This window comes from Bradyrhizobium sp. WSM1743 (assembly GCF_000473065.1).
Lineage (GTDB): Bacteria > Pseudomonadota > Alphaproteobacteria > Rhizobiales > Xanthobacteraceae > Bradyrhizobium.
Genome location: NZ_AXAZ01000013.1, coordinates 115,064 through 157,125, shown reverse-complemented (window position 1 = coordinate 157,125; position 42,062 = coordinate 115,064). Strand labels below are relative to the sequence as shown.

The 42,062-nt window shown below is 63.9% G+C and carries 43 protein-coding genes, 1 tRNA gene and 3 pseudogenes (1 of these 47 cut by a window edge); 24 read left to right on the top strand and 23 right to left on the bottom strand.

What is annotated here, in order from left to right:
- Positions 1-192 (bottom strand): annotated as a pseudogene (locus tag YU9_RS0111400) (IS5/IS1182 family transposase); the annotation flags it as partial.
- A gap of 223 nt (positions 193-415) precedes the next feature.
- Here YU9_RS0111400 and YU9_RS0111395 point away from each other — a divergent pair.
- Together YU9_RS0111395 and YU9_RS48950 are read left to right on the top strand one after the other, a co-directional pair.
- Positions 416-934, top strand: a complete 519-nt coding sequence (locus tag YU9_RS0111395; protein ID WP_027572941.1) for a septal ring lytic transglycosylase RlpA family protein — start codon at positions 416-418, stop codon at positions 932-934.
- Between the two features lie 104 nt (positions 935-1,038).
- Positions 1,039-1,194: a hypothetical protein gene (locus YU9_RS48950; RefSeq protein ID WP_198028231.1), complete on the top strand. Its 156-nt coding sequence runs from the start codon at positions 1,039-1,041 to the stop codon at positions 1,192-1,194.
- A 68-nt stretch (positions 1,195-1,262) separates the two neighbouring features.
- Here the strand turns inward: YU9_RS48950 and YU9_RS0111385 are convergent, their stop codons facing one another.
- From YU9_RS0111385 to YU9_RS0111375, 3 genes are all read right to left on the bottom strand, one after another.
- Positions 1,263-1,568 (bottom strand): hypothetical protein, encoded by a 306-nt coding sequence (locus YU9_RS0111385; protein WP_027572940.1) that lies wholly within the window; start codon positions 1,566-1,568, stop codon positions 1,263-1,265.
- An 83-nt stretch (positions 1,569-1,651) separates the two neighbouring features.
- Positions 1,652-1,924 carry a hypothetical protein gene (locus tag YU9_RS0111380; protein ID WP_027572939.1) on the bottom strand — a complete coding sequence of 91 codons (273 nt, stop codon included), beginning with the start codon at positions 1,922-1,924 and terminating at the stop codon, positions 1,652-1,654.
- Positions 1,925-2,058: 134 nt separating this feature from the next.
- Complete coding sequence (locus YU9_RS0111375; RefSeq protein WP_027572938.1) at positions 2,059-4,743, bottom strand: alpha/beta hydrolase fold domain-containing protein; 2,685 nt, start codon at positions 4,741-4,743, stop codon at positions 2,059-2,061.
- Positions 4,744-4,972: 229 nt separating this feature from the next.
- Here YU9_RS0111375 and YU9_RS0111370 point away from each other — a divergent pair, with 229 nt between their 5' ends.
- Entirely contained in the window at positions 4,973-5,182 is a 210-nt protein-coding gene (locus tag YU9_RS0111370) for a hypothetical protein (RefSeq protein WP_036017229.1), read from the top strand.
- Between the two features lie 65 nt (positions 5,183-5,247).
- Complete coding sequence (locus YU9_RS0111365; protein WP_027572936.1) at positions 5,248-6,720, top strand: carboxylesterase/lipase family protein; 1,473 nt, start codon at positions 5,248-5,250, stop codon at positions 6,718-6,720.
- Between the two features lie 7 nt (positions 6,721-6,727).
- On the opposite strand, the gene YU9_RS0111360 is transcribed toward YU9_RS0111365, so the two are convergent.
- The gene (locus YU9_RS0111360) at positions 6,728-6,907 is read right to left on the bottom strand and encodes a hypothetical protein (protein WP_027572935.1); all 180 of its coding nucleotides are present in this window, start codon (positions 6,905-6,907) and stop codon (positions 6,728-6,730) included.
- A gap of 156 nt (positions 6,908-7,063) precedes the next feature.
- On the opposite strand from YU9_RS0111360, the gene YU9_RS0111355 reads away from it, so the two are divergent.
- On the top strand, positions 7,064-7,861 hold the full coding sequence (locus YU9_RS0111355; RefSeq protein WP_027572934.1) for a class III extradiol ring-cleavage dioxygenase: 798 nt from the start codon (positions 7,064-7,066) through the stop codon (positions 7,859-7,861).
- 275 nt (positions 7,862-8,136) lie between these two features.
- Here YU9_RS0111355 and YU9_RS0111350 read toward each other — a convergent pair whose 3' ends face one another.
- The 3 genes from YU9_RS0111350 to glgC are packed head-to-tail and all read right to left on the bottom strand — an operon-like array spanning position 8,137 to position 11,148.
- Entirely contained in the window at positions 8,137-8,397 is a 261-nt protein-coding gene (locus YU9_RS0111350) for a SemiSWEET transporter (protein ID WP_027572933.1), read from the bottom strand.
- A 37-nt stretch (positions 8,398-8,434) separates the two neighbouring features.
- Positions 8,435-9,889, bottom strand: a complete 1,455-nt coding sequence (glgA, locus tag YU9_RS0111345; protein ID WP_027572932.1) for a glycogen synthase GlgA — start codon at positions 9,887-9,889, stop codon at positions 8,435-8,437.
- Positions 9,886-11,148 (bottom strand): glucose-1-phosphate adenylyltransferase, encoded by a 1,263-nt coding sequence (gene glgC / locus YU9_RS0111340; protein ID WP_027572931.1) that lies wholly within the window; start codon positions 11,146-11,148, stop codon positions 9,886-9,888. Before glgC ends, glgA begins: the two co-directional genes overlap by 4 nt.
- A 333-nt stretch (positions 11,149-11,481) precedes the next feature.
- On the opposite strand from glgC, the gene YU9_RS0111335 reads away from it, so the two are divergent.
- Positions 11,482-11,907 (top strand): hypothetical protein, encoded by a 426-nt coding sequence (locus YU9_RS0111335; protein WP_027572930.1) that lies wholly within the window; start codon positions 11,482-11,484, stop codon positions 11,905-11,907.
- A gap of 538 nt (positions 11,908-12,445) precedes the next feature.
- Here YU9_RS0111335 and YU9_RS0111325 read toward each other — a convergent pair.
- Positions 12,446-13,426: an ABC transporter substrate-binding protein gene (locus YU9_RS0111325; RefSeq protein ID WP_027572929.1), complete on the bottom strand. Its 981-nt coding sequence runs from the start codon at positions 13,424-13,426 to the stop codon at positions 12,446-12,448.
- Between the two features lie 476 nt (positions 13,427-13,902).
- Between YU9_RS0111325 and YU9_RS0111320 the strand changes: the two genes are divergently transcribed.
- Genes YU9_RS0111320 through YU9_RS0111300 form a run of 5 tightly spaced genes read left to right on the top strand, consistent with a single transcriptional unit; the run spans position 13,903 to position 19,082 of the window.
- Positions 13,903-15,003 carry an ABC transporter substrate-binding protein gene (locus tag YU9_RS0111320; protein WP_027572928.1) on the top strand — a complete coding sequence of 367 codons (1,101 nt, stop codon included), beginning with the start codon at positions 13,903-13,905 and terminating at the stop codon, positions 15,001-15,003.
- Entirely contained in the window at positions 14,981-16,003 is a 1,023-nt protein-coding gene (locus YU9_RS0111315; RefSeq protein ID WP_027572927.1) for an ABC transporter permease, read from the top strand. The genes YU9_RS0111320 and YU9_RS0111315 overlap by 23 nt, the downstream gene beginning before the upstream one ends.
- A complete protein-coding gene (locus tag YU9_RS0111310; RefSeq protein WP_027572926.1) occupies positions 15,997-16,794 on the top strand; it encodes an ABC transporter ATP-binding protein in 798 nt (265 codons plus the stop codon). Before YU9_RS0111315 ends, YU9_RS0111310 begins: the two co-directional genes overlap by 7 nt.
- Positions 16,788-17,960 (top strand): acyl-CoA dehydrogenase family protein, encoded by a 1,173-nt coding sequence (locus YU9_RS0111305; protein ID WP_027572925.1) that lies wholly within the window; start codon positions 16,788-16,790, stop codon positions 17,958-17,960. Before YU9_RS0111310 ends, YU9_RS0111305 begins: the two co-directional genes overlap by 7 nt.
- 21 nt (positions 17,961-17,981) lie before the next feature.
- Positions 17,982-19,082, top strand: a complete 1,101-nt coding sequence (locus YU9_RS0111300) for an LLM class flavin-dependent oxidoreductase (protein WP_027572924.1) — start codon at positions 17,982-17,984, stop codon at positions 19,080-19,082.
- 137 nt (positions 19,083-19,219) lie between these two features.
- Here the strand turns inward: YU9_RS0111300 and YU9_RS47590 are convergent, their stop codons facing one another.
- Positions 19,220-19,396 carry a hypothetical protein gene (locus YU9_RS47590; RefSeq protein WP_156951821.1) on the bottom strand — a complete coding sequence of 59 codons (177 nt, stop codon included), beginning with the start codon at positions 19,394-19,396 and terminating at the stop codon, positions 19,220-19,222.
- Between the two features lie 78 nt (positions 19,397-19,474).
- Here YU9_RS47590 and YU9_RS0111295 point away from each other — a divergent pair, with 78 nt between their 5' ends.
- The 3 genes from YU9_RS0111295 to YU9_RS0111285 all read left to right on the top strand — a co-directional run bounded on the left by YU9_RS0111295 (position 19,475) and on the right by YU9_RS0111285 (position 21,951).
- Positions 19,475-20,320: a CmcJ/NvfI family oxidoreductase gene (locus YU9_RS0111295; RefSeq protein ID WP_027572923.1), complete on the top strand. Its 846-nt coding sequence runs from the start codon at positions 19,475-19,477 to the stop codon at positions 20,318-20,320.
- Between the two features lie 103 nt (positions 20,321-20,423).
- A complete protein-coding gene (locus YU9_RS0111290) occupies positions 20,424-20,738 on the top strand; it encodes a septal ring lytic transglycosylase RlpA family protein (RefSeq protein WP_027572922.1) in 315 nt (104 codons plus the stop codon).
- 43 nt (positions 20,739-20,781) lie between these two features.
- The gene (locus tag YU9_RS0111285; RefSeq protein WP_027572921.1) at positions 20,782-21,951 is read left to right on the top strand and encodes a Gfo/Idh/MocA family protein; all 1,170 of its coding nucleotides are present in this window, start codon (positions 20,782-20,784) and stop codon (positions 21,949-21,951) included.
- Between the two features lie 193 nt (positions 21,952-22,144).
- On the opposite strand, the gene YU9_RS0111280 is transcribed toward YU9_RS0111285, so the two are convergent.
- A complete protein-coding gene (locus YU9_RS0111280; RefSeq protein WP_027572920.1) occupies positions 22,145-23,455 on the bottom strand; it encodes an ABC transporter substrate-binding protein in 1,311 nt (436 codons plus the stop codon).
- A gap of 165 nt (positions 23,456-23,620) precedes the next feature.
- Entirely contained in the window at positions 23,621-24,856 is a 1,236-nt protein-coding gene (locus YU9_RS0111275; RefSeq protein WP_027572919.1) for an SMP-30/gluconolactonase/LRE family protein, read from the bottom strand.
- 179 nt (positions 24,857-25,035) lie between these two features.
- On the opposite strand from YU9_RS0111275, the gene YU9_RS0111270 reads away from it, so the two are divergent.
- The 5 genes from YU9_RS0111270 to YU9_RS0111245 all read left to right on the top strand — a co-directional run bounded on the left by YU9_RS0111270 (position 25,036) and on the right by YU9_RS0111245 (position 29,518).
- Positions 25,036-25,305, top strand: a complete 270-nt coding sequence (locus YU9_RS0111270; protein WP_027572918.1) for a hypothetical protein — start codon at positions 25,036-25,038, stop codon at positions 25,303-25,305.
- Between the two features lie 386 nt (positions 25,306-25,691).
- The gene (locus tag YU9_RS0111260) at positions 25,692-27,254 is read left to right on the top strand and encodes a 2-isopropylmalate synthase (protein WP_027572917.1); all 1,563 of its coding nucleotides are present in this window, start codon (positions 25,692-25,694) and stop codon (positions 27,252-27,254) included.
- A 218-nt stretch (positions 27,255-27,472) separates the two neighbouring features.
- Positions 27,473-28,474, top strand: a complete 1,002-nt coding sequence (locus YU9_RS0111255; RefSeq protein WP_027572916.1) for a TRAP transporter substrate-binding protein — start codon at positions 27,473-27,475, stop codon at positions 28,472-28,474.
- 192 nt (positions 28,475-28,666) lie between these two features.
- Positions 28,667-29,275, top strand: coding sequence for a Spy/CpxP family protein refolding chaperone (locus YU9_RS0111250; protein ID WP_027572915.1), 609 nt, complete (start codon positions 28,667-28,669; stop codon positions 29,273-29,275).
- 167 nt (positions 29,276-29,442) lie between these two features.
- A tRNA-Lys gene (locus tag YU9_RS0111245) sits at positions 29,443-29,518 on the top strand.
- Positions 29,519-29,902: 384 nt separating this feature from the next.
- Here the strand turns inward: YU9_RS0111245 and YU9_RS41315 are convergent.
- The 3 genes and pseudogenes from YU9_RS41315 to YU9_RS47585 form a co-directional block, all read right to left on the bottom strand.
- Positions 29,903-30,313, bottom strand: a complete 411-nt coding sequence (locus YU9_RS41315) for a DUF6527 family protein (protein ID WP_051380376.1) — start codon at positions 30,311-30,313, stop codon at positions 29,903-29,905.
- A gap of 5 nt (positions 30,314-30,318) precedes the next feature.
- The gene (locus YU9_RS0111235; protein ID WP_156951820.1) at positions 30,319-30,672 is read right to left on the bottom strand and encodes a hypothetical protein; all 354 of its coding nucleotides are present in this window, start codon (positions 30,670-30,672) and stop codon (positions 30,319-30,321) included.
- 305 nt (positions 30,673-30,977) lie between these two features.
- Positions 30,978-31,283 (bottom strand): annotated as a pseudogene (locus YU9_RS47585) (cytochrome c); the annotation flags it as partial.
- Between the two features lie 165 nt (positions 31,284-31,448).
- Between YU9_RS47585 and YU9_RS0111225 the strand changes: the two are divergent.
- Positions 31,449-32,165, top strand: coding sequence for a helix-turn-helix domain-containing protein (locus YU9_RS0111225; RefSeq protein WP_027572913.1), 717 nt, complete (start codon positions 31,449-31,451; stop codon positions 32,163-32,165).
- A 274-nt stretch (positions 32,166-32,439) separates the two neighbouring features.
- Here YU9_RS0111225 and YU9_RS49840 read toward each other — a convergent pair whose 3' ends face one another.
- Entirely contained in the window at positions 32,440-32,712 is a 273-nt protein-coding gene (locus YU9_RS49840) for a hypothetical protein (protein WP_245266350.1), read from the bottom strand.
- A gap of 262 nt (positions 32,713-32,974) precedes the next feature.
- Complete coding sequence (gene hemN, locus YU9_RS0111220) at positions 32,975-34,327, bottom strand: oxygen-independent coproporphyrinogen III oxidase (RefSeq protein ID WP_027572912.1); 1,353 nt, start codon at positions 34,325-34,327, stop codon at positions 32,975-32,977.
- Between the two features lie 316 nt (positions 34,328-34,643).
- Between hemN and YU9_RS0111215 the strand changes: the two genes are divergently transcribed.
- The gene (locus tag YU9_RS0111215) at positions 34,644-34,916 is read left to right on the top strand and encodes a helix-turn-helix domain-containing protein (RefSeq protein WP_027572911.1); all 273 of its coding nucleotides are present in this window, start codon (positions 34,644-34,646) and stop codon (positions 34,914-34,916) included.
- Between the two features lie 182 nt (positions 34,917-35,098).
- Here YU9_RS0111215 and YU9_RS49835 read toward each other — a convergent pair whose 3' ends face one another.
- The 6 genes and pseudogenes from YU9_RS49835 to fixL all read right to left on the bottom strand — a co-directional run bounded on the left by YU9_RS49835 (position 35,099) and on the right by fixL (position 39,975).
- On the bottom strand, positions 35,099-35,356 hold the full coding sequence (locus YU9_RS49835) for a cyclic nucleotide-binding domain-containing protein (RefSeq protein ID WP_371259142.1): 258 nt from the start codon (positions 35,354-35,356) through the stop codon (positions 35,099-35,101).
- A gap of 145 nt (positions 35,357-35,501) precedes the next feature.
- Positions 35,502-35,567 (bottom strand): annotated as a pseudogene (locus YU9_RS51035) (ion channel); the annotation flags it as partial.
- A 638-nt stretch (positions 35,568-36,205) separates the two neighbouring features.
- A complete protein-coding gene (locus tag YU9_RS0111205; protein ID WP_027572910.1) occupies positions 36,206-36,904 on the bottom strand; it encodes a helix-turn-helix domain-containing protein in 699 nt (232 codons plus the stop codon).
- Between the two features lie 451 nt (positions 36,905-37,355).
- Complete coding sequence (locus tag YU9_RS0111200; protein ID WP_027572909.1) at positions 37,356-37,778, bottom strand: response regulator; 423 nt, start codon at positions 37,776-37,778, stop codon at positions 37,356-37,358.
- Positions 37,779-37,836: 58 nt separating this feature from the next.
- Complete coding sequence (gene fixJ / locus YU9_RS0111195; RefSeq protein ID WP_027572908.1) at positions 37,837-38,454, bottom strand: response regulator FixJ; 618 nt, start codon at positions 38,452-38,454, stop codon at positions 37,837-37,839.
- Between the two features lie 3 nt (positions 38,455-38,457).
- Positions 38,458-39,975 carry a sensor protein FixL gene (fixL, locus tag YU9_RS0111190; RefSeq protein ID WP_027572907.1) on the bottom strand — a complete coding sequence of 506 codons (1,518 nt, stop codon included), beginning with the start codon at positions 39,973-39,975 and terminating at the stop codon, positions 38,458-38,460.
- Positions 39,976-40,188: 213 nt separating this feature from the next.
- Here fixL and YU9_RS0111185 point away from each other — a divergent pair, with 213 nt between their 5' ends.
- From YU9_RS0111185 to ccoN, 3 genes are all read left to right on the top strand, one after another.
- Complete coding sequence (locus YU9_RS0111185) at positions 40,189-41,022, top strand: universal stress protein (protein ID WP_027572906.1); 834 nt, start codon at positions 40,189-40,191, stop codon at positions 41,020-41,022.
- Positions 41,023-41,060: 38 nt separating this feature from the next.
- Entirely contained in the window at positions 41,061-41,486 is a 426-nt protein-coding gene (locus tag YU9_RS0111180; RefSeq protein WP_027572905.1) for an HPP family protein, read from the top strand.
- Positions 41,487-41,814: 328 nt separating this feature from the next.
- On the top strand, positions 41,815-42,062 hold the beginning of the coding sequence (gene ccoN / locus YU9_RS0111175) for a cytochrome-c oxidase, cbb3-type subunit I (protein WP_027572904.1). The gene runs 1,402 nt beyond the window's last position; only the first 248 of its 1,650 coding nucleotides appear in the window; its start codon is at positions 41,815-41,817; the stop codon falls past the right edge of the window.

The window sequence follows — 42,062 nt, the reverse complement described above, 5'->3', positions numbered from 1 at the left end:
CGCCTTCAACATCACCAGCCGCGGGTACGGCGGCGCCCCGCGCTCCGGTTCCGGCAGACCGCCCAGCACGTGCTCCACCGCGGTCCAATCCACCAGTTCGCTGATCCGCCTCAGCACCGGATTGCCTTTTCCACGCCGCGACGACGCCAGCGCGTCCGCAAAGCTCGGTTGCCCCACCTGCCGATATGCCATTCCCATCCCCTCCAATCCGTCTAGGGAATCGCAGATTCGCGAATAATGCAAAGCTCTCGCAAGCGGGAGAGGGAGCGCACGTCTGTCCCGATTCGAAACACGCCACTGTGGTGGAATCGTCACAGCTGATGCGAAACGGCCGCAGCCCCAGAGCCGCTTTTGTTCCGACAAGGTTCTGCCCTCATTGCCCACCGAAAATCCGCCCCGTTCGGAGGGGCGTACCATGTCTCGCATTGCACGTGCCGAAACTGCTCGGATTTCCCTCGCAACCCCGTGCCGGCTGCTGCTCGCCATCGCCGGAGCCGCCTCGCTCGCCGCTTGCGCGCAGTCGCCGGTGGGTCGCCAGAAGGCCGATCTCGCTGCTACCGGCCGGCAGGCCGCGGTGGAGCGCCCGCACAGGGTGGCGGCGCTGCATCCACGCCCGATCAGCCGGGCGCGCGCCGTCGACGGTGACGCAAAGCGGACGGCTTCGCACGGCGTCGCCAGCTTCTATTCGGATACGGAAACCGCGAGCGGCGAGAAGTTCGACAAGAACGAGTTGACCGCGGCGCATCCCACTCTGCCGTTCGGCACCAAGCTGCGGGTCACCGATACCTCCTCCGGCCGCTTCGTCACCGTCAGGGTCAATGATCGCGGACCCTTTGTTCGCGGGCGCGTGGTCGACATCTCCCCATCCGCGGCCGAGGCGCTCGGCATGGTCGACAAGGGCATCACCAATGTCAGGCTCGAGGTCGTGCGATAGCGCGCCACTCGTCGAGGCCAATGCGGTGCGCTTAACCGGCTGTTAGCGGCTTCTCAAGCACCATGGCTGCCCACACAATTCCGGGCTTTCGGGGGAGGCGGCGCTTGAACACGATCCAGCATCTCGAAGATCAGGCGGCGCGCGCCGAGCGGCTCGCCAAACGGATCACGGATACGCTGACGATCGAGAAGCTCCTGACCTTCGCGGGCGAACGCCGCCGCGAGATCGAGGTCATCGCCGGCAAGCACCGCCGCGCTTAGCTCTGGCGAACCCTGCGGCAAGCGCATTCGCCTTGCTTCCCTGTCTGCGCAATTGAGACCACGCCCGCTCAGCGGTGGCTCTCGACGAAGTCGCTGAGATAATCGGGCAGCTCTATGCCGTAGATGTCGCAGCGCGCACGAATCTCGCCAGCGACGTCGGTCGAGATGTCCTTCATCCAATGCTCAAGCGTATTGAACGAGATCACCTTGATCGGGTCGTTGAAGCATCCGGCGACAAGCTCGCCGATGGTGGCTTCGAGATCGCTGCGCTCGATGCGGATTTCGGTCGCCTCGTCGCGGCGATCGATCACCACGAAGAGGGTCTCGTCTGCGCCGTACGGTACGATCGGTGATGATACGTCGGCGTCAAGCATGTGAGGCGCTCGCGTCTTTACTTCCGATCCCTGACAACGGGAAAACCGTAAGAAGGTTCCTGCTCGCGTGCTTGTGAAGGCTGTCAGAGAAATTCTCTCAAGCGCGATAGCTCGATGACGTGCTCGGGTGAAAGTATCTCCGTGACCAGCGGTGGCTGCGCCGCCGTACGTATCTCGTAGAGGTGCCGGGTTGCCGCCGGCTTCTGCATGAACGCCGAGATGCAATCGTCGAGCGTGCCCTCAATGACCCGATAAGGCTCCCGGTCCGGCCGTCGCTGGTTTGCAAGTGACGGCCATTTCTGCAGCACCGCAAGCGCGCTGAAGTCGACCTTTGAATCCCCGACCGCGTCCCCCATCGCCTGCCTCACGCAAAAGACGGCCCCAGCACACAAATCCGCGTGCCGGGGCCCACACATTTATCGCTGCATCTCAATGCCACGATCACTCAACGCGGCAGCCGGGAAAAGGTTCCTAGCCGCCTTGTCGCTCCTCAGCTCGCGGCGGCCGCGATTCTGTGCCCCGGGCTGTCATGCCCCTGGCTGCTCTCGTGGTGGCTGAGCTCCTGCGGCAGTCCGGCGAAGCGCCGCAAGGCGCTGGCCATCTGCACCCGGCCCGACACGCCCGTGATCACCACGTCGACCATGGTGAAGGAGGAGTGGAAATGGCCGCGCGCCCTAAGCTGCTCGACCGGGACGCCTGCGGCCTGCATCGCCTCGGCATAGGCGACGCCCTCGTCCCGCAACGGATCGAACTCGCAGGTGACGACGAAGGCCGGTGGCAAGTTTTCGACCTTGCCGCGCAGCGGCGAGACCCGCGGGTCGGTACGGTCGGCCGGCGAGCAGTAGATGTCCCAGAACCAGTACATCAGCGAGCGCGTCAGGAAGTAGCCGGTCGCATTGTCGTTGTAGGATGGGCGATCGAAGGTGCAGTCCGTGACCGGGCAGATCAGGAGCTGGCCGGCGATATCGGGCCCGCCGCGGTCGCGCGCGAGCTGGCAGGTGACGGCGGCGATGTTGCCGCCGGCGCTCCAGCCTGCCACCAGCACCGGGCCCGGCCTGCCGCCGAGCTCGGCGGCGTGCTCGGCGATCCAGCGCGTGGCCGCATAACCGTCCTCGGCGGCGGTCGGGAAGCGATGCTCCGGCGCGTGGCGATAGCCGACGCTGACGAACATCATGCCGGTCCTGCGCACCATGTCGCGGCAGAACGGCTCGTCCGACTGCTCGTCGCCGAGCACCCAGCCGCCGCCGTGGAAATAGACCACGACCGGATGCGGTCCTGCTGTTGCGGGCTTGTAGACACGATAGGGCAGCGGACCGTCGGCACCAGGGAGGGTGCCGTCGACAATCTCGCCGATCGGCCGTCCGGCGGGGCGGCCCTTGTTGAACTCGTTGACGAAAGCGCGCGCGCCTTCCGCGCCCATCGACTCGATCGGCGGCAGGTTGAGCGAGGCGAGCAGGTTGAGCACCAGCCGCACGTCCGGCTGCAGGCGCACGACCTCGCCGTCATTGCACTGCGCCGCGCCGTTCGGGCCGGTGAGCCTGAAGCCGAGCATGCCGCGGCTGACCACCTCGTCGCAGATGCTGCGATAGGGGCCGACGCCGCCGGTATAGGGCATCAGTCCCTGCACCTTGCCGGGCACGTTGGCGCCCGTGTACCAGGTGTTGGCGAGCCGGTGCAGCGTCAGCATCGAGCAGTCCGCCATATGCCGGCCCCAGCCGGCCTGCGCCGTCTCGGTCGGCTCCATCGTGGTGAAGCCAGCGTCGCGCAAGGCTGCGAGGCGGTCCACCACCCAGTCGACATGCTGCTCGATCGACACCGCCATGTTCGACAGCACCGACGGGCTGCCGGGCCCGGTCACCATGAAGAAGTTCGGGAAACCTTCGACCGTGAGGCCGAGATAGGTCTGCGGCCCCTGCGCCCAGACGTCGGAGAGCGACCTGCCGCCGCGCCCGGTGATCGGATGCACGGCACGGATCGCACCGGTCATCGCGTCGAAACCGGTTGCGAACACGATGACGTCGAGGTCGAAGCTGCGGCCGTTGGTGGAGATGCCGCTCGCCGTGATTGCCTTGATCGGCTCCTGGCGCAGATTGACCAGCGTGACGTTCGGCCGGTTGTAGGTGGCGTAATAATTGGTGTCGAGACAGGGACGCTTGGCGCCGAACGGATGGTCATGCGGGGTGAGTGCCGCGGCGGTTTCAGGGTCCCTGACGGCGGCGCGGATCTTTTCGCGGATCAGGTCCTGGACGATCTTGTTGCCGTCGACGTCCACGGCCTGGTCGGCCCAGAGCTGCGTCAGGATGTGGACGAGGTCGCCGGCCGCCCAGGCACGTTCGAACCGCTCGCGGCGCTCGGCATCGCTCAATTGCCAGCTCACGACCGTCTGCTGCGGATAGGGCACGCCGGCCATCGACTGGCGCGCCTGCTCGCGATAGGCGGCGCGGTCGCCTTGCAGCAGGCTCATGCGATCGGAGGGAGCGGGACCGTTGTGCGCGGGCAGCGCGAAATTCGGCGTGCGCTGGAACACGGTCAGATGCGCGGCCTGTTCGGCGATCAGCGGGATCGACTGGATCGCCGACGAGCCTGTGCCGATCACGGCGACGCGTTTTCCCGCGAGATTGACGCCGTCATGCGGCCAGCGCCCGGTGAAATAGACCTCGCCCTTGAAGTCCTTGACGCCGTCGATCTCCGGCGGCTTTGGCGCCGAAAGGCAGCCAGTGGCCATGATGTAATGGCGGCAGGCGACCGGTGCGCCATTGTCGGTGGTGATGAGCCAGCGCTCGGCGGCCTCGTCCCATCTGGCTTCGGTGACCTTGGTCTTGAAGCGGATGTCGCGCCTGAGATCATAGCGGTCGGCGACGAAGCCGAGGTAGCGCAGGATCTCGGGTTGGGTCGCGTATTTCTCCGACCATGTCCATGCCGCTTCGAGCTCCGGATCGAACGTATAGCTGTAGTCGATGGTCTGGATGTCGCAGCGCGCGCCCGGATAGCGGTTCCAGTACCAGGTGCCGCCGACATCGCCGGCCTCTTCGAGGCCGACCGCTGAGAAGCCGGCCTTGCGCAGGCGATGGAGAAGATAGAGGCCGGCAAATCCGGCGCCGACCACGGCGACATCGACCTGCTGAGCGGTTCCGCGCTCATCGGAGGCACGTGTGGCAACCATCGCGTCAGACATGGCATTCCTCCCGTATGTTTTGTTTTGCCGGCAGGCTATCGCCGCAGGTTCAGCTTGTCATTACAGCAAGTGCAATCCCCGGTGGTCGTTTGCGGCGGCATCGTGACCGCGCGAATGTTGCGGCACCACACGCACCGCGATGCACAATGGCCGTGATCGCCCGGGGTAATCAGACCGCATCCTTCTGTGTATGCTTGCGCTTACAAGCCACGCGTAGCGGCTGGGCGTCATGACAGAGTTGAGTGAGCGCACCAAAGCGAACATGGACGTCGTCCTCGAGGAGACGTGCCGGCAACTGCCGCATGGTGGCGATCACGACAGCCGCAGATTCATCGCCGAGCGCCTGATCGAGGCGGCGCAGTCCGGCCACTCCACCCTTGGCGAGCTCGGCATCATCGCTCGCCGCGCGCTGGCGGAGCTGAAGGGCAAGGGCAGCTAGGCGAGGCTTGCTTCGCTGACGACTCTGGACATAACCTGCCGGTCCCCTCATCGAGATCCTCCAAGATGCGGTGCTTGCTTGCACTTGTTGCGGCTTCCGCAGTCCTGTGTTGCGCACGATCGGCCGTGGCGCAGCCGGTCGGACAATTCCCCTTCGCGTTGACGCGTGAAGGGCAGATGCTCGGCGCCGTGGAAGGCGAGGTGGCGTCCTTCAAGGGGTTGGTTTACACGGCGCCGCCGGTCGGCGCGCTGCGCTGGCAAGCGCCGCAGCCGACGACCGAAAGTTCGGAAATGCGCACCGCCTACGACTACGGCGCGCCGTGCCTTCAACCGTCGCGGCCGGAGGCGAGCGAGGATTGTCTGACGCTGAACGTGTTCCGTCCTTTCGGGGTCGACGGTCCATTGCCGGTGATGGTGTTCATCCATGGCGGCGGCTTCGTCTCGGGCACCGCGAATGATCCGCTGTTCGATGGCGCCAAGCTGGCGCAGGCGGGGCTCATCGCGGTCACCGTGAATTATCGCCTTGGCGCGCTCGGCTGGCTCACGCACCCCGCGTTGTCGGACGACAGCTCCGGAAATTACGGCCTGATGGACCAGATCGCCGCACTGCATTGGGTGCACGACAATATCGCGGCCTTCGGCGGCGATCGGGGCAATGTCACTTTGTTTGGCAGCGATGCAGGCGCGACATCGATCGCGCTGCTGATGCTGTCTGCGCAAGCGCGCGATCTCTTCCAGAAGGCCATTCTGCAATCGGTGCCCGGCCGCGCACGCTTGCGCTCGGTGCAAGAAGCGGAGGCGGTGGGCCGGCAGTTCGTGGCCGCGCTTGGGCCGAAAACAGATTTGCGCGCAGCCGAGCCGCGGCGCCTGCTGGCCGCCGAAAAACAATTGCTGGAGAAATCGCCGCGCAGCTTCGCGCCGATGATGGATGGACGTCTGGCGACCGAGGAGGACCTTGCCTCGGGCTTTGCGGCCGGACATCAAAGCCGCATTCCCTTGATCATCGGCTCGAACGACGACGAGACGGGCTTGGAGAATGAGTCCGATATCAAGGAGGAGCTTGCGCCGTCCGGCATTGCCAGCGACGAACTACGCAAGCTCTATCCCGATCTCGCCAGACCCTCGGATCTCGCGGCAAGGTTTTACACCGACAAGATCTTCTCGGAACCGGTGCGACTGCTGGCCCGCCTGCACGCCGCAAGCGGCGCGCCGACCTTTCGCTACCGTTTCGCCTATGTGCCGGAGGCCAGGCGCACAAATCCGGAAGTCGGCCACGGAAGGGAGTTGCAGTTCATCTTCGGTGCGGAAGGCGTGCCTGGCGCGGGCATCTTGTCGCGACGCGATCGCGCGGTCGCAAACCGCATGCGCGCCTACTGGATCAATTTCGCCAGGAGCGGCGATCCCAATGGTCCCGACCTGCCGCGCTGGGACGCGGCGGGCGGCGATCGCCTGCTGCTAATCACGAACGATCGCATCGCAAGCGGAGACGATCCATTCGCGGAGCGTCTCGATCGACTCGCAGGTGATGGCAGGAAATGAGCTGGATTTAAGCCGCGAGCTCGACGCGGGGCGCCGGGCTCAGCCGGTCTTCTTCGAGATAGTCTATCGCGCCATCCTTCTCGACGGCATAGAACTGCTGGCCTTCCCTGGACTTGAAGGCAGCGCGGACGACACCGCGGCGGCCCTTGTCACTGTTGACGACGTCCCCCAGCGCAAACTTCCTCATCTCACGTCTCACTTGTCTTCGGGCCGACTGCTTCGGCCACACCGGGGATTCTGGCCGGCAAATCGTTAACGACTTGCTAACCATGCTGCTTTGCCTATGCTCACCGCAGCTCGTGCGGACAGCTCGCACGCGCCTGTTGTCAACGAGACGAGCCCCATGACGCGATTTCCAACTCTGTTCCTGTCGCATGGCGGTGGCCCCTGGCCCTTCATGGAGGACAGGCGGGTACAATATGCCAGGACTGCCGAGGCGTTCGGCCGTCTGCCGCAGCTTCTGCCGGAGAGGCCGAAGGCCGTGCTCGTCATCACCGGCCATTGGGAGGCCGACGACTTCACGGTGTCGACCTCGCCGCATCCGCCGATGGTCTACGACTATTACGGTTTCCCCGAGCATACCTACCACCTCAAATATCCGGCGCCGGGCAAGCCCGAGCTCGCCGCGCAGGTGAAGGCGCTGCTGAAGCACGCGGGCTTCGATTGCCGCGAAGATCCCAACCAGGGCTTTGACCACGGCACCTTCGTGCCGCTCGGCCTGATGTATCCGAACGCCGACATGCCGATCGTGCTGCTCTCGTTGAAGTCGAGCTATGACGCGGCCGAGCACGTCAAGGTGGGGCAGGCGATCGCACCCTTGCGCGACGAAGGCATTCTGATCGTCGGCAGCGGCCTGACCTATCACAACATGCGCGGCTTCAACCGGCCGGAGTCGAAACCGGTCTCATATGATTTCGAGGCCTATCTGAACGAGGCGATCAGCAGCCCTGATGCGGCGCGCCGCAATGCCATGCTGGTCGACTGGGAGAACGCACCTAGCGCACGCCTGGCGCATCCACGCGAGGACCATCTGTTGCCGCTGATGGTGGCGGCTGGCGCTGCCGGCAGCGACGTAGGCAAGCGCGTCTTCGTCGACGAGGTCGCGAATGTGGCGATGGCGTCGTATGTGTTTGGCGGGTGACTTCCTTCTCCCCTTCTGAGAGCGCGACGAGATTTGTTCGCGCTTGCGATGACGAGAGAGTTCGCACCAGCTCATCCCCGTCACCCTGAGGTGCGCGCTCTGGGCGCATGGGCGCCGCTGAGCAAGCCTCGAAGGGCGACGGCCCGGCTGCATCTCGCCGTTCATCCTTCGAGGCTCTGCATGCGGTGCTGCGCACCGCTCGCGTCGCACCTCAGGATGACGGAGCGGATTTGCGAGACCCTCCCTGCCGGACGCGAGCAGAGGCGAAGAAGGCCTCACCCGTAGCGCAGCTTCATCACCAGGATGCCGCCGGCGAGCAGCATGGTGATGGCGTTGGCGGCGACGAGCGGCGCATCACCCGAGAGCAGGCCGTAGAGGAGCCAGAGCGCCAGGCCCAGCACCATGACCAGGAACATGCCGAGCGAGATGTCACCGGTGGAGCGGGTCTTCCACACCTTGATGGCCTGCGGCGCATAGGCCACGGTGGTGCAGGTGGCGGCGGCAAAGCCGATGAGCTTGATCATGAGGGGTTCCATGCCGGCTCTATAGCATGGATTCGACGTCGGTCATGACTCACGCGCGGGCTGTCATGAGATCGCGATACAGCGCAGCATAGTCGCCGGCGCGGTTGCGCCAGGAGACGTCGCTGGCAAGGCCGCCGCGTTGCAGCCGGCGCCAGGTCAGCTTGTCGTGGAAGACGGTGTTGGCCTTGCGCAGCGTGCCGGCGAGGGCATCGGCCGTCACGGGGCCGAACTTGAATCCGGTGGCATCGTGGTTGGACGCATCGGCCTCGCCGATATCGACGATGGTGTCTTCGAGGCCGCCGACGCGGGAGACGATCGGGACAGTGCCATAGCGCAGCGCGCAGAGCTGGGTCAGTCCGCACGGCTCGAACCGCGAAGGCACGATCAACGCGTCCGAGCCCGCTTGAATCAGATGCGCCAGAATCTCGTCATAGCCGATCACGACGCCGATCCGGCCGGGGTGGGCGCGGGCCGCAGCCTGATAGCCATCCTGCAGATCGCGCTCGCCACTGCCGAGCAGTGCGAGCTGCATGCCTTCGCGCAGGATGGTCGGAATGGCCTCGAGCAGGAGGTCGAGCCCCTTCTGCCACGACAGGCGGCTGATGACGCCGAGCAGTGGTGCTTCGTCGGAGGGATCGAGGTTGAACTGCTGCTGCAGCACCGCCTTGTTCGCGGCGCGGAACGTCAGGTCCTCGGCGCCGAAGCGGTAGGCGATGTGCGGATCTTCCTGCGGATTCCACACCGATGTGTCGATGCCGTTGAGAATCCCGCTCAGCACGCCCGAACGTTCACGAAGCAGACCGCCGAGCCCCATGCCGCCTTCGTCGCTCTGGATTTCCTTCGCGTAGGTCGGCGATACCGTGGTGATGCGATCGGCGAATCGCAGGCCGGCCTTCAAGAAGCTGATGCCGCCGAAATATTCCAGCGCCTGAACGTTGAACGAGTCCCAGGGCAGGCCGATCGATCCGATCAAATCAGGCGCGAACTTGCCCTGATAGGCCATGTTGTGAATGGTCATCACGGTGCCGGGCCGCGGACGATTGTCGTAGTGCAGATAAGCCGGCGCGAGCCCCGCCTGCCAATCGTGGGCGTGCACGATATCGGGCACGAAGGCCGGGACGAGGCCGCGGCCGATATCCGCGGCCACGCGCGACAGCGCGGCAAAGCGCACGCCGTTGTCCGGCCAGTCGATGCCCTCAGTGGTGACATAGGGGTTGCCCGGCCGCGCATAGAGATGCGGCACGTCCAGCACGAACAGATCGAGCCCGTCATACGAGCCCGCCAGCAGGCGCCCGGGGCCGCCGAAATAATCCGGCCAGCGCCGGAGTTCGTCTGCGCCTGACAGCAGGCGCATCACGTCGGGATAGCCGGGCATCAAGGTGCGCATCTCGACGCCATGCGCCTTCAGCGCAGCCGGCAGCGCGCCGGCGACATCCGCAAGGCCGCCGGTCTTGACGAGGGGATAGACTTCAGAAGCGACCGCGAGGACGCGAACAGGCGTCATGTATTGAGCCTGTCGATCATCGGCTGGGTGATCAGCGAGATGCCCTGCTCGGTGGTGCGGAAGCGCTTCCCGTCAAACTCGGGATCCTCGCCGACGACGAGCCCCTCCGGAATCTCGACGCCGCGGTCGATCACGACGTTCCTCAAGCGAGCACCGCGGCCGACATTCACATAGGGCATGATCACGGCGTTCTCGACATTGGCGTAGGAGTTGATGCGCACGCCGGTGAACAGCAACGCGCGGCGCAGCGAGGCGCCCGAGATGATGCAGCCGCCGGAGACCAGCGAGCTCACCGCCTGTCCTCGCCGGCTCTCCTCGTCATGGACGAATTTCGCCGGCGGCGTGATCTCGGCATAGGACCAGATCGGCCAGGCGCGGTCGAACAGGTCGAGCTCCGGCACCACGTCGGTGAGGTCGATATTGGCGGCCCAATAGGCGTCGACCGTGCCGACGTCGCGCCAATAGGCGCGGAGATCGCTGCCGGAGCGGACGCAGGAGGTCGAGTACTGGTGCGCCATCGCGCGGCCATTCTTGACGATGTAGGGGATGATGTCCTTGCCGAAATCGTGATTGGAGTTCGGGTCTTCGGCGTCGCGCTTGAGCTGGTCGAACAGGAATTTCGCGTCGAACACGTAGATGCCCATGCTGGCGAGCGAGATGTCCGCCTTGCCGGGCATCGGCGGCGGATCTTTCGGCTTCTCCAGGAACGACTGGATCCAGCCGTTCTCGTCGATATGCATGATGCCGAAGCCCGAGGATTCCGTCCGCGGCATCTCGAGGCAGCCGACGGTGACGTCGGCGCCGCTCTCGACGTGCTGGCGCAGCATCACCTCGTAGTCCATTTTGTAGATGTGGTCGCCGGCCAGCACCACGATGAAGCGGCAGGCGTGGGATTCGATGATGTCGATGTTCTGGTACACCGCGTCCGCCGTGCCGACATACCACATGGTCTCGGAGACGCGCTGGCTGGCGGGAAGAATATCAAAACTCTCGTTACGTTCGGGGCGGAAGAAGTTCCAGCCCATCTGAAGGTGCCGGATCAGGCTGTGCGCCTTGTATTGGGTTGCGACCGCGATACGGCGGATGCCCGAGTTCACCGCATTCGATAGCGCGAAATCGATGATGCGGGACTTGCCGCCGAAATAGACCGCCGGCTTGGCGCGCCGGTCGGTCAGCTCCAGCAGCCGGCTGCCGCGTCCTCCGGCCAGGACGAACGCCAGCGCCTGGCGGGCAAGCGGCTCGGGTCTCGCGGCACTCATGTCATCCTCCCACAACCCTGGCGCTCGCGAGAAGCCTCCCGGCCGCGCACATTGGAACCGATAGTAATGGCACGAATAGTAAATCGTGAAGGTGGTTGTTGGTTGCGAATGCACGGGAAGCTTAATGCTTTGCCGGGTGATCGGGCCTCAGGCGCCGTCGCACGCGTGTCACAGGCGGCGAGGTCTTCGATCCACGCCGGGCACCAATTGATCAGAACGGAGGCATGCGTCTTGTGCGGTGCACGCAAATTCCAGGCTTTGACTTGGCGCAAGGATGCCCGATCATGACGCTGCGATCCTTTTCCAAGCGAAAGGTCAGACAGGAGTAAGACGATGAGGATCTGGAAGACGGCAATTGCCTGTTCGCTGGCCGGCGTGGTCATGGCGGGCCAGATCGGGCAGGCCACGGCGGGCCCGATGCCGACCAACGTCGCGACGATGAAGGCTGCGGCCGGCGACAACGTCGCGCAGGTGCATTGGCGCGGCGGCGGATGGGGCTGGGGTCTTGGTGGTCTCGCGGCCGGCGCGATCATTGGTGGCGCCATCGCGGCCGGCGCCCCTTACGGCTACTATGGCGGTCCATATTACGGCTATGGATATCCGGGCTACGGTTATGGCTATGCCCCGGCGTATTACGGTTATGGCTACGGGCCGGGCTATGCCTATCCGCGATACTATCGACCCTATCGTCCGTACTACAGCTATGGCTATTATCGGCCGTACCGCGTCTATCACCGTCGCTATTACAGCTATTGGTGAGCACCGCGCGGCTAGAACGAGAGCCACACGATCAGGCTCATGCATGCTAAATGCATGAGCACGATCGCAGCGAGATGCAGTGGGCCGGGCTTGAGGCGAAGCTTGCGCATTTGGCCGCGCTTTGCCTTGTTGGATTTACCTATTGCCGCGAGCACGGTGCGCTCCCTCCCCCGCTTGCGGGCAGGGCTATCGCATATGGCTTTTTGAAAGACGTGAGCGCACGCCTCGTCCTTCGAGACGACCGTTACGCGGTCCCTCAGGATGAGGCTAAATGGGCATCGGCGCCCGCCAAACCAGCTGCCACACACTCCGCCCTCATCCTGAGGACCGGCCGGAGGCGGGCGTGTAAGAATGCGCCGCAAGGAAGACGCCATCAAATGCGATAGTCCTGCGCTTGCGGGGAAGGTCGGGGAGAGGGTGTCTCTGCAATGGGACAATCCCCTAGAGGAGAAAGCCCTCACCCGGCGCGTTGCGCCGACCTCTTCCGCAAGCGGGAGGGGTCGAGCGAGGCTGCCGCTCCATCGGAGAACCATCTCACCTAATTCGATCCCGCGGCCGCAGCCGTGAAGCTGCGGTCGACGGCTTTGCTCACGTCGAGCTTCTTCGGCAGGATGCCGTAACGCGTCGAACGGTCGGAGGCTTCCTGCACCTCCTTGACCACGCTCTCGTCGATCACGATCGGGCTGGTGCGCTGCGCGGTATAGGCCGACAGCAGTACGTCTTCCGGCAGCTTGGTCAGCTCGGCCGTGTTCTTGGCATATTCGGTGAGGTGATCCAGCGACCACAGCCGCGCCTTGTTCAAGCGCTGCACGAGGTCCTGCACCGCCGCACGCTTGGTGGCGATGGCGTTGTCGGAGGCGACGATGAAGGTGATGGTCGGCGTCAGGCCTTCGCCATCGGCGATCACACGGGCCTTGTCTTTCAACGTCGCGAACGAGACGTAAGGCTCCCACACCGCCCATGCATCGATCGAGCCCGCGACCAGCGCGATCTTGGCATCGACCGGGCCGAGCGGCGCGAAGGTCGCATCCTCCAACTTGATCCCTGCCTTCTCCAGCGTGGCGTCGATCAGGAACTGACCCCAGCCGCCGCGCGTGCCGGCAAGCCGTTTGCCCTTGAGGTCTGCCGCCGATTTGATCGGCGAATCCTGGCGCACCAGGATGGCTTGTGTTTTCGCGTCTGACCGCGTGCCGCCGATCGCCTTGATCGGCGCGCCCGCCGCATAGACCGAAAGAAACGAGAGATCGCCGGTGTAGCCGACATCGAGCGCGCCGGCGTTGAGTGCTTCGAGGATCGGCGCCGCCGCGGGGAATTCCGACCATTCGATCCTGTAGGGCAGGTCCTTCGCATAGCCGGAGATTTCGAGCAGCGAGCGGTTGCCGCCTTTCTGGTCGCCGACGCGCAGCACGACGGCGTCGGCCGCAAGCGATGCCGCGGCGGTCGACAAGGTGATGGCGGCGGCGAGAAGCGATGCCGCAAGCCGGCGCGTGATGGAATGGTCGTGGGAGTTGATGCTCATTGGATCCGTCTTCTTGCGTCGCTCACGATGCGTGAGCGGACGATGCAGCGAGACGATCAAGTCTATGAGCGCGCCATGCACAGTCAATGAAATGACCAACCGTATTGCGTGCGCGATCGGCAAGGACGTTTCAATGAACGCCGGCTTTCGAGAAATTGCAGCGAGCGCGGCTGATGATGCGCGTGAATGAAGCGGGAGAGGGCGCGCAAGCGCACACTGCTCACCGATGCATCTGCAAAAATCCTTTCATCGTTCCCGCGCGCGGCGATGGAGAGAATGACTTGGCCGCGCGCAACATTCGAAATTCCATTTCATTGACGATGCGACGAGTGCGCCGCATGATTTGCCCATCGCATCAACGCGGCGCGAAAACGCCGACGAAACAATTTGCTCTCAACGCAGCTCCGCACGGAACATGCGCAACGCGAACCGTTGCGCAAGAGGCGGAGCCGTGTCAGCGCAGGAGCCAGGGGCCGATGAACTACGACAACAAGCGCAACGGATCGAAATTCGACCGGCGCCACCTGCTTCAGGCAGGGCTTGCCGCCGCCTTCGCGGCGCCGCTCGGTGCGCTCGGGGCACAGGCCTTTGCACCGCGCGCCATCGTGCCCGGCGTCGACTTCTCGGAGTTTCCACTCTGCCACACGGCCTCGGACGCCACTGCGCTCACCGGCGCACCGCGCAAGCTGAAACTGTCGTGGAACGCCGGCGCCGTCTGTCTCGCGCCGGTGCCGGTCGCCATCGAGCACGGCTTCTTTCAGAAGCACAATCTCGACGTCGAGCTCGTCAACTATTCCGGCTCGACCGACCAGCTGCTCGAAGCGATCGCGACAGGAAAAAGCGACGCCGGTCTCGGCATGGCGCTGCGCTGGCTGAAGCCGCTGGAGCAGGGCTTTGACGTCAAGATCGCCGCCGGGACCCATGGCGGCTGCATGCGCGTGCTGTCGCGCACCGATTCCGGCGTTGCCAAGCTCGCCGATCTCAAGGGCAAGATCGTCGCGGTCGGCGATCTCGCCGGCCCCGACAAGAACTTCTTCTCGATCCAGTTGGCAAAACTCGGCATCGATCCGGTCAAGGACGTCGACTGGCGCGCTTATCCGGGCAACCTGCTCAACGTCGCCGTCGAGAAGGGCGAGGTGCAGGCGTTCCTGTCCTCCGATCCGCTCGCCTATCTCTGGCTCAAGGACACGCAATACAAGGAGGTCGCCTCCAATCTCGATGGCGAGTACCGCGAGAAGAGCTGCTGCATTCTCGGCCTGCGCGGCAGCCTGGTGCGCGAGGAGCCGCAGGTCGCGCGCGCCATCACCCAGGCGCTGCTCGATGCCGCAATGTTCAGCTCGCAGAATGCGGCGCTCGCGGCAAAATCATTCCAGCCCTACGCGCCGAAGGCGGCGACGCTCGCCGACATCGAAGGCATGGTGCGCTACCACACCCACCATCATCATCCCGTCGGCGACGTGCTCAAGCGCGAGCTCAAGGCCTATGCCGACGATCTCAAGAGTGTGCAGGTGTTCAAGCAGAGCACCGACACCGCCAAATTCGCGGAGCGCATCTATGTCGACGTATTCGCTGTCTGACGGCCTCGCCTCGGGCACGCCGCGCACCTCGCGCGCACCGCTGCTGGCGACCTGGCTCCGGGAATCCGGCGTCGGCGTGCTCGCCAGCATCGCCTGGATCGCCTTCGGCCTGTCCTGCCTGTGGTGGGAGGATGTCGGCGACTGGTCGCGCACGCATTCGCTCGGCATCGCGGCCTTCGTCATCGCGGCCGTGGCGCTGTTTGGAACCGTCGGCGCCGATTATCTCGGCTCGGCCGGACAGGCGTTGCACAAGCGCGCGCCCTGGCTGGTCGCGCTCGGCGCGTTTCTGACCGTGTGGGAAGTTGCGACCGCAAAGCTCGCTTGGCTGCCGCTGCCGTTCTTTCCGCCGCCGCAGGCGATCATCGAGGTCTATACCGACGATCTGCCGAAGCTGCTCGATAGCGTCTTCGCCTCGGTCAAGCTCCAGCTTGGCGGCTATCTGATCGGCGCCACGGTCGGCTTTTTGACCGGCGTCTCGATCGGCTGGTCGCGCGCAGTCGGCTATTGGGTGCATCCGGTGCTGCGCTTCATCGGGCCGCTGCCGGCGACCGCCTGGCTGCCGATCGCCTTCTTCACCTTCCCGTCGAGCTGGAGCGCCTCGACCTTCCTGATCGCGCTCGCGACCGGCTTCCCGGTCACCGTGCTGACCTGGTCGGGCGTCGCCAGCGTCAGCAACGCCTATTACGATGTTGCGCGCACGCTCGGTGCCAAGCCTTCGTTCCTGGTGCTGAAGGTCGCGATCCCAGCCGCCTTGCCGCACGTCTTCGTCGGCCTGTTCATGGGGCTCGGCTCGTCCTTTGCCGTGCTCGTCGTCGCGGAGATGATCGGCGTCAAGGCTGGGCTCGGCTGGTACCTGCAATGGGCGCAGGGCTGGGCCGCCTACGCCAACATGTATGCGGCGCTGATCGTGATGTCATTGCTCTGCTCCGGCGCGATCACGTTGCTGTTTTCGATTCGCGATCGCCTCCTGGTCTGGCAGAAGGGGACCGTGAAATGGTAGCCGCAGCTCTCGCCGAAGCGATCACGCATCAGGCCGCGGGCGCCGCGCTCGACATCGAGCAGGTCAGCCACGCCTTCGACCTCGACGGCGCCGAGCTGCCGGTGCTGAGCGACGTCAGTATCTCGGTCGAGCCCGGCGAGTTCGTCGCGCTGCTCGGCCCGTCCGGCTGCGGCAAGTCGACCTTGCTGCGGCTGGTCGCTGGCCTCGACAAGCCCAAGGCAGGAAGGCTGCGGGAGGACGAGCAGCGCATCAGAAATCCGCATCCTTCGCGCGTCGTCGTGTTCCAGGATCCGACCCTGTTTCCCTGGCGGTCTGTGTGGGACAACGTCGCCCTGGGCCTCGAGGCCCAGGGCGTTTTGAAGAGCCAGCGTCACCGGGTCGATGCCGCGCTGGACCTCGTCGGGCTGTCGTCGTTCCGCAACGCCTATCCGCATCAGCTCTCCGGCGGCATGGCGCAGCGCGTCGCGCTGGCGCGTGCGCTGGTCAACGATCCCAAGATCCTGATCCTGGACGAGCCGCTGGGAAAACTGGACTCGCTGACACGCATCACCATGCAGGCCGAGCTCGTCTCGCTCTGGCAGCGCAAGGGGTTCACCACGCTGCTGGTGACGCATGATGCGGAGGAAGCGCTGGTGCTCGCCAACCGCGTCATCGTCTTCAGCGAACGTCCCGCGCGCGTGAAGGCCGACATCCGTGTCGATCGTCCATATCCGCGCCATCGCGGCGATCCGTATCTGGCCGACCTGCGCCGCCAGATCCTTGGCCTGTTGGGATTGGACGCCACATGGTAACCTCCGTAGCCAAGGGCCGCACGGCTCGCAGCGAGCCAGACTACATCGCCCGCGCCGAGACGCTTGCGACAGGCTTTGCCGCGCGCGCGGCCGAGCACGACCGCACCGGCAGCTTTCCCTTCGAGAATTTTCGCGAGCTGTCCGAGGCGGGCCTGCTGTCGCTGACGGTGCCGGCCGTCCATGGCGGGGCCGGCGCTGGCGCGCGATACGCCGCACGCATCATCGGCATCCTCGGCAAGGCGGATCCATCCACCGCGCTGGTGCTGTCGATGCATTACATCAATCATCTCGTCATGGCGCGCAGCACCACCTGGCCGGCGCGGATGTCGCGCAAGCTCGCGCGCGAGAGCGTCGAAGGCCTAGCGCTCATCAACGCGTTGCGCGTGGAGCCGGAGCTCGGCTCGCCCGCGCGCGGCGGCCTGCCGGCAACGATCGCGCGGCGCACCGAAACCGGCTGGCGCCTCTCCGGCCACAAGATCTATTCGACGGGATCGCCGATCCTGAAATGGTATCTGGTCTGGGCGCGGACAAACGAAGCCGAGTCGCGCGTCGGCCAGTTCCTGGTGCCGGCCGGCCTACCGGGCACGCGCATCGTCGAGACCTGGGACCATCATGGTCTGCGTGCCAGCGGCAGCCACGACGTCATCTTCGACGATGTCGTGATCCCGCTGGATGCCGAGGTGGATGTGCGCAAGCCGGCGGACTGGCGCGCGCCCAACGTCACGCAGGCGACCGTCCACACGGTGTTCGTCGCCGCGATTTATGATGGCGTTGCCCGCGCGGCGCGCGACTGGCTGATCACGTTCCTGAAACAGCGTGTTCCCGCGAGCCTCGGCGCGCCGCTCGCGACTTTGCCGCGCGCGCAGGAGATCCTCGGCGCGATCGAGGCCAGGCTCACGGCCAATGCGCGGCTGATCGACACGTTCGCCCGCGACTTCGACGATGGTGTCGATCTCTCCGCCGGCGAATCCAACGTGATCAAGCTGACCGTGACCAACAATGCCGTCGCCGTGGTCGAGGATGCGCTGTCGCTGACGGGTAACCACGGGCTCAGCCGCACCAATCCGCTGGAGCGGCACTATCGTGATGTCCTGTGCGGGCGCGTGCACACGCCGCAGGACGATTCCATCCGCATCGGCCTCGGCCGCGTCGCACTGGGCCTGTAGGACATCAACAGGGAGACGATCATGTCGATCGAGTTCATCGGCTTCATCAGCAACAACAATTCGTCCGAGACCATCGTCCGCGAGGGGCCGGTGCTCAACCCCACCCACATCGAAACGTTGGCGAAGGCGCATGAGAATGCCGGTTTCGATCGGGCGCTGCTGGCGTTCCATTCGACATCGCCGGATGCGCTCCAGGTCGCGCAGCACGTGCTCAACCACACTGAGCGTCTCAACGTGCTGATCGCGCAGCGGCCCGGCTTCACCGCGCCGACATTGCTGGCGCGGCAGTTCGCGGTGCTCGACCAGTTCTCCCGCGGCCGCGTTGCGCTCCATGTCATCACCGGCGGCAACGCCACCGAGCTCCGGCAGGACGGCAACACGCTCGACGACAAGGACGAGCGTTATGCCCGCACCTCCGAGTTCCTCGATGTGCTCAAGCTGGAGTGGACCAGCGGCAAGCCGTTCAGCTACAAGGGGAGGTACTACCAGGTCGAGAACGCCTTCTCGCAGGTGAAGCCGTATCGTCCCGAAGGCATCCGGATCTATTTCGGCGGCGCCTCGGACGCAGCGATCGAGGTCGCCGGCAAGCACGCCGACACCTTTGCGCTATGGGGCGAATCCTATGCGCAGGTGCGCGACGTCACCTCGCGCGTTCATAACGCAGCGGTGAGGCAGGGGCGGCCGACGCCGCGCTTCAGCCTGTCGGTGCGGCCGATCATTGCCCCGACCGAAAAGCAGGCCTGGGAGAAGGCGGAGGAGATTCTGGCGCGTGCCACTGCGTTGCAGGACAAGACCGGCTATCGCAAGCCGGCCGAGGGCCATGCCACATCAGGCGCGCGGCGCCTGCTCGCGCTCGCCGATCAGGGCAGCCGGATCGACAAGCGGCTCTGGACCGAGATCGCAAAGCTCACCGGCGCCAACAGCAACACGACGGCGCTGGTCGGCACGCCCGAGCAGGTGGCAGAAGTCTTCGGCGATTATTACGACCTGGGCATCAGCCACTTCCTGATCCGCGGCTTCGATCCCCTGATCGACGCGATCGAATACGGCCGCGAGCTGATCCCGCTGACGCGCGAACTGGTCGCCAAGCGTCAGGCGGTTCGCGGCGAGGCCGCGGAATGATCCGCCTCATGCTGGCCGGCACGCTGCTGTAGCAAGGTACACTCTCGTGTCCCGGACGCGCTGCAACGCGTTTGCGTTGCTGCGCAGAGCCGGGCCCACGCCGCACGAACTGCACCCTCGGATACATGGGCCCCGGCTCAGCAGCGCACCGCTACTGGACGATGCTTCGCATCGCCAGGGAAGCGCTGCGCTGCGTCCGGGGCACGAGATTTCGCGAAATCTTCAAGCATCCGTGATTCAGGAAGTGCGCTTTCAGCCCAATCGCCTTTTGCAAACATTCCTTCTGCATTTTCCGCGCTCGACAACACATTCATTGCTATTTGCATCCCCTCCCTTGCAGCGCGGCGCGCCCCGTCAAAAATCAATTCGACGACTACATCGGGAGACCGGCCATGGGCCTGCAAGAAACAAGAATCGAATCGCTTCCCTTCGTCACCGCCGAACTCAATTATCTCGCGCCGGTATCGGGCAAGCCGCGCACCTATGCCTTCGATCCGCCGCCGGGCGAACCCAAGAGCACGGCGCTGCCCGAGCCGCATCAGGTCCCGATCTTCGATGCGCGTCTGATCGCGCAGAATTTCTCGCTCGATCGCGAAGGCTTTGCGCTGGTGCGTCATCCGACCCAGGTGAAGAACTTCTACAACGCGGAGGAGGTGAGGGCGGTCTATTATCCCGCGGTCGAAGCCTTCCTGCGTGCGACGCTGAAGGCCGATCGCGTCCTCATCTTCGATCACACCGTGCGCAAGCGTGTCGAGGGCGCGCCTGATATCCGCGACGGCGGACCGCGTCAGCCGGCGACGCGCGTCCATGTCGACCAGACCGCGGTCTCCGGCGCCAACCGCGTGCGCGAGCATCTGCCTGACGAGGCCGAGGAGCTGCTGAAGGGCCGTGTGCAGGTGATCAATCTCTGGCGGCCGATCCGAGGGCCCCTGCGCGATTCACCGCTCGCCATGGCCGACGGCACGACGGTGGCGCCGGAAGACCTCGTCGCCTCCGACCTGATCTATCCCAACCGCCGCGGCGAGACCTATTCGGTGAAATACAATCCGAACCACCGCTGGTTCTATTTCCCGGAGATGACGCCGGACGAGGCGCTGCTGCTGAAGTGCTACGATTCCGCAACCGATGGCCGCACCCGCTTCGGGCCGCATACCGCATTCGTCGATCCGACCACGCCGGCCGACGCGGCGCCCCGCGAAAGCATCGAGGTCCGCACGCTGGTGTTTCACCGGCAGTAACAAACTGTGATGGTCCTGCCGGGCAATTCCCGGGAGGGTTCCCGGAACTTGATGGAACAAAACGACGTTTGCAGCGCCGGGCAGGCCAACGGGGAGCGGTGCCGTGCGAGCGCAGCCAACATTATTGCTTGGTCTCGTGACTTCATTCCTTGCCTTCACATCCATTGCCAAGGCCGAAAGCGGGCTTGCCTCCTATTACGGGTATGGAAAGGCTGGCAGAGGCGGCGAACTGACCTGCGCCCACCGCACGCGCCCGTTCGGTAGCGTGCTCAGGGTGTCTTACAGCGGGCGCACGATCCAGTGCCGCGTCAATGATCGCGGCCCCTTCATCCGCGGCCGCATCGTCGATCTCTCGGTGCCCGCCGCCCGCGCGCTCGGCATGATGAGCGCGGGCGTGGTGCGCGTGTCGGTGGATTAGGCCTCTCAGCGCGCTATAGTGCCGCCCAAAGCAAGGGGGCGGTATGGCCAAAATCAGGGTGGGACTCGTCGGCCGCGGCTTCGTGTCGGAGCTGCACATGTATGCGTTCCGGCGCGTCTATGGCGTGGATGTCGAGGTCGCGGCCGTGGCTGCGCGCGGCGACCATGTCGTCGAATTCGCCGGACGTCACGGAATCCCGTGCGTCTATCGCAGCTTTGCCGATCTGATCGCAGACGCCGATCTCGACGTCATCGACATCTGCACGCCGCCCAATCTTCATGCCGGAATGATCGTCGGCGCCATGCAGGCCGGCAAGCATGTGATCTGCGAAAAGCCCTTCGCCGGCTATTTCGGCCGCGAGGGCGACACGCAGCCGATCGGCAAGCACGTGCCGAAGGCGCTGATGTACGAGCGCGTGATCGAAGCGATGGACGCGACGCGCGCCGCGATCGAGCGCACCGGGAAGCTCTTCATGTACGCCGAGGACTGGGTCTACGCGCCGGCGGTGACCAAGACCGCGGAGATCATCAGGGCGACGAAGGACAAGATCCTGTTCATGAAGGGTGAGGAGAGCCATTCCGGCTCGCACGCCGCGCATGCCGCGCAATGGGCGATGACCGGCGGCGGCTCGCTGATCCGCATGGGCTGCCATCCGCTTTCGGCCGTGTTGTATCTGAAACAGGTCGAGGCCAGGGCGCGCGGCGAGAGCATCCATGTCGCCAGCGTCACCGGCGATGTCGGCAACGTCACCGCTGGGCTCAAACCGGAGGAGCGCACCTACATCAAGGCCAATCCCGTCGATGTCGAGGATTGGGGCACATTAACCGCCACCTTCTCCGACGGCACCAAGGCCACAGTGTTCTCCGGCGACATGATCATGGGCGGCGTGCGCAACCTGATCGAGACCTACACGAGCGGCGGCTCGCTGTTCGCCAACATCACGCCGAACACCCATCTGATGAGCTATCAGACCAGCGAGGAGAAGCTCGCCAGCGTCTACATCACCGAAAAGGTCGACCGCAAGACCGGCTGGCAATATGTCTGCCTCGAAGAAGAATGGACGCGCGGCTACCTGCAGGAGATCCAGGACTTCATGGAATGCGCCGCGACCGGGCGCCAGCCGCTGTCGGACCTGGCGCTGGCCTATGAGACGATCAAGGTGAACTACGCCGGGTATTGGGCGGCGGAGGAGGGAAGAAGGGTGGTGTTGTAGCGCGCTCTCTTACCCTCCCCTGGAGGGGGAGGGTCGATCGCGCGAAGCGCGAGCGGGGTGGGGTGATCTCTCCAATCGGGCAGTGCCTGGGTGGAGAGATCACCCCACCCCGCCACGCATTTCGCTTCGCTTCATGCGTAGCGACCCTCCCCCTCCAGGGGAGGGTGGGAGCAACCCGTCGCGAGCCGTAGCCTCACGCCCCGTAGGTCGAGCCCTTCGGCAGCGGGAACACCGGGTCCTGTGTGCGGATGTTCGTCGGCCACACCACCGAGATGTGCTCGCCGGCGTTCTGCATCACCACCGGCGTCGAGCGTTCGTTCTGGCCGGAGAGCGGAGTGCCCGGCGGGAAGAACTTCACGCCATAGCCCTGGATGGTGCCGCCTGCGGGGATGTCGACGTCGAGCGCCGCCTTGCGAATGGCCTCGGGCTCGAAGCTGCCGTACTTGTCCTTGGCGACCGGCAGCACGTTGTTGAGCAGCACCCAAGTCTGGTTGAAGCCCATCGAGCAATGCGGCGGCACGTCGGTGGCGCCGGTCTTGGCCTGGTAGCGCGAGACCATGGTCTTGATCAGATCGCCCATCCCCGGCGCGAGCTTGGCGGGATCGAGCAGCTGCGCCGGCACCGGGTCGATATTGCAGAAATTGTCGATGTCGGCGCCGAAGGTCGCGCGCAGCTTGTCGAGCTGGCTGTAGCCGGCACCGGCCCCGAACAGCATCTTGAAGCGCAGGCCGCTCTCGCGCGCCTGGCGCAGGAACAAGGTGATGTCAGGGTTGTAACCGGCATGCGAGATCACGTCGGCCTTGGCGCGCTTGATCTTCGTGACGAGCACCGACAGGTCCGGCGCCGAGGCCGAATAGCCCTCGCGCAGCACGACCTGGATGCCGGCCTGCTTGGCATAGGCCTCGTCGGCAGAGGCAACGCCGACGCCATAGGGGCCGTCCTCGTGGATCAACGCGACCTTGACCTCCTTGGGGTCCATGCCGAGCTTGGCTTTCGCATGCTCGGTGATGAAGCTTGCAAAGGCCTGCCCGTATTGATCCGAATGGATCTGCGCGCGAAACACGTATTGTAGGTTCTTGTCCTTGAACACGGCGGTCGAGACCGCGGTCGTAATCCAGAGGATCTTCTTCTGCTGCTCGACCTTGGCCGCGAGTGGCACGGCATGCGAGCTCGCATAGACGCCGTTGAGGATGTCGATCTTCTCCTGGCTGATCAGGCGTTCGGCCTCGTTGATCGCAACGTCGGGCTTGCTCTGGGAATCCGCGGCGACCGGAACGACCTTGGTCTTGCCGCCGATACCGCCTTTCTCGTTGACGAGATCGATCGCGATCTGCGCGCCGATCGACGAGGCGACCGAGCCGCCGGCGGCGAAGGGGCCGGTGAGGTCGTAGATCAGGCCGATGCGCAAATTGTCGGCTTGCGCCTGGGCCCGTGTCCAATCGAGGCTGAGTGCGGCGGCGGCAGCCGCCGATGTCTTCAGCAGCTGCCTGCGTGAAGTCGGCATCCTATCCTCCCTCAAAACCGTCTTATGATTGGTTGTTATTTTTTGCGAAGTATGGGGAGCGGGACGACGGAAAGTCAACATGGCGAAAGTCGAGGTCTGTCCTCCACAGCACATGCAAGAGCGCGCCGGCGGTTGGCGTCGGCGCCCCGTTCTTGCTCGGATCGCTCAGCCGGGCCCTGCGCCTTGCGTTGCCGTGTACACTGCGTAGAGCGACTGGCTCGCGGCCATGAACAGGCGGTTGCGCTTGGGGCCGCCGAAGCAGACGTTGCCGCACACTTCCGGCAGGCGGATGCGGCCGAGCAGCTTGCCCTCCGGCGACCACACCGTCACGCCGCTGTAGCCGACCGCGCGGCCGGCATTGCTGGAGGCCCAGAGATTGCCGTTGACGTCGCAGCGCAGGCCATCCGGTCCGCATTTCACGCCGTCGATCACGCAATCGCTGAACTTCTTGAGATTGGAGAGCTTGTTGTCGCTGCCGACGTCGAACACGAAGATCTCACCCTTGCCGCCGGGACCGGTGTCGCCCGGCCCTTTTCCGGTGGAGGCAATGTAGAGCTTCTTGTAGTCTGGCGAGAAGCACAGCCCGTTCGGATCGGGCACCTGCTCCTCGGTGACGACGAGATCGATGCGGCCGGAGGGATCGATGCGATAGCAGTTGGTCGGCAGCTCGCGCTTGCCCGGCACGAAGCCGGCCGGCTGCCCGATCCGCGGATTGAGCTTCCCGCCCGCATTGCTCGGACCGCCCGCGCCGTCGGGCTCGCCTTCATAGAGCTGGCCGCCATAGGGCGGATCGGTGAACCAGTAGCTGCCGTCGGGATGCGCAGCGATGTCGTTCGGCGAGTTCAACCGCTTGCCCTGATAGGAGTCCGCGAGCACCGTTGCTGTGCCGTCATGCTCGTAGCGCGTCACCCGCCGCGTCAAATGTTCGCAGGAGAGCTGGCGGCCCTGGAAATCGAACGAGTTGCCGTTGCTGTTGTTGGAGGGGCTGCGGAATACGCTGACGCGGCCATCGTCCTCGCTCCAGCGCATCTGCCGGTTGTTGGGAATGTCGCTCCAAAGCAGATAGCGGCCCTGCGCGCTCCACGCTGGGCCTTCGGCCCATAGCAGTCCGGTGTATAGCCGCTTGATCGCGGTGTTGGGCTGCGCGAGATCGTTGAAGGACGGATCGACCGCGATGATGTCGGGGTCCCAGAAGTAGGTGGTCGGCGCACCACGCGGGCTGAAATCGCGCGGCAGGGTGGTGACCGTCGTTGGCGGTGCGGCGGGTCCGGTCTGGGCCAGCGCGGAGCTGGCCCCCGCTATGGTAGCGGCACTGATTGCAAGCCCCTGGACAAGTGTTCGTCGTGAAAGCACAGCATCCCGGTCATGCTGCTCTTCGTCACGAGCCTCTTGGCGTGTCATCGCGTCCTCCCGATCATGTTCGCTGGCGGTTGATCCGGCCGAGCGACGGAAGGTTAGTCCGGTCCGCTGTCGGTTGCGAGGGGCGGAATCGAAACCGTAGCGCGATCGCGGGTCGCAATTTCGTCACCTTCGAATGCGTTTGGACTGGAGGGCGCTGAAAGGGGATAAAGCCGGAGCTCATTGTGCAGGTTGTCGTCCTGGTCATCCTTCTCGCGATCGCATTTGCGGCGGGCTATTTCACGCGAGACCACGTCTCGCGGAAAAGGCGGGCGGAGGCACGCCGCTGGCGTGAGTACACCCAGCCGGATTGGCTCTCAGCCAACGCGCCGGCCAACACCAACGAGATCACGAACGCCAGCACGGCTACACCCGCGGTCACCGGTGAGCTCGGCCAGATGCTGAACCGCTGGGAGAACAGGGCGCGCGCCCGCCGCACCGGCACGGGATAGGCGTGCCCACCCATTAGGTCATATATGCTGACCATCTTTTGGCGTTGCAGTTGCAGCCGTTTCTCGTCTAGAAACGGAGCGCATTGAGCCCCCGGCAACCAACCGTCAACGGTTTTGGCCGAGGATTTGTGGCTCAAAGGTCCGGCAATGCTGATTCGCGGCCAAATCGAGGGGATTTCGAGGGAGGTGGCTCTGGCCCCCGCCGCGATCCCGGCCGTGTCGCTGCCCACCCTCCTTATTGGCGGCCTTCTTCTTACTTGCCCCTGAGGGCCGGCTGGGCGCCATGCGCCTGGGCGCTCAGGGGTTGGTCGAGATCAACGGACACCTCAAGCGCCAAGCGACTGAAACGGTCTGAACGGCGCAAACGCTCAAAAGGAAATTTAGGAATGACCACCCAGAACAAGTCCGAGAAGGACCGCGTCATCATTTTCGACACCACGCTGCGCGATGGCGAGCAGTGTCCCGGCGCCACCATGACCTTCGAGGAGAAGCTCGAGGTCGCCGAACTGCTGGACGATATGGGCGTCGACGTCATCGAGGCGGGCTTTCCGATCACTTCCGAAGGCGACTTCCAGGCGGTCAGCGAGATCGCCCGGCGCTCCAAGAATTCGGTGATCGCCGGCCTGTCGCGCGCCCATCCCGCCGACATCGACCGCTGCGCCGAGGCGGTGAAGTTTGCAAAGCGCGGCCGCGTCCACACCGTGATCGCGACCTCCCCGCTGCATATGCGGGTGAAGCTGAACAAGACCCCGGAGCAGGTGATCGAGACCTCGGTCGCCATGGTCGCGCGCGCCCGCAACCAGATCGACGACGTCGAATGGTCGGCCGAGGACGGCACACGCAGCGAAATGGACTTTTTGTGCCGCATCGTCGAGGCCGTGATCAAGGCCGGCGCCACCACGGTGAACATCCCCGATACCGTCGGCTACACGGTGCCGGAGGAATACACCCACTTCATGAAGACGCTCATCGAGCGCGTACCGAATTCAGACAAGGCCGTGTTCTCGGTGCATTGCCATAACGACCTCGGCATGGCGGTTGCCAACTCGCTGGCCGGCATCGTCGGCGGCGCGCGTCAGGTCGAGTGCACCATCAACGGTATCGGCGAGCGCGCCGGCAACGCCGCGCTCGAAGAGATCGTGATGGCGATCAACGTCCGCAACGACAAATTCCCCTACTGGAATAAGATCGACACCACCCAGCTGACCCGCGCCTCGAAGCTGGTCTCGGCGGCGACCTCGTTCCCGGTGCAATACAACAAGGCCATCGTCGGCCGGAACGCCTTCGCGCATGAGAGCGGCATCCACCAGGACGGCGTGCTCAAGGACGCCTCCACCTACGAGATCATGCGCCCGGAGATGGTCGGCCTGAAGCAGTCCTCGCTGGTGCTCGGCAAGCATTCCGGCCGCCACGCCTTCGTGCACAAGCTGGAGGAGATGGGCTACAAGCTCGGCCCGAACCAGCTGGAAGACGCGTTCACGCGGATGAAGGCGCTCGCCGACCGCAAGAAGGACATCTACGACGAGGACATCGAGGCGCTGGTCGACGAGGAGATGGCGGCCTCGCACGACCGCATCAAGCTGACCTCGCTGACCGTGATCGCCGGCACCCATGGCCCGCAGCGCGCCACCATGAAGCTCGACGTCGACGGCCAGATCAAGATCGAGGAGGCCGAGGGCAACGGTCCGGTTGACGCGGTGTTCAACTGCATCAAGCGCCTGGTGCCGCACGAGGCCAAGCTGGAGCTGTATCAGGTCCACGCCGTCACCGAAGGCACCGACGCCCAGGCGGAAGTCTCGGTGCGGCTGTCGCAGGACGGCCGTTCGATGACGGCCCGCGCGGCGGATCCGGATACGCTGGTGGCCTCGGCCAAGGCCTATCTCGGCGCGCTCAACAAGATCGTCATGAAGCGCCAGCGCGACACGGTGACGACGGCCGCGGCGAGCTGACAAGCGAAGCTTGTCATTCCGGGGCGGCTCGAAGAGCCGAACCCGGAATCTCGAGATTCCGGGTCTGGTCCTTCGGACCATCCCGGAATGACGGCCCAGGAGATAGCTGCCCTGCTAACGGCCAATAGCAGCGCAAGCCACCGGCCTGTATTGATGCAGCCGGCAGAAGGACGGCCGCTCGGCCTGCCGGGCGGCCCAAATAATACCAGGGAGAGAATATGCGCACCTTCGCGATCGCGGCATCCGTCGTGGCATTGGCCTTGAGCCTGATCGGCCCTGCAAGCGCCGACCCGATCATCATCAAATTCAGTCACGTCGTCGCCACCGACACGCCGAAGGGCAAGGGGGCGGAGAAATTCAAGGAGCTCGCCGAGAAGTACACCGGCGGCAAGGTCAAGGTCGAGGTTTACCCGAATTCGACGCTCTACAAGGACAAGGAAGAGCTCGAGGCGCTGCAGCTCGGCAGCGTGCAGATGCTGGCACCGTCCAACTCCAAGTTCGGGCCGCTCGGCATCCGCGAGTTCGAGGTGTTCGATCTGCCTTACATCCTGCCCGACCTGAAGACGCTGCGTAAGGTGACGGAAGGCCCGCTCGGTGCGCGGCTGCTTAAGCTTTTGGATTCCAAGGGCATCACCGGCCTTGCCTATTGGGACAACGGCTTCAAGCAGATGAGCGCAAACAAGAAGCTGATCACGCCCGCCGACTACCAGGGCGTCAAGTTCCGCATCCAGTCCTCGCGCGTGCTGCAGGCCCAGTTCAAGGCGCTCGGCTCGCTGCCGCAGGTGATGGCATTCTCGGAAGTCTACCAGGCGCTCCAGACCGGCGTGGTCGACGGCCAGGAGAACACCTGGTCGAACATCTATACCCAGAAGATGCACGAGGTGCAGAAATACATCACCGAGACCAATCACGGCTACATCGGCTACGTCGTGATCGTGAACAAGAAGTTCTGGGACGATCTGCCGGCCGACATCCGCGACCAGCTGTCGAAGGCGATGAAGGAAGCGACCGAGTTCAGCAACGCACAGTCGCAAAAGGAGAACGACGACGCGCTGGCCGAGATCAAGAAGAGCGGCAAGAGCGAGATCATCAAGCTCACGGCCGAGCAGGACGAGGCGATGCGCAAGGCGATGGAGCCGGTCTACAAGGATGCCGCGGGCCGCGTCGGCCAGGCGCTGATCGACGAGTTCCTGAAGGAAGCGAAGAGTACGACGAACTGACCTGAACAGACGATCGACGAAGGGCTTCCGCGCACCGCACGGAAGCCCTTTTGTTGAATCATTTCAGTTTGGATCTGAACGGACATTCACGGCAGTTACATCTCCGTAAGAACGTGCTCCCTGTCCAACTTGTAAGTTGCGCGTCAGGCTCCTCGCGCTCATCCTCACGGCATCCTTCCAGAGGAGGCCCGGATGAAGAAGTTCACCATCGCCGCCATCGCCATGCTCAGCATCGCCGGCTCGGGCGCGGTCTACGCCCAATATCATCGCCCGTGGATGGAGCACGTCCGTCACATGCGCATGAATCCCGAGGACCGCGCCGCCTTTGTCGACGCGCGGATCGCCGCAGTCCATGCCGGCTTGAGGCTCAACGCCGATCAGGAGAAGCTGTGGCCGCCGGTCGAGGCTGCCGTGCGGGAGTTCGCCAAGCTGCGCATCGACCGCGCCAATGCGCGGATGAATGCGGGTCCAGGTGACACGTCGAGGGATGCCGACAAGCCGGAGGATCCGGTCGCCCGCCTCCGCCAGCGCGCCGAGGACATGGCCGCGACCTCCGCCGCCCTGAAGAAGATCGCCGATGCCGCCGATCCGCTCTACAAGACCATGGACGAGGGCCAGAAACGGCGCCTCGCCGTGTTGACCCGCCACCGCGGCCCGTTCGGCGACGGCGAAGACGGTCCGCGGCACCGCCACTTCATGGAGCGCATGGACCGCATGATGGAACGCGGCATGGACCACTTCCACCGTGACCGGTTCGACCGTGACGGCGGCGAGGGCCGGGACCGCGAAGGCCGGCTCTGAACCAGTAGGGATTCCCCGGGGATTAACCTTGGCGAAGCCGCTGGAATCCGGCGGCTTTTCGCTTTTTCGGGGCTGTGGAAGAACCTTGGAAAACATGCGCCACATCGCTTGCCATCCCCGGATCGCTTTGCTAAACGACCGGCCTCGCAAGGCATTGACCGCCTTTCGGGCGCATAGCTCAGTTGGTAGAGCAGCTGACTCTTAATCAGCGGGTCCCAGGTTCGAGCCCTGGTGCGCCCACCAAGCAAATCAAGTACTTAACAGCAGTGTGCGTCAGAACGGACCATTCGGTTTGACGTCCGGTTTGAGAAATCTGTTCATTGTCCGTACACCTACCGGGGGATCGCTGCGCGTTACCGCAGCGGCTAGCTCGTTTCCGCGGCGGGGGCGTGGAGCACTCTCTCCGCCACTGATTTTCAGTAGCGAAAAAGTCCTTCAAAATCACCGTTTCCCGAACCACCGGATTTTTGTGGTGGAGCACCACGGTGGAGCACCGTGATCTGCAGAACTTGCCACGGGCGCTCCGCGCCGTCAGCAGTAATTTGCACTGCTGATGAAGAACCTACAGTCTGCGCGAGCAGGGCCTGCGGGCAGGCACGCGACCTTGGGATCGCGTGCCTCGAGGTGTCACATTCGCAGCGTCTGCCTGAGCCGTCCGAACGCCCTTGCTGCGATCATGCGGATCCAACTCGTCCAAGTTTGCAGTCTGGCTTCGCGGTCGACATGCCGGGCGATCTGCCTGCGCATCGTCGTGGAGGTCATGGCGTCCGAGAATGCGGCGAGCCACTGCACCTGGCCGGACGATATGATGTAATGGGACTTGCAGGGCGCGTCGCAGACCGAGATCGACGGCCGCACGGTCACGAAACCGTTCTGCTGCGACACCTGGTGACTGTCGGGCACCAGGAGCATGACGCGATGTCCGCAGCCGCAGGCGCAGGAAAGCGCCGCGACCTCGAATTCGGGAGAGTGATAGAGGACGCCCTGTTCGAGTTGGTTGGGCAGGCGCTCGACGGCCCGATATGAGAACCTGACCATACGTTCTATTCCATCTCCATCGTCGCGGTATCGAAGACGTACGACGTCGCCTCGTCAAGCCGATCGAGCAGCTTGAAATGCTGCTTGAACCTGATCACGGCCATAACGGCCTTCATCGCGTTCAACTCCGTGATCTGCGCCTGCTTGCGATACTCGTTCTCCTTGGCGTTCTCGATGGGCAGCCGCGCGCTGCCGGCGTTGTCGTCGTAGGCCTTGCGGTCGGTTCCGGTGATGCGGACGAATCCGCTCAGACCCACCAGCGACCGGTCCAGACCCATGCCGCAGTCGACGTAGGGAATTCCTCGCGCGCTCAGCCAATCGACGATCAGCTTGCGGGCTGGGCCGTCGTCGACCGACACGAACACGAAATCGAACCCGGCCAGGCGGTCGATGTTTGCCGAGGTGATGCGTTCGGGCACCGGCTCGAGGCCCGAATACCAGTTGCCGTACTGCCGCGCCAGCGCGTGTACCTTGAAGTCTTCGATCGCACCGGGGATGAACCCCGGAATCCGGAGTACTTCAGCCTGCCCTCCTCGTCGAGGTAGGGCAGGCGGTAGATGACGAAGTAGCCGCCGACGAAGTCGAGGTGGTAACCGAGCTCCTCCAGGTCCCTAACGAAGGGGTTACGACTCGTCAGTTCCGGCAACCCTAGGGCGCAGGCGTCTTTCAGATAAGATAGCAGGTCGTGGATCTGGTCCGGCTCCAGCTCGAAGGCCGGCATGTCGGCGTGGCCGGTGTAGATGCCTTCGGCCAGAGCTTTCTCGAGACTAACGATCGGGTAGCGCTGGTGCAGGGTGCGGAACGGCGGCGCGATCTTCAGCGGGCTTTCCGAGACCCCATTGATTGCGTGGCAGCGCGCGCAATTGGCCTGAGCGAACGGCTTCCCGCGCTGTTCGGCCGCGGAGAGCGCGAGCGCCGGCGTCATCAGGAGCAGCGCTATCGCGCCCTGGTAGAGCACACATCTCCGCATGGAGCGTCCCGTCGAATTCTCGGCAAAATAAAGCGACAGCGTCCGCCGAATTGATCTGTATCAACTGCCTTTGCCACGGTGCAGTAAAATGCATCGCGCGGTGGACTCGGCTTTGATGCGATGGCCGGCTGGTGCTTGGAGCGGTGGAGGAAGGCTTCCTTGGTCATGATTGAACCGAACGGGCATTTTTGCAGCGACTGCGCAGTGCGCGCCACGGCCGTCTGTTCGTCACTCGATCTCGCCGAGCTGAGGGAGTTCGACCATCTGGGCCGCCGCGTGACTTTTGCCGCAGGCGAGACGGTCTTCTCCGAGGAAGACATCACGACCTCGTTCTACAACGTCCTCGAGGGCGTGATGCGGCTGTACAAGCTGCTGCCCGATGGCAGGCGGCAGATCGTCGGCTTTGCATTGCCCGGTGACCTCCTGGGGATGAACATTGCGGGACGCCACAATTTTTCCGCCGATGCCATCGGCGCGGTAACCGTATGTCAGTTTGCCAAGACGGCATTCGGCCGCTTCGTCGAAGACCGGCCGCATTTGCTGCGGCGAATCAACGAGCTTGCGATTCGTGAACTGAGCCAGGCGCACGACCACATGGTCCTGCTTGGCCGTCGTTCGGCTGAGGAGAAGGTCGCGACCTTCCTTCTCAACTGGCGCGAGCGGTTGGTCTCGCTCGGGGGATCCTCGGATATGGTCCCGCTGCCGATGAACAGGCAGGACATCGCGGACTATCTCGGCCTGACGATCGAGACCGTCAGCCGCACCTTCACCAAGCTGGAGCGGCTCGGTGTCATCGAGATCATACAGGGAGGCATCAGCCTGCTCGATCCTGCGCGCGCCGAAGCCCTGGCCGCCGCTTCCCGCAGCTATTTCGATTTTTGATCCCGATCAATGACGGCGCGCGCGGCGCCGCGAAGAATGACGCAAACGACCCTGGGAGGAGCGCGATGCCGATTGACGCAATACTGGTGGCCGTTGCCGTCGTGGCTGTTGTCGGATTCGCCGGGGCTCTGGCATGGGCACACCGGCAAACCAGCGCAAATATTGTGTTGGGGCACCGCAAAGTAGAAATGACACCGCCGCCGGTCGAGCGAGGAGTGTAGAGCAGGCTTGAAGGGCCCTAGCAGCCCTTCGTTCGATCCGCCGGAGGAGTCGATCAGTCGGGACGCCCTTCGAACGGTCGGAAGCTATGCCGCGAGTGTGCAGCGGGACCGCTTGCTGATCTCCGCCATCTGGCGGCGGCGTGGCAGGCGCGATTGAGCTGGCGCGTGGTCATCGGCTGGGTCGGATCGCGGCCCGCGAAGAGCCAGCCCTGTGGCCGGGCCGCCTTCCACCAGGCCCGCAGCAGGTCGAGCAGGTGCAGGTGTTGGGACAGTATGACACTACAGTCCTTGCGCCCGTGCCAAATTTCGGCGATCGCCTTGTTCATGGGTGCATGGAGGCCAGTTCTGCCGCAACCTCTTGTATGTCGCGGCTCCGAATATTGACCCTTTCGGCCTCCAACATTGACCCCGGCCCACCGCTTCAATTCGAAATGGATCCAGGCGCTTACTACATATCAGGCGGGGTCAATGTTGGGCGCCAGTCGGGGTCAAAAGCCGCGCCGATCCATAGCCAGCGCGCGGACTGGTTCGGAGCTCAATCTCGGCCATTTTCATAGTTCGCATGAGCGTTCGCAGCCTGATGAGGCTTCAGACGGCGCGGCTGTGAGTGGCCTCGGAGCGTGCAAGATGCGCGTCGAAAGCTGACGCGACGCTTCGAACAAGGAACTCTGCGCCGTCGCTGACGGCTAACCTGTCGCCGATCATCGTCACCACCCCATCGGCAACGAGACCGTCGATCCGCGATCGATCTACGATCGCCGATCGTGGATCCCGACCGTGACGATGGGACACTTGGGATAGATCGACGGCCATGTCGCACATGACGCGCTCGATGATGTCGGCTCGGAAGCGGTCTTCCTTGGTGAATGCATAGCCCTTCACGGTCGCGAGACGGTCCTCGGCAATATGCGCGAGATAGTCCTTGGTGGCGACGACGTTCTGAACGAACCCCTGAGGCATGCGACTGATCGCGCTTGCGCCGAGGCCGATGAGGGCTTCGGCGACGTCGTCGGTGTAGCCCTGGAAGTTCCGCCGCAATCGGCCTTCCCGCTTCGCGACGGCAAGGTTATCGTCGGGTAAAGCGAAATGATCGAAGCCAATGCGGACGTAGCCGGCGTCGACCAGCGCCTTGGCGATGGTCTCCGACTGCAGATGACGCTCGACGCCGCCAGGAAGCGCGCTTTCGTCGATCATGCGCTGATGCTTCTTGAAGGATGGGACGTGGGCGTAGCCGAACACGGAAAAGCGGTCCGGGCGCAACTCGATGCACTTGGCGACAGTGTCCAGGCAGGAGTCGACGGTCTGCAGCGGAAGGCCGTACAGCAAATCGAAATTGATCTTGCCGATGCCACACCGTCGTAGTCGCTCGACGCACTGGGCGGTCTGTTCGAAGGTTTGCAGGCGGTTTATGGCGCACTGCACTTGGGCATCGAAGCTCTGCACGCCCAGGCTCGCGCGGTTGACGCCGCTGAAGCCCAAGGCTTCCGCCATCGGTTCGGTCATGGTGCGCGGATCGATCTCCACCGCAATCTCGGCGTCCGGCAACACGAAGTACGAATAGCGCAGCGTGCCGACGAGGTCGGCGAAGGTTTGCGGCGTCATGATCGTGGGCGTCCCGCCGCCGAAGTGGATGTGCGAGATCGGGAGTCGGTGGGCGATCGTCTCGGCCACCAAGTGCGCTTCGGTGCGCAGGCCCGAGGTGTAGACCGCGATCGGATCGTCTTTCTTCGTGATGGAGGTGTGGCAGCCGCAATACCAGCACATGGACCGGCAGAAGGGGACGTGCATGTAGATCGAGGCGGGCTGTCGGGCGGGCAGCGACTTGAGCCATTTCCGATAGTCGGCTTCGCCTATCGCCGTGGAAAAGTGCGGGGCCGTGGGGTAGCTGGTGTATCGGGGCAGCCTGTCCTGTCCGTAAGATTTCGCCAAGTCCGATCTCATCTCAAGTTTCTCCTCCGTCTCGCGGATCTACCGGCGTTCGGAAGGAACGACATTGCTCTGGCTCAATGCTTTCGGAAAGGACCGCATGTCCGCCGCAGCGGCTTGGCCAGGTTCTTGAAGGTGTTGGCGACAACCGAACGCGGCGCTTCGATAACGAGCCGGAAGCCAAGATTGGTTGGCGGGACACCGGCCGCGCAGGCCGCATCGCACCCGTCACCGCATCGGTTCCGCGAGTAGGATCTATTTGATCCGCGTCAATGAACGTAGCCGAAGACTAGCCATAGTCTTTGGTTCGAAGAAGATAGGGGATAGATCAATGCTGGAAGAAGTTGTCGAGTTCGCAGGTGAGGCGTTGCCGGGCGGGAATGCTATGCCCCCGTACTCTGAGACCCAATTCCTGGTCGAACTCGGTGAGCGCGTGCGCAGCTCGCGCATGCATTGCAGCATGTCGCGCCGCGAGCTTGCTCGCAAGTCTGGCATTTCGGAGCGCTACATTGCCCAGATCGAGGGCGGGAAAGGGAATGTCTCGATCGTCCTCTTGCTCAGACTTGCGTCAGCAATACATCGCAGCCAACGAAAGGCAGCTTGACGTCTGCTTTAGATCGGAATCGGGTTCTGAAAGCCTGGCAAATCTCCGGCCGGATCGAGCCGGGGGATCGGGACGGTCGATTCCATGAGGCAACTACGGCAGATTCCGCCGCGTAGCCGGCGCAAACAGGCTTACGCTGGATCCTTAGCGAGGCGCTTGCAGGTCGCTTGCAACCTCCTCGCTTACCAGATCCCTGCTGCGGCTTTCACTTCGCGTCCCAGCCTGTCGCGAGCAGCCTTTTCGATGCGGGCGGCTAAAGTGGGCTCTCGGTCCATAAGAGGGTGCAAATCAGCCGCGTCCAGGACGAGGAGGTGAGTGGGTTGGGCAGCAATGACCGTTGCCGAGCGGTGAGTATGTCGAAGCGAGGCGATTTCGCCAAAAAAAGTGGCCGGCGCCCAGGCGCACCGGCTCGTGCCGTAGCTTGATCTCCACCTCACCATCGACGATTAAGTACGTGGAGTGGCGGGCTCGCCCCGCCGCGTTATGACGGAGCCGGCACTTACCTTCTGGGCTCGCAACATCTTCATGATCTCGCCGATCTGGACTGCGCTCAATTCGCTGAACAACGGAATTGACCGCCGTAACGGGAACGACGTCGCCATATCCAACTGTACCAAGTGTCACGATGGCCCACCAAAGTGCGTCTGGTATCGTTCCGAATTGTCAGGCTGGGCCGTGTTTCGGCAAGATGCATCAACCCCGCTGCGATCAGCGCGGCGCCAGAATAGAGCGTCAATTTCAGGAAGCGCACCAGGCGCAAACACGAGCAACGTCTTCAGTTCCGGAGCGCCAAAGGGAGCCAGCAAAATCGACAATATGGCAGCGAGATCAATGATCCCCGGCAAGGTCGGCCATGAAACGAAGCCGCGACCCGAAGACTCCAAAGTGCCGCCAGGGTGCGTGCTCCGCCGCGGTCCAGACACGTGCCAGATACTCCGCGCAAAAGATCACGGCCACTGAGACTTCGGTGGATTGGAAGGCGGGCGCATATCGACGTGCGAGTTCGGGAACGGATTCGCGTGTGGTAGCCAGAAGCCTGACCACGATCGCTGATATGAGGCCAGTACTCGCGGCCAAGCTCGCAGAGCCTCGAGGGGCCTTGCTCCAAAATGTGGTAGATCTTGCGACGTAGCGTCATAAGCCGATCCACGAACGCTATTTGTCACTGCGAAGAACGGATCGACTCCCAATCGCAAAATGCGGCGGACCCTCCGGAACGGACGGTCAAGAGAGCTTCCGCAGTTTTGCTTTCCCTGGCATCTGAGACGATGACCTGTTACTGGTTGGCATCACGCGTCCATATCACGCAGGTGCTGGCGCTTGCGGAGTACGATCTGGCGGGCGCCGGAGAAGCCGAGAATGCCTTGGGCGTGGAGCTGCGACAGCGCGCGCGACACGGTCTCGAGCGTGAGGCCGAGATAGTCGCCGATGTCGCGGCGGCACATCGGCAACGCCATCATACCGGCCACCGCAAGGCGACGATCCATTTCGAGCAGGAAGGTTGCGACGCGCTCCATCGCGGTCTTGCGGCCGAGCAGCAGCATGTGGTCTTCGGCGTGACGCAGCTCGCCGGCGGTCAACGCCCAGAGCTTGCGGGCGACCTGCACGTCAGTGCCGGCGGCCCTTTCCAGGCTCGCACGCTTCACCAGCCGCGCATTGGTGTCGATGATGGCTTCGGCGGCGAGGCGGTGGCTGGCGCCTGATTCGAGGCCGAACACGTCGCCGGAAAGATGGAAGGCACCGATCTGGCGACGGCCGTCGGAGAGAAGCTTATAGGTGCGAACTGCGCCGGAGACGACCTGGTAGACATATTCAGCCGGCTCATCCTCACCGTAGATCTCCTCGTCCTTGCGATAGGTGAATTCGGTGGCGACGAGACCGACATGGCGAGCGATCGCGCCGAACTGGTCGGAGACAGGAAGGGAGGAGGCAATCTTGCCACCGATTTGGGTGTTGATCGCCTGGGTGTTGAGGGTCTGCATCAGCATTTGGGCCATCTCCGTTGTGATGGCGCTTTGATACGCGGTATCGGGTGCTGCGAAAATTTCGCGAGATGTCTTAAGGGAGGTGCCTTACGTAGAACCCCGTAGGTCGTCTGGGATACGTTCTCACACTTCGGTGTCCGGGGAAATATCAAGCCGCCATGCCAAGTCCTGTTGTCGGAAGCGTTCGCATAAAAGGAGACGCCCGATGATAGCGAAATTCGTCCCACCTGTTCTGGCTGCCTTGCTGGTCTCGGCGACGGCAGCCCGGTCTCGAGCCAACACCGTCACCGATCGATCGCATTCAAACCCGATCGAGGGTCGTCAGATTGCGGCCCCGCCGTGGAGCGCGGCCTGCATGACCGATCACGGCCCCAGCGAGTGCGGCGAGCCGATGTGGATTTAGCGACCCCGCAGCTAGATTTCACAGCACAGGAGCGCGTTCTGACGCCAGGCGCTAATTTCCGTGCCGGCTTTGAATGAGCCGGTGGATGCTCTTCGCCAAACCTTCATCGAGAAGCGGTTTCAGGATTACGTCTTTTATGCCTGCCGCGGCGGCCCGGGCCGAGATATAGTCGTCCGGATAGCCGGTGATCAGGATCACCGGGGTATCGCCGTCGAACTGGCGCAGCCGGCCGGCGAGCTCGATGCCGTTGATATCGGGCATCTTGTAGTCGATCACGTAGCAGTCCGCTCCGGGCAGGCTCGCAGCGTTGAGCAGTGCTGTGGCATTCCGAAACGTCCGCACGGCAAAGCCGTCGGTTTCCAGAAGAAAGCGCAGCGATCCCAGCACAGCATCGTCGTCGTCGACCACGTAGACGATGGGCTGTGCCGACGATGCCATGGATAGCCGCTGATGGTGCGAGCCGATTTCGATCATCCGGATCGCGTAGCACGGGCGGACCGGCCCGTCTTGACCTGTCTCAAACCGGTTCGCCTCAATCCTTCAGCATGCCGGCGCGCATAGCCAGCCGCACCAGTTCCGAGAGGCTGCTCGCCTGCATCTTGGTCATCACATTGGCCCGGTAGACCTCGATGGTACGCGGGCTGATGTCGTACTCGCGCGCGATCAGCTTGTTGGAAAGCCCCGCGACCAGCCCCTCCATGACCTGGCGCTCCCTTGGGCTCAAGGAGGCGACGCGGGCGGCAATGTCCTGGACCAGGGCCCCGCTCTGGGCAGCCGGTTCCGCCTGGCGGATGGCGGTCTCGATCATGGCAGTGAGGCGGTCATCCTCGAATGGCTTTTCCAGGAAATCGACCGCCCCGAGCTTCATCGCCTCGACCGCGAGCGGCACGTCGCCATGACCGGTCATGATCACGATCGGGAACGGGCTTTGCTGCGCCTTCATCCGCTTCAGCAGCTCGATCCCATCGAGGCCGGGCATGCGCACGTCAGAGACGACGCAGCCAAACTCAAGGTTGGGCAGGGCTTCGAGAAAGGCGAGCGCGTCGTCGAACAGGGTGACGGCGAAGCCGGCGGAATCCAGCAGGAAATTCAGCGAGTCCCGCATCGCTGCGTCGTCGTCGATGACGTAGACATTTCCCTTGGTCGTCATGAATCAGCTCTCGTCGGTTGCCGGCAAGGTGAAGCGGAATGTCGCGCCGCCGGCCGCGTTGCTCTCGGCCCACATGCGGCCGCCGTGTGCCTCGATGATCGAGCGACTGATGGACAGTCCCACACCCATGCCGGTGTCTTTGGTGGTGAAGAAGGTCTGAAACAGGTTTGGAATGACGTCGTCCCGGAAACCGATGCCGGTGTCGGAGACCTCCACTTCGATCATGCCGTCGGCGACACGCGTGTTGGCGACGACGAGCTCGCGCTGCGGCGACTGCGCCATGGCTTCGAGCGCGTTGCGGAACAGGTTGACCAGCACCTGCTGAATCTGCACCCGGTCGGCGAGGACGAGATCGGCGTCGGGATCGAGGCTGAAGCGGAGCTGCACGTTCTGCTCGCGCGCGCCGGCGAGCCCGAGCGCGCCGGCTTCCTCGATCAGCTTGGACAGGCTCTCGACCCGCTTCTCCGATTCGCCGCGGGAGACGAAGTCGCGCAAGCGGCGGATGATGTGGCCGGCGCGCAAGGCCTGCTCCGCCGCCCGATCCAGCGCGCTTTCGACCTTCGGCGCGTTGGGATCGCTGCTGCCGGCGAGGAGGCGCCGCGATCCTTTCATGTAGTTGCTGATCGCCGCCAGCGGCTGATTGAGCTCGTGTGCGAGTGCGGAGGCCATTTCGCCCATCGCGGTCAACCGCGATACGTGCACGAGCTCGGATTGCAGCTCCTGCAGCCGCGCCTGGGTCTGCTGGTGCTCGGTGAGGTCGCGCACGAAGCCGGTGAAATAGGGCTCGCTCGCGCGTTGCGTCTGCCCGACGGACAGGTGCATCGGGAAAGTCGTGCCGTCGCGGCGTTTGCCAGTTACGATCCGGCCGATGCCGATGATGTGCGGATCATTCGTCTTGAGATAGCGCGCGATATAGCCGTCATGACGCGACTGATCCGGCTCCGGCATCAGAATGTTCACGTTCCGCCCGATGGCTTCCTGCCTGCTGTAGCCGAACAGCCGCTCCGCGGCGCTGCTGAAGAGCTGCATGATGCCGCGTGAATCGATGACGATCATGGCGTCGGGCACCGTTTCGAGAATCGAGCGAAGGTGATTCTCCTGGGAGCGCAGGGCGTCCTCGAGCTGCTTTTCCTCGTTGATGTCGAGGAATATCCCGCTGAGGTGACGTGGCGCGCCCGAATCGTCCCGGATCACATCGGCCCTGGCTCGGATCCATTGCCCCTTTCCGGACGCGCCGCCGACCTTGAAGGACAGGTCAAGTCCCCCGTCGCCCTCCGAGGTGCGCCAGATCGCCTTCAGGAGGTGGTCCCGATCGCTCGGCTCGAGCAACGAAAGAAAGAGATCGTAGCTGACGGCCTGGTTCCGCTCGAGGCCGAACAGCCGCTTGGCGGTGTCCGACCATTCAAGTTCGCGCGTCTGCAGATCGAGGTCCCAGGTACCCACGCCGAATCCCTCGATGCGGACCCGGAAATGCTCTTCCCGACCATCGTCTGCGGGATGGGTCACGCGGCTCGGCGCCAAGCTCTGCTCCTGTTCTCGGCGGGCGGGCAGGATGCCTTTGCCGCTCCCGCAATTTCGCCCAGGGCGCACTCGGAGGCAAGCGCGGACGTTGAATTCACTGGCGGATTTCCATTGAGCGGCGAGGGAGCCGGAAGCGCTTGCTTTGATCTATCTCAGCCTGCCGCGCGGCAGCAGGTTTAGGATTCAAGAAAATTGTGATGCTGGAGATACCCTATGAGATACGCGACCGTCATGGTCAGCTTGGCGCTCGATCACCCCAACGAGGCGCGTCTTCAGGTCGCGGGGGAACTCGCCGAACGATTCGAAGCTGCCATCGTCGGGGTCGCCGCGGCGCAGTTCCTGCCGCCGCTCTACTTCACCGACGGCACCGAGGCGCAAGCGCTGATCGATGCGGGCGAAGCTTCGGTCAAGCGGCAGCTGGCCGGCCTGGAAGCACAATTCCGCGCGGCCACCAAAAATCGCGGCAGGCATGTGGAGTGGCGCAGCGCCTTGGATTTTCCGGCACGATTTGTCCTGGCGCAGGCGCGTTGCGCCGACATCGTCGTCAGCGGCGGGAAGAGCCCGGCCGTCTCCGACGCTTTCTCGCTCGCGAGCCCCAAGAATCTGGTGCTGCAGGCCGGCCGCCCGCTTCTCGTGGTCCCCGATCGCGCCAGCGGGCTCGATCTGCGCAGCGTGCTGGTGGCGTGGAAGGACACGCCGGAGGCGCGGCGGGCGGTGGCCGACGCGCTGCCGATGCTGCGCAAGGCGAGGGACGTCACGATCGTTGAAATTCCAGAGCAGGACGACGACCGCTCGGCCGTGGTGGCCGGCGTCACCGACGTTGCCGCCTGGCTCGGCCGTCACAGCGTCACCGCGACCGCACACGTCTCGGACGCTGCAGCAGACGAAACCCCCGCGGCGCGATTGGAGAAAGTCGCCGGCGACGTCGGCGCCGGCCTGATCGTCGCGGGTGCTTATGGTCATTCGAGATTTCGCGAACTGATCCTGGGAGGCGTCACCCAGTATCTGGTCACGCAAAGCGCGCGCAGCGTGCTGCTGTCGCACTGAGCGCCGGCCCGTCAATATGGAATCGAGGAGCACGCGCCATGTATAGATTTCTTGAACAGACTGCCGGTGGCTTCATGACGCGCAACGTCAAGACGGTGCAGCGCGACCTCGACTTGTTCCAGCTCAGCGAGATGTTCGAGACCGACGATTTCAACAGCTATCCGGTCGAGGACGACGGGCAAGTGGTCGGCATCGTCACCAAATTCGACATTCTGAAGTGCTTCGCCTTCACCCCAAACCAGATGTTGCCGCGCTACGATGACCTGATGAGCCGCAAGATCGGCGACGTCATGACGCCCGAGTTCATCTATGTCAGCCCGGACACGCGGCTCACGCGTGTGCTCCAGATCATGGTCGAGCACCGTATCAGGAGCATCATTGTGCTCGACGGTGCACAGAAGCTGGCCGGCATCATTGCCCGCGAGGACGTCATCGCGGCGCTCAAGGCGACGGCGCGGGAGTGAAGAGGTTTACGGAGAGGCTTCTTTTCCTCCCTTCTCCTCTTGTGGGAGAAGGTGGCATAGGCGGCCTTCGGCCGCCGTTCTTAGAAACGCCGAAGCAGAGCTTCGGCTATGGCGCCGGATGAGGAAACAGTTGTCACTGCGGAGCTGACCCCTCACCCAAACGAGTTTGCCGCACCTTTCTCACTGCCCTCTCCCACAAGGGGAGAGGGCACTTCAACTGGCGGCGTGTCGGCTCACGTTAACAGAAATCCATCCATCTTGATTTCAATCAATTCCCCGCGAGGGTGAATGTGGTTTCTGGCAGCGTGTTCTTTCAGAGAGAATCCGCATGAGCCAGCCCTCCATCTCCAAATCCATGACCATCGGTGAAAGCGGCCTGGCTGTCGTGTTCGCAGTCACCGCTTTTCTCTGCGTGATCGCCTCGGCCAAGGCGCTCGATGCGCCCTTCGCCTTCCACGCTGCCCTCAGCGCGGCCGCGAGCCTGGCTGCGGTGTTCTTCATCGTCAACCGCTACTTCGAGCGGCCAGCGGCGTTGCCACCCCAGGAAATCAACGGCCGCCCGAATTACAACATGGG

Bases quoted from the DNA above. Each gene is read 5' to 3' on its own strand.
- YU9_RS0111275 (WP_027572919.1), bottom strand. From the start codon at position 24,856: ATGACACGCCAAGAGGCTCGTGACGAAGAGCAGCATGACCGGGATGCT.
- YU9_RS0111325 (WP_027572929.1), bottom strand. From the start codon at position 13,426: ATGAGCATCAACTCCCACGACCATTCCATCACGCGCCGGCTTGCGGCA.
- YU9_RS0111375 (WP_027572938.1), bottom strand. From the start codon at position 4,743: ATGTCTGACGCGATGGTTGCCACACGTGCCTCCGATGAGCGCGGAACC.
- YU9_RS49840 (WP_245266350.1), bottom strand. From the start codon at position 32,712: ATGAACAAGGCGATCGCCGAAATTTGGCACGGGCGCAAGGACTGTAGT.
- glgA (WP_027572932.1), bottom strand. From the start codon at position 9,889: ATGACGCCTGTTCGCGTCCTCGCGGTCGCTTCTGAAGTCTATCCCCTC.
- YU9_RS0111335 (WP_027572930.1), top strand. From the start codon at position 11,482: ATGAGGATCTGGAAGACGGCAATTGCCTGTTCGCTGGCCGGCGTGGTC.
- YU9_RS0111215 (WP_027572911.1), top strand. From the start codon at position 34,644: ATGCTGGAAGAAGTTGTCGAGTTCGCAGGTGAGGCGTTGCCGGGCGGG.
- YU9_RS0111255 (WP_027572916.1), top strand. From the start codon at position 27,473: ATGCGCACCTTCGCGATCGCGGCATCCGTCGTGGCATTGGCCTTGAGC.
- YU9_RS41315 (WP_051380376.1), bottom strand. From the start codon at position 30,313: ATGGTCAGGTTCTCATATCGGGCCGTCGAGCGCCTGCCCAACCAACTC.
- YU9_RS0111315 (WP_027572927.1), top strand. From the start codon at position 14,981: ATGTCGACGTATTCGCTGTCTGACGGCCTCGCCTCGGGCACGCCGCGC.
- YU9_RS0111310 (WP_027572926.1), top strand. From the start codon at position 15,997: ATGGTAGCCGCAGCTCTCGCCGAAGCGATCACGCATCAGGCCGCGGGC.
- YU9_RS0111370 (WP_036017229.1), top strand. From the start codon at position 4,973: ATGACAGAGTTGAGTGAGCGCACCAAAGCGAACATGGACGTCGTCCTC.
- YU9_RS0111260 (WP_027572917.1), top strand. From the start codon at position 25,692: ATGACCACCCAGAACAAGTCCGAGAAGGACCGCGTCATCATTTTCGAC.
- YU9_RS0111280 (WP_027572920.1), bottom strand. From the start codon at position 23,455: ATGCCGACTTCACGCAGGCAGCTGCTGAAGACATCGGCGGCTGCCGCC.
- YU9_RS0111395 (WP_027572941.1), top strand. From the start codon at position 416: ATGTCTCGCATTGCACGTGCCGAAACTGCTCGGATTTCCCTCGCAACC.
- hemN (WP_027572912.1), bottom strand. From the start codon at position 34,327: ATGAGATCGGACTTGGCGAAATCTTACGGACAGGACAGGCTGCCCCGA.
- YU9_RS0111205 (WP_027572910.1), bottom strand. From the start codon at position 36,904: ATGCTGATGCAGACCCTCAACACCCAGGCGATCAACACCCAAATCGGT.
- YU9_RS0111355 (WP_027572934.1), top strand. From the start codon at position 7,064: ATGACGCGATTTCCAACTCTGTTCCTGTCGCATGGCGGTGGCCCCTGG.
- YU9_RS0111380 (WP_027572939.1), bottom strand. From the start codon at position 1,924: ATGGGGGACGCGGTCGGGGATTCAAAGGTCGACTTCAGCGCGCTTGCG.
- YU9_RS0111305 (WP_027572925.1), top strand. From the start codon at position 16,788: ATGGTAACCTCCGTAGCCAAGGGCCGCACGGCTCGCAGCGAGCCAGAC.
- YU9_RS0111360 (WP_027572935.1), bottom strand. From the start codon at position 6,907: ATGAGGAAGTTTGCGCTGGGGGACGTCGTCAACAGTGACAAGGGCCGC.
- YU9_RS0111365 (WP_027572936.1), top strand. From the start codon at position 5,248: ATGCGGTGCTTGCTTGCACTTGTTGCGGCTTCCGCAGTCCTGTGTTGC.
- YU9_RS0111385 (WP_027572940.1), bottom strand. From the start codon at position 1,568: ATGCTTGACGCCGACGTATCATCACCGATCGTACCGTACGGCGCAGAC.
- YU9_RS0111320 (WP_027572928.1), top strand. From the start codon at position 13,903: ATGAACTACGACAACAAGCGCAACGGATCGAAATTCGACCGGCGCCAC.
- YU9_RS0111285 (WP_027572921.1), top strand. From the start codon at position 20,782: ATGGCCAAAATCAGGGTGGGACTCGTCGGCCGCGGCTTCGTGTCGGAG.
- YU9_RS49835 (WP_371259142.1), bottom strand. From the start codon at position 35,356: ATGGTGAGGTGGAGATCAAGCTACGGCACGAGCCGGTGCGCCTGGGCG.
- YU9_RS0111350 (WP_027572933.1), bottom strand. From the start codon at position 8,397: ATGGAACCCCTCATGATCAAGCTCATCGGCTTTGCCGCCGCCACCTGC.
- fixJ (WP_027572908.1), bottom strand. From the start codon at position 38,454: ATGACGACCAAGGGAAATGTCTACGTCATCGACGACGACGCAGCGATG.
- YU9_RS0111185 (WP_027572906.1), top strand. From the start codon at position 40,189: ATGAGATACGCGACCGTCATGGTCAGCTTGGCGCTCGATCACCCCAAC.
- YU9_RS0111250 (WP_027572915.1), top strand. From the start codon at position 28,667: ATGAAGAAGTTCACCATCGCCGCCATCGCCATGCTCAGCATCGCCGGC.
- YU9_RS47590 (WP_156951821.1), bottom strand. From the start codon at position 19,396: ATGAATGTGTTGTCGAGCGCGGAAAATGCAGAAGGAATGTTTGCAAAA.
- YU9_RS0111200 (WP_027572909.1), bottom strand. From the start codon at position 37,778: ATGATCGAAATCGGCTCGCACCATCAGCGGCTATCCATGGCATCGTCG.
- YU9_RS0111225 (WP_027572913.1), top strand. From the start codon at position 31,449: ATGATTGAACCGAACGGGCATTTTTGCAGCGACTGCGCAGTGCGCGCC.
- YU9_RS0111180 (WP_027572905.1), top strand. From the start codon at position 41,061: ATGTATAGATTTCTTGAACAGACTGCCGGTGGCTTCATGACGCGCAAC.
- YU9_RS0111295 (WP_027572923.1), top strand. From the start codon at position 19,475: ATGGGCCTGCAAGAAACAAGAATCGAATCGCTTCCCTTCGTCACCGCC.
- YU9_RS0111300 (WP_027572924.1), top strand. From the start codon at position 17,982: ATGTCGATCGAGTTCATCGGCTTCATCAGCAACAACAATTCGTCCGAG.
- glgC (WP_027572931.1), bottom strand. From the start codon at position 11,148: ATGAGTGCCGCGAGACCCGAGCCGCTTGCCCGCCAGGCGCTGGCGTTC.